Source organism: Lacinutrix salivirga (assembly GCF_053604675.1).
On record NZ_JBSHNP010000141.1, the window covers coordinates 1 to 57,671 of the forward strand.

The 57,671-nt window shown below is 30.3% G+C and carries 51 protein-coding genes and 1 pseudogene (1 of these 52 running past the window's edge); 41 read left to right on the plus strand and 11 right to left on the minus strand.

From position 1 onward, the window contains the following. Together ACVC5O_RS13785 and ACVC5O_RS13790 are read left to right on the plus strand one after the other, a co-directional pair. The coding region (locus ACVC5O_RS13785; RefSeq protein ID WP_452222071.1) for a PKD domain-containing protein at positions 1–1,674 on the plus strand (1,674 nt) is incomplete at its 5' end. 3 nt (positions 1,675–1,677) lie between these two features. After that, the gene (locus ACVC5O_RS13790) at positions 1,678–2,400 is read left to right on the plus strand and encodes a hypothetical protein (protein ID WP_452222072.1); all 723 of its coding nucleotides are present in this window, start codon (positions 1,678–1,680) and stop codon (positions 2,398–2,400) included. A 14-nt stretch (positions 2,401–2,414) separates the two neighbouring features. On the opposite strand, the gene ACVC5O_RS13795 is transcribed toward ACVC5O_RS13790, so the two are convergent. Both ACVC5O_RS13795 and ACVC5O_RS13800 read right to left on the minus strand, forming a co-directional pair. Beyond that, positions 2,415–3,305, minus strand: coding sequence for a zinc-dependent peptidase (locus ACVC5O_RS13795; RefSeq protein ID WP_452222073.1), 891 nt, complete (start codon positions 3,303–3,305; stop codon positions 2,415–2,417). A gap of 33 nt (positions 3,306–3,338) precedes the next feature. After that, complete coding sequence (locus tag ACVC5O_RS13800; RefSeq protein WP_452222074.1) at positions 3,339–5,720, minus strand: O-antigen ligase family protein; 2,382 nt, start codon at positions 5,718–5,720, stop codon at positions 3,339–3,341. A gap of 932 nt (positions 5,721–6,652) precedes the next feature. Between ACVC5O_RS13800 and ACVC5O_RS13805 the strand changes: the two are divergent. From ACVC5O_RS13805 to ACVC5O_RS13970, 34 genes and pseudogenes are all read left to right on the plus strand, one after another. Further along, positions 6,653–7,873, plus strand: a pseudogene (locus tag ACVC5O_RS13805) (type IV secretory system conjugative DNA transfer family protein); the annotation flags it as partial. Positions 7,874–8,311: 438 nt separating this feature from the next. Continuing rightward, a complete protein-coding gene (locus tag ACVC5O_RS13810; RefSeq protein WP_452222075.1) occupies positions 8,312–10,537 on the plus strand; it encodes a S41 family peptidase in 2,226 nt (741 codons plus the stop codon). A gap of 18 nt (positions 10,538–10,555) precedes the next feature. Beyond that, positions 10,556–11,695: a hypothetical protein gene (locus ACVC5O_RS13815; RefSeq protein WP_452222076.1), complete on the plus strand. Its 1,140-nt coding sequence runs from the start codon at positions 10,556–10,558 to the stop codon at positions 11,693–11,695. Positions 11,696–11,854: 159 nt separating this feature from the next. Beyond that, positions 11,855–12,952, plus strand: a complete 1,098-nt coding sequence (locus ACVC5O_RS13820; protein ID WP_452222077.1) for a glycoside hydrolase family 3 N-terminal domain-containing protein — start codon at positions 11,855–11,857, stop codon at positions 12,950–12,952. Positions 12,953–12,957: 5 nt separating this feature from the next. Continuing rightward, complete coding sequence (locus ACVC5O_RS13825) at positions 12,958–14,097, plus strand: hypothetical protein (protein ID WP_452222078.1); 1,140 nt, start codon at positions 12,958–12,960, stop codon at positions 14,095–14,097. A 60-nt stretch (positions 14,098–14,157) separates the two neighbouring features. Beyond that, positions 14,158–15,090 (plus strand): aspartyl protease family protein, encoded by a 933-nt coding sequence (locus ACVC5O_RS13830; RefSeq protein WP_452222079.1) that lies wholly within the window; start codon positions 14,158–14,160, stop codon positions 15,088–15,090. A gap of 71 nt (positions 15,091–15,161) precedes the next feature. Beyond that, complete coding sequence (locus ACVC5O_RS13835) at positions 15,162–15,578, plus strand: SRPBCC domain-containing protein (protein ID WP_452222080.1); 417 nt, start codon at positions 15,162–15,164, stop codon at positions 15,576–15,578. A 31-nt stretch (positions 15,579–15,609) separates the two neighbouring features. Further along, complete coding sequence (locus ACVC5O_RS13840) at positions 15,610–16,431, plus strand: alpha/beta hydrolase (protein WP_452222081.1); 822 nt, start codon at positions 15,610–15,612, stop codon at positions 16,429–16,431. A 142-nt stretch (positions 16,432–16,573) separates the two neighbouring features. Further along, positions 16,574–17,647 carry a hypothetical protein gene (locus ACVC5O_RS13845; protein ID WP_452222082.1) on the plus strand — a complete coding sequence of 358 codons (1,074 nt, stop codon included), beginning with the start codon at positions 16,574–16,576 and terminating at the stop codon, positions 17,645–17,647. Positions 17,648–17,714: 67 nt separating this feature from the next. Next, the gene (locus ACVC5O_RS13850; protein ID WP_452222083.1) at positions 17,715–19,370 is read left to right on the plus strand and encodes a serine hydrolase domain-containing protein; all 1,656 of its coding nucleotides are present in this window, start codon (positions 17,715–17,717) and stop codon (positions 19,368–19,370) included. A gap of 15 nt (positions 19,371–19,385) precedes the next feature. Beyond that, the gene (locus tag ACVC5O_RS13855; protein WP_452222084.1) at positions 19,386–19,769 is read left to right on the plus strand and encodes a hypothetical protein; all 384 of its coding nucleotides are present in this window, start codon (positions 19,386–19,388) and stop codon (positions 19,767–19,769) included. A 129-nt stretch (positions 19,770–19,898) separates the two neighbouring features. Continuing rightward, positions 19,899–20,552, plus strand: a complete 654-nt coding sequence (locus ACVC5O_RS13860; protein ID WP_452222085.1) for a hypothetical protein — start codon at positions 19,899–19,901, stop codon at positions 20,550–20,552. Positions 20,553–20,573: 21 nt separating this feature from the next. Beyond that, positions 20,574–22,346 carry a DUF6624 domain-containing protein gene (locus tag ACVC5O_RS13865; protein WP_452222086.1) on the plus strand — a complete coding sequence of 591 codons (1,773 nt, stop codon included), beginning with the start codon at positions 20,574–20,576 and terminating at the stop codon, positions 22,344–22,346. Positions 22,347–22,411: 65 nt separating this feature from the next. Beyond that, positions 22,412–22,906: a hypothetical protein gene (locus ACVC5O_RS13870; RefSeq protein ID WP_452222087.1), complete on the plus strand. Its 495-nt coding sequence runs from the start codon at positions 22,412–22,414 to the stop codon at positions 22,904–22,906. A 40-nt stretch (positions 22,907–22,946) separates the two neighbouring features. Beyond that, on the plus strand, positions 22,947–23,468 hold the full coding sequence (locus tag ACVC5O_RS13875; RefSeq protein WP_452222088.1) for a hypothetical protein: 522 nt from the start codon (positions 22,947–22,949) through the stop codon (positions 23,466–23,468). A gap of 458 nt (positions 23,469–23,926) precedes the next feature. Next, positions 23,927–24,208: a toxin-antitoxin system YwqK family antitoxin gene (locus ACVC5O_RS13880; protein ID WP_452222385.1), complete on the plus strand. Its 282-nt coding sequence runs from the start codon at positions 23,927–23,929 to the stop codon at positions 24,206–24,208. A gap of 425 nt (positions 24,209–24,633) precedes the next feature. Continuing rightward, on the plus strand, positions 24,634–25,368 hold the full coding sequence (locus tag ACVC5O_RS13885) for a hypothetical protein (protein ID WP_452222089.1): 735 nt from the start codon (positions 24,634–24,636) through the stop codon (positions 25,366–25,368). Between the two features lie 277 nt (positions 25,369–25,645). Next, complete coding sequence (locus ACVC5O_RS13890) at positions 25,646–26,221, plus strand: hypothetical protein (protein ID WP_452222090.1); 576 nt, start codon at positions 25,646–25,648, stop codon at positions 26,219–26,221. A 203-nt stretch (positions 26,222–26,424) separates the two neighbouring features. Further along, positions 26,425–26,904, plus strand: coding sequence for a hypothetical protein (locus ACVC5O_RS13895; protein WP_452222091.1), 480 nt, complete (start codon positions 26,425–26,427; stop codon positions 26,902–26,904). A 125-nt stretch (positions 26,905–27,029) separates the two neighbouring features. Beyond that, positions 27,030–27,716, plus strand: coding sequence for a hypothetical protein (locus ACVC5O_RS13900; protein WP_452222092.1), 687 nt, complete (start codon positions 27,030–27,032; stop codon positions 27,714–27,716). Between the two features lie 28 nt (positions 27,717–27,744). Further along, a complete protein-coding gene (locus tag ACVC5O_RS13905; RefSeq protein ID WP_452222093.1) occupies positions 27,745–28,410 on the plus strand; it encodes a hypothetical protein in 666 nt (221 codons plus the stop codon). A 118-nt stretch (positions 28,411–28,528) separates the two neighbouring features. Continuing rightward, complete coding sequence (locus ACVC5O_RS13910) at positions 28,529–29,740, plus strand: WG repeat-containing protein (RefSeq protein ID WP_452222094.1); 1,212 nt, start codon at positions 28,529–28,531, stop codon at positions 29,738–29,740. Between the two features lie 235 nt (positions 29,741–29,975). Continuing rightward, the gene (locus ACVC5O_RS13915; RefSeq protein WP_452222095.1) at positions 29,976–31,010 is read left to right on the plus strand and encodes a helix-turn-helix domain-containing protein; all 1,035 of its coding nucleotides are present in this window, start codon (positions 29,976–29,978) and stop codon (positions 31,008–31,010) included. 81 nt (positions 31,011–31,091) lie between these two features. Continuing rightward, on the plus strand, positions 31,092–31,661 hold the full coding sequence (locus ACVC5O_RS13920) for a hypothetical protein (RefSeq protein WP_452222096.1): 570 nt from the start codon (positions 31,092–31,094) through the stop codon (positions 31,659–31,661). Positions 31,662–31,828: 167 nt separating this feature from the next. Continuing rightward, positions 31,829–33,226: an alpha/beta hydrolase gene (locus ACVC5O_RS13925; protein WP_452222097.1), complete on the plus strand. Its 1,398-nt coding sequence runs from the start codon at positions 31,829–31,831 to the stop codon at positions 33,224–33,226. Next, a complete protein-coding gene (locus ACVC5O_RS13930; protein WP_452222098.1) occupies positions 33,223–34,038 on the plus strand; it encodes a hypothetical protein in 816 nt (271 codons plus the stop codon). Before ACVC5O_RS13925 ends, ACVC5O_RS13930 begins: the two co-directional genes overlap by 4 nt. A gap of 157 nt (positions 34,039–34,195) precedes the next feature. Next, positions 34,196–34,930, plus strand: coding sequence for a hypothetical protein (locus ACVC5O_RS13935; RefSeq protein ID WP_452222099.1), 735 nt, complete (start codon positions 34,196–34,198; stop codon positions 34,928–34,930). Between the two features lie 12 nt (positions 34,931–34,942). Then, on the plus strand, positions 34,943–35,803 hold the full coding sequence (locus ACVC5O_RS13940) for a hypothetical protein (RefSeq protein WP_452222100.1): 861 nt from the start codon (positions 34,943–34,945) through the stop codon (positions 35,801–35,803). Continuing rightward, the gene (locus ACVC5O_RS13945; RefSeq protein ID WP_452222101.1) at positions 35,787–36,458 is read left to right on the plus strand and encodes a hypothetical protein; all 672 of its coding nucleotides are present in this window, start codon (positions 35,787–35,789) and stop codon (positions 36,456–36,458) included. Before ACVC5O_RS13940 ends, ACVC5O_RS13945 begins: the two co-directional genes overlap by 17 nt. A gap of 184 nt (positions 36,459–36,642) precedes the next feature. Further along, positions 36,643–37,224 carry a Crp/Fnr family transcriptional regulator gene (locus ACVC5O_RS13950; RefSeq protein ID WP_452222102.1) on the plus strand — a complete coding sequence of 194 codons (582 nt, stop codon included), beginning with the start codon at positions 36,643–36,645 and terminating at the stop codon, positions 37,222–37,224. 708 nt (positions 37,225–37,932) lie between these two features. Next, positions 37,933–38,844, plus strand: coding sequence for an alpha/beta hydrolase family protein (locus ACVC5O_RS13955; RefSeq protein WP_452222103.1), 912 nt, complete (start codon positions 37,933–37,935; stop codon positions 38,842–38,844). 179 nt (positions 38,845–39,023) lie between these two features. Next, positions 39,024–39,374 carry a hypothetical protein gene (locus ACVC5O_RS13960; protein ID WP_452222104.1) on the plus strand — a complete coding sequence of 117 codons (351 nt, stop codon included), beginning with the start codon at positions 39,024–39,026 and terminating at the stop codon, positions 39,372–39,374. A gap of 256 nt (positions 39,375–39,630) precedes the next feature. Further along, positions 39,631–39,987 (plus strand): DUF6326 family protein, encoded by a 357-nt coding sequence (locus ACVC5O_RS13965; protein ID WP_452222105.1) that lies wholly within the window; start codon positions 39,631–39,633, stop codon positions 39,985–39,987. Between the two features lie 128 nt (positions 39,988–40,115). Next, positions 40,116–40,304, plus strand: coding sequence for a hypothetical protein (locus ACVC5O_RS13970; RefSeq protein WP_452222106.1), 189 nt, complete (start codon positions 40,116–40,118; stop codon positions 40,302–40,304). Positions 40,305–40,844: 540 nt separating this feature from the next. On the opposite strand, the gene ACVC5O_RS13975 is transcribed toward ACVC5O_RS13970, so the two are convergent. From ACVC5O_RS13975 to ACVC5O_RS13985, 3 genes are all read right to left on the minus strand, one after another. Next, positions 40,845–42,449, minus strand: coding sequence for a hypothetical protein (locus tag ACVC5O_RS13975; protein WP_452222107.1), 1,605 nt, complete (start codon positions 42,447–42,449; stop codon positions 40,845–40,847). Between the two features lie 108 nt (positions 42,450–42,557). Beyond that, complete coding sequence (locus ACVC5O_RS13980) at positions 42,558–47,042, minus strand: hypothetical protein (RefSeq protein ID WP_452222108.1); 4,485 nt, start codon at positions 47,040–47,042, stop codon at positions 42,558–42,560. Positions 47,043–47,051: 9 nt separating this feature from the next. After that, positions 47,052–47,723: a hypothetical protein gene (locus ACVC5O_RS13985; protein WP_452222109.1), complete on the minus strand. Its 672-nt coding sequence runs from the start codon at positions 47,721–47,723 to the stop codon at positions 47,052–47,054. 164 nt (positions 47,724–47,887) lie between these two features. Here ACVC5O_RS13985 and ACVC5O_RS13990 point away from each other — a divergent pair, with 164 nt between their 5' ends. From ACVC5O_RS13990 to ACVC5O_RS14010, 5 genes are read left to right on the plus strand one after another with little or no spacing between them, the layout of a single operon-like run. After that, positions 47,888–48,799, plus strand: a complete 912-nt coding sequence (locus ACVC5O_RS13990; RefSeq protein WP_452222110.1) for a helix-turn-helix transcriptional regulator — start codon at positions 47,888–47,890, stop codon at positions 48,797–48,799. A gap of 11 nt (positions 48,800–48,810) precedes the next feature. After that, entirely contained in the window at positions 48,811–50,262 is a 1,452-nt protein-coding gene (locus ACVC5O_RS13995) for a DUF3375 family protein (RefSeq protein WP_452222111.1), read from the plus strand. Positions 50,263–50,303: 41 nt separating this feature from the next. After that, entirely contained in the window at positions 50,304–50,840 is a 537-nt protein-coding gene (locus ACVC5O_RS14000) for a DUF4194 domain-containing protein (RefSeq protein ID WP_452222112.1), read from the plus strand. Continuing rightward, positions 50,830–54,228: an ATP-binding protein gene (locus ACVC5O_RS14005; protein WP_452222113.1), complete on the plus strand. Its 3,399-nt coding sequence runs from the start codon at positions 50,830–50,832 to the stop codon at positions 54,226–54,228. The genes ACVC5O_RS14000 and ACVC5O_RS14005 overlap by 11 nt, the downstream gene beginning before the upstream one ends. Continuing rightward, a complete protein-coding gene (locus ACVC5O_RS14010; RefSeq protein WP_452222114.1) occupies positions 54,225–55,370 on the plus strand; it encodes a Wadjet anti-phage system protein JetD domain-containing protein in 1,146 nt (381 codons plus the stop codon). Before ACVC5O_RS14005 ends, ACVC5O_RS14010 begins: the two co-directional genes overlap by 4 nt. Positions 55,371–55,381: 11 nt before the next feature. Here the strand turns inward: ACVC5O_RS14010 and ACVC5O_RS14015 are convergent, their stop codons facing one another. The 6 genes from ACVC5O_RS14015 to ACVC5O_RS14040 all read right to left on the minus strand — a co-directional run. After that, a complete protein-coding gene (locus ACVC5O_RS14015; RefSeq protein ID WP_452222115.1) occupies positions 55,382–55,909 on the minus strand; it encodes a D-Ala-D-Ala carboxypeptidase family metallohydrolase in 528 nt (175 codons plus the stop codon). 148 nt (positions 55,910–56,057) lie between these two features. After that, entirely contained in the window at positions 56,058–56,378 is a 321-nt protein-coding gene (locus ACVC5O_RS14020; RefSeq protein ID WP_452222116.1) for a hypothetical protein, read from the minus strand. An 83-nt stretch (positions 56,379–56,461) separates the two neighbouring features. Beyond that, the gene (locus tag ACVC5O_RS14025) at positions 56,462–56,944 is read right to left on the minus strand and encodes a hypothetical protein (protein ID WP_452222117.1); all 483 of its coding nucleotides are present in this window, start codon (positions 56,942–56,944) and stop codon (positions 56,462–56,464) included. A gap of 2 nt (positions 56,945–56,946) precedes the next feature. Continuing rightward, the gene (locus ACVC5O_RS14030) at positions 56,947–57,366 is read right to left on the minus strand and encodes a hypothetical protein (protein ID WP_452222118.1); all 420 of its coding nucleotides are present in this window, start codon (positions 57,364–57,366) and stop codon (positions 56,947–56,949) included. After that, on the minus strand, positions 57,272–57,622 hold the full coding sequence (locus ACVC5O_RS14035; RefSeq protein ID WP_452222119.1) for a hypothetical protein: 351 nt from the start codon (positions 57,620–57,622) through the stop codon (positions 57,272–57,274). The genes ACVC5O_RS14030 and ACVC5O_RS14035 overlap by 95 nt, the downstream gene beginning before the upstream one ends. Next, a protein-coding gene (locus ACVC5O_RS14040) for a hypothetical protein (RefSeq protein ID WP_452222120.1) crosses the window boundary here: on the minus strand, positions 57,615–57,671 show its 3' portion. The gene runs 276 nt beyond the window's last position; 57 of the gene's 333 nt are visible here — the last part of the coding sequence; its start codon lies beyond the right edge, outside the window; it ends in the stop codon at positions 57,615–57,617. Before ACVC5O_RS14040 ends, ACVC5O_RS14035 begins: the two co-directional genes overlap by 8 nt.

The window sequence follows — 57,671 nt, forward strand, 5'->3', positions numbered from 1 at the left end:
ACTATTAGTGGTTTACCAAATGTAGATACACTTACAGACCAAACAGCATGTGATAGTTATACACTGCCTACTCTTACAAATGGTAATTATTTTTCTGAAACCGATGGTTCAGGAACCGCATTTAGTGCTGGAGATTTAATATCTAGCTCGCAAACCATTTTTATCTACAATCAAGTAGGAACTCCACCAAATAGCTGTGCTAACGAATCTAGTTTTAATGTTACTATTTTAAGTGCGCCAGCAAATCTTACTTTAACTCCAAATACAAGTAATACTATTTGCGAAGGAGAGACTATTAATTTTGAAGCAACTGCCGATAATACAGATAGCTATACCTTTTATTTAGATGGTAATTTAGTTAGCTCTTCAAACAGCTATACAACAGGTATCAATCTAGAAGAAGGCACCTACCAATTAGAAGTTATTGCACTAAATAACAATGGCTGCTCTACATCTTTAACTACAACATTTCAAATTATTGAAGGTTTAGTTATTACAGATATAAATGTTACCAATACTAATGGAATTGAGACTCTTAATTTTTGTGAAAATGAAGATATAATAATCTCTACTACTTCAATTAATTCAACTAACGCTACCCAATTTACCTTATTTGCAAATACTGAACAAATAGAGAGCAATAGCACAGGATTTTTTACTTACACACCTAACGATATTACAGATGTAAGCTCAATAAGCTTTACTGTACAGGCTTTAGATACTACTTTAGGCAACTGTGGCACTACGCAAGGAGAAGTTTTAATAAACATTAATCCTCTACCAGAAATAAATACAGCCTTTATTAATGATTTACCAAATCAATTAGAATTTTTAACAGGCGAAACCATTATTTTAAGTTGGGATGCTATTGGCCAAGAAGCCTATAGAATTTTAAAAGACAATGTTCAAATCTTTCCAACAGGATCAAGTTTTGAAACCGGAATTGCAGATACTTACATTATTGCTAATAATAATGCTACAGATAATTTACATAGTGGAGTTTACACAATTGAAATTATGAATTCTTGCGGAACAACCTCAATAAATAGACCCATTATTATTGTCGATCAATATCTAGAAATATTTCATACCAAACCAGAAAATGAAGTCACAGAAATTAATGATCTTGGCGAAGAGGTTACTTATATAGAACTAGAACAAGATGAGTTTTTAGGGTTTTATACAGGAATAGTTAACCCAATATACCAACACATTTGGGATTTTGGAGATGGACATACAAATACTGGCGAAACAGTTTATCATTACTTTAATGAAGAAGGCTTTTATACTGTTAGCGTAGATGTAACTACTGTAATTACTGGTATAACTAGAACCGAAACACTTACAAAATTAATAAAAGTAAAACCTTATGATGGTATTGCTGTTGTAGATGCAATTAATCCTCCTGCTAACGATGAGTTTAGTTTTTTTCCTAATCCTGTTCAACAACAATTAAATTTAAAATTAACTGTATCTAATACAACACAAGTGGTATTTAGAATTCAAAATTTAAATGGAATAGTCCTTTTTGTTGAAGAGTTTACTGCTACTGAAGGGGAAAACACGTATTCATGGTATAATCCTTTATTTAATGCAGAAGGTGCTGGTGCTGTATATATGGCAATACTAACCTATAATGGAGAAAGTAAAACATATAAATTAATAAAAAATTAAACTATGAAACTATTCTCAAAATATTTCTGTCTAATTTTTTTCATAATTGTAATGAGTTGTGATGATAAAGATGCATCATTATCAGAATTAAATGTTAGTCCAAATTTAGAATATTTCACTAACGATAGTAATGGTTGGAATAATATAAACGGAAGTATCATCCAAGGTCATGCTAAAGTATGGACACCTGCTAATAACTTAAATTATCCTGTTGCTTTTAGAGCTAGAGATTTTAATAATAATTTTGGAACATTAAGTATCAATTCTTTATCAGAAGAACTTATATTTTTTATTAATGATACTCCTTATGTAAATACAGCTACTGTAAACCTTAATTCCCTATCGTTAGCAGTAAGAAATAATCAACCTACAATTAAAACCTTTAATGTAACTGTTGAAGATACTTGGGGCGCACAAGAATCTGCCTATTTTGAAATTAAATTTCATGAAAACTTAAGTCCAATTTCAGGATTATCATTAGAATTAGTTGAAGAAATTGCAGATAACGAATATTTGCTAGATGCTTCAAGTAGTTTTGATCAAGACAACTATTTAGGCGGATTTATAGTAGAATATGAATATATTATAGATGATGTGGTTATTACAATTCCTATTAATCAAATCTATCATGTGTTTAGTCAAGGTCAACACACTATAAAATTAAGATGTAAAGACAATGATGATGTTTGGTCAGATCAAATTACAACGACACTTACAATTCCTTAAAAAACGTTATAAAATTAATACCCAGCAAAATTAAAGTTGAGCATCTCTTTTACTTTAGCATATATTCTTGGAAATTTAGATCGAAATTGCTCAGGTGTTTCTATAAAGTTTTCGACTATTACAGAGATAAATTCAAATTGATTTTCAAAAGCATAATCCCTTAAATATTCCGAGTTAATAAGGTTTTGTTTTAACAATGCATTATCATCTAGCATTTTTGTTAGCTCATAAAACGAATCTAAAAAAATTGCTGAACTGGTACTGTATTTTCTTGATTTTAAAAATGAAAAATGCATAGCGTGAATACATTCATGAACACCAAGATTAATGTTATCGTTAGTAATTTTATACCCTTTCAAAAAATCTTCCCAAGAAAAAATTAAGGCTTTATATGCCATATTAAATTCACCTTTGTGCATTTCCTTGTTAATTGTAGAGAAGTATATTTTTGGATAAATAATTACTTTATTTATAGTTTCTATTTTATAGTCTCTATATCCAAAAGTAAGTTTAGCAGCAGTAGCTGCAACCAAAACTTTCATAGTAGTTGTAATTTCAATATCTTTTCCTATAAATTCCCAATTTGTAATATAAAACTGGACTCTATGGTCAAAATTAGTTTTCTGCTTTGGAGTTAATCGATTGTAAAAATTAAAGTCTTGATTCAAGATTTCTTTAAACTCATCAGGCAATTGATTCTTTTTAAAATAAATGTGATTAAAAAATTGCTTTTTCCTAAATAATTCTACTTGTGCCATTTCAAAAAAATTAAAAACACCTCGAAAAAGAACTACGATTACAAGTATAGTTGTTACTAAAGTTAATAATAGAATTATAATCCTAAAAACAAGTGGCGACTCTTTTTCTTGTAATAGTATTAAAACATTTAGCGTATTACTACTCATGCATTTTAAAATTGGCTATTGTGGGTAAAGTAATTAATCTATTTCTTTTAGTAACTTTTCTCTTAATTTAATGGCTTTTGGATATCCTTTTTCAATGCTTCTTTTAAAATCCTCTTCAGCCATTTTTCTGTTTTTTAATCGCACATAACATAGAGCTCTATTATACTCTGGCTGGCCATTAGACATAAAGTTAGAATCAATAACCTTAGTTAAATTAGGTATGGCATCTTCATACTTTTTAAGTTTAATTTGTACTAAACTCAAGTTTATTAATATGGCATTATTGTTAGGCTCAACTTCCTTTACTTTAAGAAACTCGGCTAATGCCTTTTTGTATTCCTTATTTGTAAAATATTGCATTCCCAAATCATAATATTTTTTGACAAAACGTTGGTCTTCGGTTCTTGCAGGTTTTAGCTTTGTTACTTTGTTTTTATTAGTAAATTGAAAACGTTTTTTTCTATGCTCTATTAATTGTTGATTTCCTGGATTTAAACTAATTGCAGTATCTATAATTTTAAGTGCTTCCTTACTGTTACTGGTATAATGCACTCTGGCAATCCATTCATCTGTATCATTTGGTACTTTTTTTAAATAGGCATCTGCTAATTCTAGTATTTTTGTCGTATCCTTTTTTTCTTTATAATATTTTCTAGCTATAATATAATTTGCTTTAACCGATGGTTGCATTTTAAAGGTCTTTTCAGCATAATACCTTGCACTATCTATATTTTTAAATTTATCTACTTGATAAAATAATATGGCTTTAAATCCATAATGCTCGTGTAAGTTAGGCGTTAATTCTATTGCTTTATTAATGTGGTCCATCGCCAAGTCATACTTCCCTTCTGAATAAGCAAACATAGCTTTTGGATGCTCTAAAGACCTACCTATAGTACCTATAAGAGGGTATTTTGGTAAGTCATTTGCCATTTTGTTATATGGTATATCGTAAGTCGTCGTTAATAAGTCCTTTCCAATAAAACTATCATATACTATTTTTTGTACAAGTGAAGACTTAAATGCCTGAAGATTAGCGATAAAAGACGCTAACCCAACTACAAATAAAAGTATAAACGTTGGTTTAAACTTAATTTTATAAGTTGTCCCATTTAATGCATAAAAACTTAACAAAACTGCAACAAGAGTGTAATATTGTATTTGTATTGGTGCACGCTCTTGAGGAAAATTAAAAAAGGCATCAACCATATAGGCAATAACAGACAAAAATAAAATCAAATAAATTAGTCGATCTTCCCTATTGGCTTTATTAAAAAATAATTTAAAAACTATTACAAGAATAATTATTAGACCTACACTATAAAAAGTGAAGCCAACAATACCAGTTTCTGCTAGTATTTGTAAAAAATCATTATGAACTCTTTTTGGATATTTATATTGGTCAACCGAGTAAACCTGTAAGATATTCTGTTTAGATTGTAATTTCCAATTTCCTATTCCAACTCCTATAAATGGTGATGTTTTAAAATCATTTAAAGCAGTATTCCAATACACACTCCTATTACTATCGCTTGTTAAAGAACTATCAAAATCATATTGGTAAAGCTTATCCACTTTTTTTGGAAAAAACAAATCTTCGAAACTATTAAACGCACTACTCTTAATTCTATTGGTATTTAATGAAAGAAAAATGGCAACTAAAGTGAAAAGCACTAAAGGCACAATTTTTTTTAATAATGAATTTATAAATTGTGTTTTATTAGACAGTAAATAGACAATCGAAAACAGGGTTAAAATAAGAGCTAAACTTAAAGAAGATGTTCTGGCACTAGTAAAAAATACTGCTGTAATAGTTAAAACTATTATAACTGCTGAAAAATATTTCCAAAATTTATTAAAATAAATAAATGCATAGATTGCAAAAGGAAACTTTATAGCTAGACTAGTTGCTAAAATATTAAAACTACCATAATTATGTTTTAAAGACTTAATTAAATCTAAACTTCTGGGAACATTACTTTGTGAAAAAAAATGACTACAAACAGTATATACTTCAAATGCTAAAAATATAATCGCAGTTTTTACTAAAACATTAAAATAGGCTTTAGGGTTGTGTTTTATTATAAAAAACAAGATTAGAAATCCAATAATAATAGTAGATAATCTAGAGATTTCGAAAACACTTTCTGAAATTATATCTGCTTTAAAAACCGAAATCCAGGCAGCAATAAAAAACAACACTATAGAGCTAAAGAATAGGAGTACTAATTTATTTTTAAATTCTAACTGAAAATCTTTGCGCTTAATATAAATATAAATTAAACCTATAATATTTAATATAGAAATATATAACCACTGTGAATATGCTGGCTCAATTGAGCCAAAACTTGGTATAATTCCTGTACAAAAATATAATACAATTAATATGATGCTTAAAACTTTAGACTCGCCCATAAAATATTTTTTACTACTTTAAATACTATTGTTAGCCATGCTTTGATAATGAAAAAAAATTACTTACAAATTCAAGCAAGCTTGATTTCACCTTTTTGTTTTTAGGATTACTTCGCTGCGCTTCGTGATCCTCAAAGCTACGCTTTGATAATGAAAAAAAATTACTTACAAATTCAAGCAAGCTTGATTTGACTTAATTTTTTTTCATTCATTCGTGACCGCGATGGGACAAAGTTCGAACTTTTTGAACGACGATGTGAATCTAATCCTATCTAAATTAACTTAATTTGAAATTAGACATGTAGGTTTTGCTATTTATGGTAAGCCTTAAAAGCGCAATACTATCAATAGGTTTTTAATGGTCCAGGCTTTAATATTATTGATTGTATGAAGCCAAGTTATTTTAAGAGATATGATTTACGTTCATTAATAGTTTTTATGCTATTTAAATGTTTTTGAATAAGATGCTTTAGGTTATTTCTTGAATCTAGGTACTAAACTTGTAATACCCTTACATCAAGGTTGCAAATTACGTTTCAATAAGAAGTAATTATAGACAAATGATACTAAAAGTTCGAAAAAGTTTCATTCTGTAAATACGGAAAGCCTACAATTGAGTTAGAAATAATACTTTTTACTATAAGACTGATTTCAACCCATAAGTGTTTAAGTTTCCCTTAATTAGAACTGCTTAGTTTTTCAAGATTATTTTTTTTATTTTGTTTTTAATTCCTCTGAGGCTAGCCCCAGAGTTATTAAGCTTGGCGGATTTTACTGGTGATATTTCCCCTAAACTGTTGTGTAGTCTTTTAATTGTTATAATCATTCATCCAAATTTGAATTTGCTTTCCTGATTAAATATACTTAAATCTATTTCGTGCATTTGACACCAATCATTTGGTTACAAAGTCTATACTCCATGTATTTTTAAGCTCATTTATTACTTCTTTCAGCATATTAGCGCCCATCAATATTCTGGTATTATACACGATTACAAGAATTTTGAACTTACCGAAATAGCCTACCCTTGATTTAAAGGTAAGGACGTAAAATTCCATACTATTGCTTTTGACCAAATCCATTATTGTGTCAATCCGATTGCACCAAGGTATTTTCCCAATGAGGAAAGTGTCAATGAATTATCCAAAGTTCTTATCGAGAATCTTCTGGAATTTAATGAGTCCAGCTCAAACAGTACCTTAAAATTCTTTAACGATGCCGTTGAAGGCTTATTGGACGGAATGATATGGAAACTTGAACAAAACACCCACAATTTTCCATCTTACCTCAATTGATTGCTATTTTTCAATCAATAATCACCAAATAATTGGTTTCCTTTTTAAGTTCCAATCTTACTTCAAAAAGTATGTTAAGTGCTTTTATTAACGGAATGGATTCCGATAAACAAACCGCTGGTGTAAAAAGCACATTGGTCAATGCTTTAAAAAATAAGTTCACAGCAATTGTTTATGGCACTATCGAAAGATGAAGTGCCGCTGAACATAAACAGCAAGGAAAATCCAGCTGTAATTTCCATAGTAAATCATCCGAAATATGAATCAGCCTATTCGCCAATCATTGCAGCAATTATGCACACGGTTATCAAACAAATGAGCGTTAGAGGGCAACAATCTTCATTTTTAATGATGGAAGAAGCACCTACCATTAAATTACTCAATATGCACCGAGTTCCGGCTACGCTTAGAAGTTATGATATAGCCACCATCTATGTGATGCAGGACAAAGTTCAAAATGATATTATGTATGGTAACAATATGAGCAAAGCCATTTTGAGCAATTTGTCCTATCAATTTTTTGGAAAGGTCAACGATCCAGATACCGCCAAGTATTACGAGCGTTTTTTTGAAATCATCAAAACACCTACGCACAGCATCAGCAAAAGCACCGGATTAAGTTGGGAAAGCCGTGTAACCAAAGGCGAAAAAGAAGTTTCCAAACGACGAGCCGATGTTTTCTTTAGATTGAAACAAGGCGAGTTTATTGCCTTTGCAGATGGTAAGGATAAAAAGGTTCAATTCAAATTGCAAGCCATCCAAAAAGAAGTACCCAAAAACGTTAAATTATATTCTAAGGATATTTTGAAGTTGAATTATGAAAGGATTTATCGGGAAGCGATATCAATATGTAAATAACAGATATTTGAATACCTAAATAGACTACCAACAAGGTATAATTCTGCCTAAAGAGACAAATAAATGAAAAATCTATAAGTAGTTTAGGATTGTGATTTTAAGGCTAAAACATTACTTAACTTAAGTGAACGTTTTTTGTCGAATACTAATTTATATTAGCACACGATCAACATAAAAAATCAAATTTTAAATGATAAATTTTAAACAAATCTATTTATTGTCTTTATTGTCAGTGTCTTTGCTAACGACAATAGAAACACAAGCTCAATTCGCATTGGTAATATAGCATTTGCTAAGGTAGGTTGCTTAACCAATTTAAAAAATAATAAGACCCAAAATAGTAAAGAATTAACTGAATCTTGCAACAACTCTAAAAATTGGAGCGTCTATAACATATAAAAATAATATTTAAGACAAGCTAAAATTAAATAAGCTAATATGAAAAACCTAATTTTAAAAACCCTTGTTTTATTTGTTTTAGGACAAACAATAGTATTTTCTCAAACAAATAAAAATTTAAATCTTGATTTTGAGGTAATCAATAGTAATAGGTTTCCTGAAAATTGGAAAAATAATGCTCAAGGCAGCTATACAACTCAATTAGATTCAACTACAGTTCAAAAGGGTAATTATTCACTAGTTATAGAGGGTAATAATGAGGCTGACAATGTTAATGTTTTGGTATCTAGCTTATCTGAAAATTACAAGGGGAAAACCATTGTCTTTTCAGGTTATATAAAAACTGAAAATATCACAGAAGGGTATGCTGGTTTATGGATGCGAATAGATCCTCAAATTGCATTTGATAATATGATGCATAATGGAGTAAAAGGAACTACTGATTGGCAGAAGTATGAGATAGAGTTACAGATGAACCCCGAAAAAACAGATAATATTGTTTTTGGTGCTTTGTTAGTGGGAACAGGAAAGATGTGGATAGACAATCTTAAAATTACAGTAGATGGTAAAAGTGTTGAAGATGGCAATCTAGAGATAATTAAAAGAGAATTAAAACCTGCTGAAGAGGACAAAGCTTTCGATAAAGGGTCGGATATTTCGTTTTCAGATTTAGATAAGGAAACAATTAATAACCTAGATTTACTAGGAAAGGTTTGGGGGTTTGTCAAATATCATCACCCTACTATTGCTGCTGGAGAATACAATTGGGATTATGAACTTTTTAGGATGTTACCAAACTACCTTAAAGTTAGTAACACCAATGAAAGGGATAAGCTACTAACAGATTGGATAAAAAAATATTCGTCAGTGCCTATTTGCGAAAATTGTAGTAAAAGTATTGAGGGTATTGATCCTAAAACAGAATTCGCTTGGATAGAAAACTACGATGTTTCATCAGAGTTGAAGGCTTCAATTAACCATATATTTAATAATAGAAATCAAAGAGATAATTTTTATGTTTCTCTAAAGGAAGGAGTTCAAAATCCAGATTTTTCTAATGAGAATACATATCTTAATATGCCTTTTCCTGATAAGGGGTTTAGGTTACTGTCTTTGTATCGATATTGGAACATTATTAACTACTTTTTTCCTAATAAGCATATAACAGATAAAGACTGGGATACAGTTCTTAAAGAGTATATTCCTAAATTTTTAAATGCAGAATCAGAGCTGGATTATGAGCTGGCTGCTTTGCAAATAATTGGAGATGTAAAAGACACCCATGCTAATTTATGGGGAGGCGGAGATAAAATTCAAGAATTAAGAGGTAGTTTTTATGCACCTTTTAAAGCTGAATTTGTAGAAAATAAATTTGTTGTTACAGATTATTACAATCCTGAATTGGCAAGTGTCTCAAAACTCAAAATAGGCGATGTAATTACTAAAATTAAGGGTAAGTCAATAAAGCATTTAGTGGATAGTTTAAGTATTTATTATCCAGCTTCAAATAAGCCTACTAGATTAAGAAATATTTCTGAAGATTTGTTGCGTTCTAATGATAAGATCATTGAGGTAGAATATATCACTAGTAATAAGAAAAGTATACATCATTTAAAACTATATAAAGGGAATGAACTTAATATGTATTATTGGTTTAAGGTTAATGAAAATGAAAAATGCTTCAAAATACTAGACAATAATATTGGCTATATAACCTTGGCAAATATTAAAGATGAAGATGTTCTGGAAATAAAAAAACAGTTAAAAGATACCAAAGGAATCATAATCGATATACGTAACTATCCATCAGCTTTTGTCCCATTCTCATTAGGGAGTTTTTTCATGGATGAACCTACAGACTTTGTAAAATTCAGTAAAGGAAATGTCAATAATCCAGGGCAGTTTACTATTAATGAAAATACAAAGATTCCTGCAAGTGAAGATTATTACAGAGGTAAGCTAGTTATTTTAGTTAATGAAAAAACGCAAAGTAGTGCCGAGTATCATGCCATGGCCTTTAGAGCTAGTAAAAATGCAACCGTAATTGGCAGTACGACAGCTGGTGCAGATGGCAATGTTTCTCAAATATTCTTACCTGGTGGTTTAAGAACAATGATTTCTGGAATAGGTGTTTACTACCCTGATGGAACTAATACACAACGAGTGGGCATTGTCCCTGACATAATCATAAAACCTACTATAAATGGAATTAAAAGTGGCAAAGATGAAGTACTTGAAAAAGCTATTCAAATTATCAACGAATAATTATTATTTATATGCTTTATGGTTTCTGAAACAAACACGACAGTAAGTCCTTGGAGTACAATAAAAAAGATAACATTTAGATTCTTTTTTGCATATTTTCTGTTATTTATTTTAATAAATAATAATTCTGCTTATCCAGAGTTTAACCGTATTTCAACACTTTATCAAAACTTTCTTTATGAGTTTATTCCATGGGTAGGAAAAACGATTTTAGGGATTACTTATACAATACGAACAGGCTCTAATGGAAGCGGGGACACAACTTATGATTATGTATTGTTTTTTACCATATTTCTATTCGCAATTTTAACGACTCTTATTTGGTCTATAATAGATAGAAAATCATCCAATTACAATAAATTATATTATTGGTTGACAGTGGCCATACGATTCTATGTTGGGTTTATGCTTATGAATTATGGCTTTGCCAAATTATTTAAAACACAATTTCCTAACCCATCATTATTCAGGCTTACAGAAATCTATGGTGACTCTTCACCTATGGGATTAGCATGGACAATTATGGGGTTTTCTAAAGGATACAATATTTTCATGGGTATTGCGGAAGTTGCTGCGGTATTACTACTATTCAGAAAAACGGTTACAATAGGTGCTATTATTTCTTTAATGACCGCATTAAATGTAATGGCAGTTAATTATTTTTTTGATATACCAGTGAAAATTATTTCAACACATTTAGTACTATTGCTTTTATTTTTATTGGCAGAAAATTATCATGTGCTGATCAAGTTTTTCTTTACCAATCGAACAGCACTTTTATCACACTCTAAAAGGCCTTATTTTAAAAATAAGGGGATAAATAAAGCTCTAAAAGTTTTTAAAGTACTTATTATAGGGATTTCTCTTTATAACGTTTACAATTACACCTTTAAAATTTATCCAAATTTTAAGGGGAAACCTCTATTATACGGACTATTTGAAATGGATAATTTTCAAAAAAACGGTGAAGAACTAATTCATTTTAAAGATACAGTCCGTTGGGAAAACATGCAGATATACAATACTAGATGGCTATCTGTTAAAAAACTTAATGAAACACTATACTTCAAACATGATATAGACACAATTGAGAGAAAAATAACTTTAACAAAGTTTAGTGACTCAACAAAATCATACATAGTTGATTATAAACAATAAGATTCTATATATAACTTTAAAGTAATTATGGACAACGATACTTTAACAGGCAATTTTATTCGTAAAACAGAAAAGGACTTCTTGTTAATGAATAGAGGTTTTAATTGGATAAACGAAATACCTTTAAATCGATAAATCTAATAATTGAATAGTTTTTAAATGAAAAAATTAATTTTTACATATATTTTTTTAGCTGGTACTTTTCTTATCTATGGACAATCAAATCAACTACATAATTTTTATAATTATGACCCGGTTATTGAACACAAGGTAGATGGAATTTTCAATTCATTAAACGATACCACGCGTGTAGCTCAAATGATTATAACTTCGGCAGGAGAATTGGGAAAACCCAATGATGTGGTTTTAAATATAGTTAAGGAAAATAAAGTTGGAGGCGTTGTATTTCTTAAAGGTACAAAAGAAAACCACAAGAAACTAATAGGTAGCCTCAACACCATTTCTAATAAAAAGAATCAAATTCCATTACTTTTTTCAATAGATGCAGAGCCCAGTCTATTCAATGGTAGGTTAAAAGGCACTGAACCGATTACGAATACAATTGATATTAAAACAGTTAAGCAATCTGATTCTATTGCTAGAACAATAAATAATCATTTACTTCAAATTGGTTTTCATCAAAATTTTGCACCTGTGGTTGATGTAAGCCCGAACAATGAGGCTATTAAGAATAGAAGTTTTGGAAGTGATAAACATCAAGTCATTACCTTAAGTAAGAAATTTATAGAAACTAGCCAATCACAAGGTATAGTAGCTACCGCCAAGCATTTTCCGGGTCATGGATTGGTAAAAGGAGACACACATAAAAAATCGGTCTATATTGATGGTGCTTTACAAGAGTTAGACGTATATCCGCCACTCATTGAAGCTGGAGTATTATCTATCATGATGGCACATATTACCATAAAAAACAACCCGGTTTATAACACGAATGGACTTCCTGCTAGTTGCTCAAGAAATATAGTAACAGGGTTATTGAAAGAGAAATTAGGCTTCAAAGGTATTATCATTACAGATGCACTAAATATTATGAAGGCGGTTACCAATATTGACAATGCACCATTGTTAGCCTCAAAAGCAGGCAATGATATGTTGCTGATGCCGATTGATGAAACCGAAACCATTAACTCTATTTTAGATGAAATGAATAAGGATGAGGCCTATAAACAACAAGTGTATACATCTGTAAAGAAGATTATTCGTCTGAAAATTTGTTTGGGATTAATTAAAATATAAAGATAATGAAAACAATTCGACTTATAGCTATTTGTACTTTTATGCTAAACCTGTCTTATGGGCAAGTTAAAGTGCAAAGAAACTTCAATTTAGAATTAGCGGAAAAAGACAGTATAAAATCATCAGTTTTAGAAAAATCTTTAAATGGATTTTTAACAGAAGCTTTAAACAATTCTTTTTCCCAGAAATATGTGGATAGATTACATCTAAAACAATACAATTTTTTCTTTAGAAAGTTAGCAGGAATAGGTCATGATAATGAATCCATAAAATTTAATGACCCAAGTATATTAAAGTCGTTTACCCCAAATGGTGAAGATTATAAAATTACCGTTGCATTTACTGGCATACAGGATGGAACACCTTTCGTATTTCAAATTACAGAATTGAAAGCTATTCCTTATAAAGGTTACTATCGTTTTTATTGTCCTTTTGAAGAAAATACAGCAAACTTTAAATCAAAGACGTTTAAGAATGTAACCTATCATTTTAGTAGTTCAATCAATGAAGAAAATGCTGAAGATTTTGCAGATTTTAAAGATAAATTATCAGCCTTAACAAAAACACAAACTACCCAACTAGACTATTATTGTTTTGAAAGCTTGGACGAACTATTAAAATCATATGGTTTTTTATATAGTGCTAGACAGTGCAATTTCTTATGCTACGATTTAGGCTTTACTGATAATGGTGGCAATATATATATGACGGGTACAGGTAATGAAAATTATGTTTTTGGTTACATAGGAGATTATTTATATTACAATCTTCCAAATCAAGAAAACATATATTGGCCATTTGTTCAAGGTCTATCAACGTATTACGGAGGCTATGGATTGAGTTATGAAGGTATAGATGAGTTAAAACAACAATTCAAGGATGAACTTCGCAAGAATCCAAACATTAATTTTTTGGAAGAATTTAAAAAAGGTAGAAAATCATCCATAAATCGTCATTTTACTTATTATGTAATCAGTGCCTTTTTAACGAATGAAGTGTTGGATAAAAAAAGTTTTGATGAGCTTTTATTACTGGTTTATTCTGGAAAAGACGGAGAGCGATTTTTTGAAAACCTTGATAATGCTATAGGAATTAACGAACATAATTTTCATGAAAATATTTTGAGTCTAATAAATAACAGATAAAAGCAAAGTATGAAACAAAATTTTAATATCAATAGTAAATATTAGATAAGGCAAAACGTTATGAATAATCAAAATATCTTCAAAATTATTAAAATAGCCTTTTTAGTATGTATTTGCCAGATTGGATATGGACAAGAAATTATAAAAAGTAAAAAAGAAAGTGATGTTGATTCTATACCTTTTCAAATAACTAGTCATAACAACATAGTTGTATCTGTAGTTTTGAATAAAACGGATACATTAAATTTAATGTTGCATACAGCAGCTAATTCAGTAATATTAACTAAAAAAACTACTAAAAATCTAAAGAATATTCATTGGGGTTCTCAAATTGAATTAGGAAGCTGGGGAGGAAGAGCTACATCAAGATATAGTAAGAATAACACAATAGAAATAGGAAATATAAAAAGAGATAATGTTACTGTATGGGAAGATGAAAACTCGGGCCCAACTACAGACGGTAAATTTGGTCTCAACTTTTTTGAGGGTTATGTAATTGAGATAGATTTTGATAATAGTATAATTATTCTAAATAAAGAGCTTCCTAAAAAAATAGAAGAATATGTAAAAATGCCTTTGCTTATTAAAAATGACAGGTTTTATATTGAAGCTATAAGTAGCATTAGCGGAGTGGAATATAGAAATCAATTTCTCATTCATTCCGGTTATGGTGGAGCGATTTTGTATGATGATAAATTTGTTGCTGATAATAAAATAGGCGAGAAAATTAAAATAATAGACGAAAAGGAGTTGAAAGATTCATTTGGTAATACACTAAAAATTAAAAGAGGTGTATTACCAGAATTGAGATTAGGAACTTTAAAGCTGATAGATGTTCCCGTAGGCTTTTTTGAAGGAAAAATAGGGAAGCAACAAATGAGCGTATTAGGTGCAGATGTGCTTAAGCGTTTTAATGTGATTATTGACTCTAAAAGAGAACATATTTATCTTAAAAAGAATCAGTTAATAAATATGGATTACACCAAATTTTAATAAGCAAAAGCGAGTTGTGGTGAATTTGATGAAAATAGTGACTGAACTTAAATTTATATAAAAAAATTGAAATGGATTATTCTTTAAAAGTTCGAAAAAAAATTGAAATTGAAGCTAATATTAGTGATATATGGAGAATGTTAACATCGAATGAAAAATTATCTGATGTTTTAAAAATGTCTGTAAAATGTAAATCCTGGAAAAAAGGGGAGACAATAAGTTTTAGTGGACTAAAAAATAATTTGAAATTTACAGACAAAGCAATAATAACAGAATTTCATCTGAATGAACGATTAACTTATACTTATTATAAATCAGGTTCTGATGATTATACCGAATTGAGTTTTTTAATAAAACAAAAAGGAAAAGACACTTCCGAACTTATTCTAAATGGAAAAGGGTTTTTAGATTCTAACGACAAAGCTCATTCAGAAAATGCTTGGAAAGAAATGTTGAAAATATTTAAAAATGGAATTGAAGAAAAATAAAGCCTCTAAACGACAAACAAAAAGAATATTAATGAAAACCATATCATTAATTGGAATATTACTCTTTTCGATTACACTTTTCGGACAAGAAGAACTTGACCCCGACAAATATTATGCGGAATCAAAAACTGTATTTATCGAATCAAAGGTTTATAAGAAAAAAAGAGAGTTACAAATATTCATTCCTGACGAATATGTTTGGGAAAAAGATAAAAATTTCAAAGTTCTCTATCTTTTTGACGCTCAAAACACGAGGATTTTTAACTACATATGTGGAAATATTCAACTTCTGTCAATGAACACAATAGAGCCAGTAATTATTGTTGGAGTTGTAACAGAAGATAGATGGGATGAGTTTTTACCAACTAACAATCACGAAGAGACATTGGAGAGATATGAACCACCAATGGGGCATGCGGATAAATTAATCGAACACATTCAAACCGAAATAGAACCATATCTGAAAAAAAATTATCGAGTTCAAGATTACCGATTGGCAATCGGACATTCTTTAGGAGCAACTTTTATAACATACGCTTCGATGAGAACAGACAACCTGTTCGACTACAACATACTTTTGAGTCCTAATTACAATTACGACAAAAAACAATTTGTGGACAGATTTAAACAGTTTGTGAAAACTGATTTGTCAAAAAATAAGGAGTTCTACTTTGAAAATGGTTATGGCGACAATTACGAAAAGGAATTTGACGGACCATTACAAGAAATCATCAAGATTCTTGAGAGTTCAGATAATGAAAAGATAAAATGGAATTATAAAAAATTGGACATAGATAATCACGGACTGATTTGGTTAGGAGTTTACAATGGGCTTTTAAACTGGAAAAAATAACTGCACATAACAATGCTAAAAACAATTAGAGTGAAAGTGATAAACTAAATTATAAACATAAAACAAAGGTCAATGCAAAGCCGAAAGGTTTGAGAGTAGAAATCCGCTACTACTCATACACCTAAACCGTTTACTAAAAATTATGAAAAGAATACTCTATATTACAATATTCACTACTTTTTTGTTTGGCTTAAATTCATACGGGCAAGCTTGTGGAAGTGGCACTTATTACTGTCAATTTATTAGTTCTGACTACAAAATATTGACCAATTTAAAATATGAATTTTTACCGCTGAAAAAAGACGTTTTAACAGATAGTGAATTTGAAAACAAGTATAGAAGTATTTATTATGGAATACCTTTAAGCAAGGATGAAGCCAAAGGGTTGGTTTCAAATTCACAAGATTTATCAAAATTGAAGGGGTTGACAACTTGCTTAAAAAAAAGCGGTTTAGATTCAATAGGTATGCACAATTCAAACTTTGAATTTCACACGTTTGAACTTCTTTATCATCCATTAATTTTAAAAATCACATCCGATAATGAAAATTATTATTTTTTAGGCAATTTTTTTGGAGGGTGCAATCGGCAAAATGTATTCGTTCTCAACCATACTAGTTTGGATATAAGATCCGATGTGAATTTAGATGGTTATTACGATATTGTTAATTTAACAGGAGTTGAACAACTAGGAGGAAAAACATTTGATGTTTACCTGTATGACCCTTTAAAAAAAACATACCAATATGCTAAAGAATATTCTGAAAGTACTCTAGAAAAATCAGAAGCGTTTTACGAAGATTGGAATATTTCGCACATAGTAAATAAAATATATGCTCTGTATGATTCTACTTTCCTAGTTATACAAAATTTTGTTAGTGGAAATGGGAATCATTATTACGACAACATCCTTGTCAGTCATATATCCTTTTCTAATCAAAAAATAGAATATTTGCCTTTCTATATTCAAGATGAAGAATTAAAAAGTCTTAAAAGTAAAAATGGAAGCATAGAAATAGCCCAACATCAAGGTTTCAACTATCAAGATAAAATGGTTTTAGCTTATAATGAAAAAACTAAAATAATAGAAATTCAATTCACTAAATTTAATGCTACAACCAATACCAATACAGGAAAGAAAATCAATATGAAATTTGAACTTATAGATAATAGGTTTCAAACTATATTAGAAAGTGTAAAAAAAATAATGGATTAACAATGCTTAATAAATAAAACTGTAAAAATCTCGAATTCAAATTATTAATATAAAATCAATCAAAAAAATGAACATTAAAAACATAATACTATTACTTACAATTCTTTTTTCATCTTCAACATATGCTCAGGATATGACCGAGTATACAAGTGGTTGGGAAGGGAAAATTGAAAATACAAAAACATTCAATTTAAAAGTTGAAATAGAAAATTTAGGACTTGAAAATGCGAAATTCAAAATTTCGAATAATAAGAATATTATTGACTATCCATATGCTTCAAACAGCTCTTCAATATTAAAAATACCGTTTGCAGAAAACTATTTCTTTGAAGGTATACTTTCTAAACACGGTCAAGAAATTAATGGGTTTATAAAATCTGGAATGCTTTTGTATCATTTAAAACTAAAAAGGTCAACAAACAACGTCTACACAGGAACTTGGAATCTACTAATGGTAGATGAATTAAAATCAGATGATTTTTATTTAAGTGTTGAAAATGGAGAAGGAAATGATTATCAAGCTTACCCTGTTTTTGGCGATAATCGATTTACAGGAACTTGGTGCGATAATTTTCAAAAAGAAAATGACATTATTTCCTTTACTGATTTTAAAACAGGATTGCAGTTTAAAGGAAAATTAATGAAGAATAAAATACAATTAGGCATCTATTTGGGCAAATATGAAATTTCACAAGTAATATTAAAGAAATCTACAACCGATTGGAAAATTGGTGGATTCCACAGTGATAATAAAACGTCAATTATCAAACTTTCCGAAATGGAAAGGCTTATTTCAAAGGATTCATTAATTAACACGCATTCTGTTTTAATTTCAAAAAAAGGAAAAGTTATTTATGAAAAATATTTTGATGGCTATAACCCAAACATTCCACACGATATGAAATCAGCATCAAAAAGTATTTCATCTGCTATTGTTGGTATTGCAAAAGACAAATCATTATTAACAAGTGTTGAGCAATACATATTTGATTTTCTACCAAATAAATATCAAACACATAAAGACAGTATAAAAACTAAAATTGATATTAAAAGTCTATTAACAATGAGTTCAGGATTAGATGCCGACGATTATACGAGAGAAAGGAAATCACTTGCATCAGAGAACAGTTACCAACCCACACGAGATTGGACAGAAACGGTTTTAAAAGCAGAAATGATAAATGAACCAAATACAGAGGCAAATTATGGTTCAGCAAATCCATATTTGCTTGGTATTGCAATGGATTCTATTGTTTCTAAACCATTGGAATTGTTTATGGATGAAAACCTGTTTCAAAAACTTGAAATTTCAAATTATATTATACAGACAGATAATACAGGGAAACCTTATTTTGGTGGCGGTATGTATCTAACGCCAAGAGATATGCTAAAATTTGGAGAGCTATATCTTAATAAAGGAAAATGGAAAACCAAACGTATTTTATCTAAAAAGTGGGTTAAAAACTCATTTAAAAACTACCGTAATCTAGAGAATGTACCTAAAAAAAACGGATATGGTTATTTGTGGTGGCACAATACCTATCGAGTTAACGGAAAGAATTTTGAGGCTGTTGAAGCCAGAGGAGCTGGAGGTCAATATATTTTTGTTATTCCTTGTTTAAAAACGGTTACTGTAATTACATCTGGAAATTATAGAAATGGAAAAACACAACAACCTGAATTAATTTTTGAAAAATACATTTTACCTAAACTTAAAAATTAAATTGAAACAAAAAAAATGAAAAAAACAATTATAATACTATTAGCAGTTTGTGGAATGCTTTCTTGTTCTAATTCCGATTCAGAGCCTAAAATCTTAAATGGAATTTTAACGGGAGAATTTATCGAGGTGACACCAATAAGCAATAGAACCACATTAATTTTTAGCTCTAAAAGTAATCAACTTCAAGAAAATAGAGTTTTGGATGGAGAGAATCTGATTTCTAGAACATTCTCAATTCAACTAGTAGGTGATGGAATGATTGAGTTAAGTAGTAACGAAGCTGACGAAACAACGTCAAAAGTTTTTCATTATCAAATTATTAATGATGAAACTTTCGAAATTGGGAATATCAATTCCGGTGATGATGAAGATACTATTATGACATTTAAACGAATTTAAAATTACTCTGTAAGAAATGACCAAAATGCACTTTGAAATGAACAAAGAATATTATCAGGACGAAGGAATTACAAAACCTAAATTGTATGAACACACGTATTGAAATTAAAAAAGTTTTAAACTCAAAAGATGGTTGATTTAAAGAAAAAAAAAAGCAATGTATTTACCCAAATATTTGTCATTTACACACGATATTTAATTGGTGGAACATTTGTTTTTGCAAGTTTGATTAAAATTAAAGGAAATCGCTTTACAAGTGAAAGTGGCGAACTAAACCCAATAAATAGTGCGTGGCATTTTTTTGAAACGATGTACCAATCTGGTTTGTATTGGAAATTTATTGGATTTGCACAATTAATGGCAGGGTTTTTATTAATGACCCAAAGATATTCCAAGTTGGGGGCTTTGTTTAATCTTCCAATTATAACAAACATTTTTATAATAACGCTTTCCTACTATTTCGCCTTCACGCCAGTAATAACAGGGTTAATGCTGTTGGCAAACATTATGTTAATAGTTTGGGATTGGAACGAACTAAAAGTGTTGGTAAACTTACCCCAAGATATTTATAACGACAATACATTAGAAAAAGACATCTTATGGCAATTTGTTGGGCTCACTTTATTTTTGTTCACATTTATTTATCGCCTGTTTATTGACAAATACAATATTGTTTTTTGGTTTTTAGTTTGCTTTTCTTTAGGAACAATTGGATTGATTTTAGGCTTGTATAGAAATTGGAAACAAAAAAATAATAATGAAGAAATTAATAAAGACATTTAAATTAATTTAAAATTACTCTATATGAAATACATTATTCTTGGTTTTACTACCTTATTCATTTTTAATTGCTATTCGCAAGTAAATACAGTCAATAAAGAAGAAATAAGAGAAGACTTAAATGAAATTATTAATGATATTTCACAAAACTATGTGTATCTCAATGAAAAAAATGTAAGTCTAGAATGTATTAAAGCGTATTATTCTAGCCAGATTAAAAACATACAAACAGAAGAAGATACTGTACTTTTTTTTGAATATTTATTAGACGAATTTTACGACAACCACCTTACGCTTCACACAAACAGGAATTCTTCATATCGCCTTTTTGCACCAATTTATGCAACAATTGAAAATGAAAAACCAATTATCACGAATATTTGGCAAACCCAAATAGAAAATTTAAATCAGAATGTAATCGGAGCAGAAATTCTAAAATTTAACGGAAAAAACTTTGAGCAAGCAATTAATGATTTTCCAACACATTGCAACGACAAAACTAATCCCGAAGTAAAAGAATGGATTGCCAATAAAATACTCGCAGGTCGGTATAATGAACCTAGAAATTTAACTTTAAGATTATCCGATAATGAAGAAATTGAATTGGATATTGACGCTATTAAATTAAAAGAAAATACTGATTTACTTACTGTTAAAACTGTAGATGATATTGGTATAATAAGAATTAATAATTCTTTAGGTAATGATAATTTGGTAACCGAATTTGATAAAGCTTTAGACAATTTATTTGAGTCAAAAGGTATTGTCATTGATTTAAGAAATACAATCTTTGGTGGAGATTCTTATGAAGCCCGTGGAATCATGAGCAGATTTATTGTCGATAAAAGACCATATCAGCAACACGTATTTATTGAAAAATCGGAAGGTAATCCAGGTGTTGAGAGAAACTGGGTTGAATATGTAATACCAAGAGGGAATACGTATAAAAACCCTGTTGTGGTATTGGCTGGACGTTGGACAGGCAGTATGGGCGAAGGACTCGCTATTGGTTTTGAAGGTATGGAAAGAGGTAAAATTGTCGGCACCGAAATGCGTAGGTTAGCCGGTGAAGTGTTCGATTTTGGTTTTGAACATCAAAAGTATGGTTACAAGCTTTCAGGAGCAAAAATATACCATATAAATGGTACAATCAGAGAAGAATATATACCTACAAACTATGTAAAACAAACGACCATTTTTAAAGACGAAATCCTAAAACAAGGACTTGATATTATTAAACATCAAGTAAATAAAACGGATAGTATTTTAAAAAAAGAGCTTGAAAGTATAAAGGTTGAAGACCAAACCTTACGACTTTTATTGCCTAACGTTATTGAAAAATTTGGTCGTGAATCTGAAGAATATAAATATATCTGGTCTCAAATTCAAAGGCAAGATAGTATAAGTTCCAACAAATTATTTGAAATATTAGATAACTATGGTTGGGTTGGCCAAAGCCGAGTTGGAAGTACTGCAAACCAAGCCATTTGGCTTACCATCCAGCATTCAGATTTAGAAACACAAGAAAAATATCTTCCGTTATTACGTGAATCTGTAAAAAATGGAGAGTCTGAAGGCTGGCATCTTGCCTTTCTTGAAGACCGTATTTTAATGAGAAAAAAGCAGAAACAAATTTTTGGTACGCAAGCAGTTTGGGATAATGATTTAAAAAAGAACAAAATATACCCTATTCAAGATGTGAAAAATGTTAATATAAAAAGAAAGCAACTTGGGTTAGAACCCATAGAGGATTACGCAAAAAAAAATGAATATATTTTTAATAAAAAAGAAAATTAAGGGTGAGTTACAAGGCAATTTCCCTTTAAACTAAGTATTACTGTTGGTATTAATTTAAACAAAAGATGGGGCACAATATTTCAGCAATTATTGGAGAAAACAATGTGAATAAAGAAAAAATTAAAGAATTAGGACTTGCTGCTGCATTTGAAAGTAACTATGTAATCATAATATTAGATTTTGATGCAATGATTGAACTTGAAGAAACACTAAATAAATCTTCTGATTCCGAAAGTATAAATCTCAGTTGGGATTGCAAATTAACTAAATTTATTGCTAAAGAAATTGGTCTCGAAAAGTTCGCATTAATCCAAACAGATTATTTTGGCGGAATAGGAGAACAATATGCCTCATACTTTGAGGATGAACGAAAAATTTTGAGTGAAGTAGGTATAAATGAAGCATTAAAAAGTCTTGGTGTCAAAACAAAAGACAACCAAGATGAATTCGACGCTCTAAATTTAGGAGAGTATCGAGAGAGCGAATATTATTATTGGGACATTGGTAATTGGGCTGAAAAGAAAGAAAATATGATTGCAGGCCGCATATTAAATAAGTAATGACCAACACCATTTACAAAAACCTTGACTATAATTAAAAATGGCGCAGAATATATCATTGATTATAACAAAAGAAAAAATTAATTTGGATAAACAAGTCCATCATTTTAATGAAAATGGATTTCTTATTATTCCAGTTAATGAAGATAGTTTTAATTCAATAGAAAGTCATGCAAAGAAGTTTAAAAGTTTTCAAGAGATATTTGACAATGAAGTAGTAGGTTTTTTTAAAGATGCTAATGAATCTGACTATAATGACATTGAAGACTACGAGGGATTAATTTTAGTAGAATTAATTGCAAGGTTGAAACTAAAAGATTTTTTGCTTTACCATCTTTCAGAAGTTTATTTAACAGGAGTATTTACAAATGCTATAAATTTTAAAAATGGAAAGGTTTATGGAAATGGTTATGAAGAATTTGAGAAAACAGGAATTGATATAAATAACTATTGGAAATATTACTCTTGTAAAGAAAAGTATAATAATCCTAATTCTTATAAGGAAAGGCAAACTAATATAAAATCATTCTCTCAGAAAAAATGGTTTAAATTTTGGAAATAACGACACCCAAATATGATTATAATTAATTGCTTGTTCTCGCCTACTTCTGAAATTCCTCACGGATTTTCAGATTGGTGTGTACTTACTAAGCTTGTTAAAAATCAAGCGACTACTCATACCGATACAATAACAGACTGTGATATGGGACCGATATATTTGACTTCTTGTAGCCAGTCTTGTCAATCAGTAAAGTACTTTTTATTTTAACTAAAGGGATGTTGTGCATTTAACAAAATAGCAATGAGGTAACATAGTATTTATTTTGAAATAACGAGTTAGTTGTAATTTGAAAAATCAAATCGAAAATGTAACAAAACTATTCATAGAAGCTCATTCTGAATTTGTAAAAACAAAGAAGTCAGAAAAGAGTGTCGAATCTTTATTTGACTTAGTTTATTTAATGATGGAAAAAGAAACAACTGAGGAAGATAACTATATTCTTTCGAAACTTTATTTTTATTAGGAAAAAAAGAGTTGGAATTTGGAAATACTATTTTGAAAATGGTCAATTAGAAAAAGCTGAAAGTTATGAAACCGGAATACTAATTAATAAAAAGGAATACTTTATAAATGGTCAGCTAAAACTTTCAGTACAATTTGACAAAAATGAAAAAACAATTAAAGACAGAAAAGAGTTTTATTCTAACGGTCAATTAAAATATATTGAAAGATTTGAAAATGGATTAAGAACTGGAAGAACTAAATATTATTTTGATAATGGAAGCTTACACACTCATTAGCCAAAAATAAAGAAGGAAAAGAAATTGGTAAATGGAAGTATTACCATTTAAATGGAGTGTTAAGAGAGTTTTGGATTTTTATGCCTAGTAAATGGCGAAAAAAGTCTTATTACAATAGCGGACAATTGAAAGAAGTTGGGAAATACAAAAAAGGCAAAAAAAATGGCGAATGGAAATATTTCGATAAAAATAGTGAATTAATCAGAACAAAAACATTTGCTAACAAAAGAGGGGTATAAAACATAGCTAATAAGCGCTGAATCGAAAGATTTGTGTTATTTTCGAAGACCGCCAAATTTTTAATTTGGCTTTAAAATGAAAAGTTAAAACAAAATATAAAAATTAGCTCAGTGCTAAACCGAAACATAGTGTGTTTTTATACGCTACGTTTCATACACTGAACGTTGGATACAAACTAAAAAATGATGAAAACATTAATAATATTGATATTCTTTGGAATGAGTATTTTATCTTTTGGGCAAAGTGATAAGCTTATACTGACTTTTAATGAATTTACTGTTCTTAAAGATACAGTTAGAAATACATTTAAAATTAAAGACCAAAATAATAAAATAGTGAAAAAAGAACTGAAGTATGTAAATTATGCTGGATACAGTAATTCTTTGCAAATATTAGATGGCAATTATAATCTTATGTATTTCGATGAAAATTTAAAACAAATAGAGCATCCAGAAAATGAAATAATCGAAGTCTGTGGTACAGTCGCATACTTTAAAATGAAAATTATTGAGAATAACGAAAACTATTTAATCGAATTTACAGAGGATAAATCAGTCTATAGTGAAGGCATAAAAAAGACAATAATTGATACAATAGCGAAAGTTAATATTAAAGATATTTATTTTGCTAATTCAAAAAAGGAAATTAATTATGATGAAAACTTTGATTTTCCGACTTATTTAATTTTAGATTTAGGTAATAAGTTTGGAATAAAACAAAATGACACTATAGAATATTATGATTCAGTAGATTTGAAAAATCCTTTTGCAATAAAAGTACAAAGGAAAAATCTTTTTGGCTATTATGGTATAACAGAAATTAAATTCAAAGAGTTAAATGAGTTCAAATATAATCTCGCCAAATTTAAATCAGAATTAGGAAAAAAAGGATTTATTGATAATAACGGAAATGAATACTAAAGCCAGTTGACAATATAGTAAAAGAGAGAGGATTATCAATGTTGTCGAAGTCTGAAGCTTCACCGTATATTATAACCTTAATTCTCTCTTTTGTTCTTTCTTATTATTATATAAATTTATAGAGAATCAAACTTTAGATGTATAAACGCAATTACGGCAGATTCGACTACGTCCGAATCCAATTGGAATTGTTAAAGTCAGTGTCAAACCAAAAATAAACGCATATTAACCCGTAACTGACGGTTATACGAGACCGTTAGATTTAATTTAAGAAAAAATGGAATTTTGGAAAACTATTGAGGAATGTCTTTGGGATGAGGGTTTTGATGTTATGAACGAAAATGGCTCAATCTCTTGGGAAAGTGAAAAAGGAAATCATACTATCAAATCTAAAGATGTCGCTATTGCTGGAAACAAACTCGCTTGGTATCAAGACGAAGAATATGGAAGATGCTGGGTTAGAATAAAAAAATCAAATGGAATTGTTATTAATTGGAAACCAATTAGCAATCATTCTGACTTTGGGTTTAGACTTTCATACATCAAATGGTTTGTAGATAAATTAATTATAATTTATTGTGATAAACATTCAACTTATGTTGTTAAAATTGAAAACCTTACTATAACTGTATTGTATATCGGAAATATCAATAAGATTCAAATAAAGGAGAATGAGATATATATTCAAGATTCTCAAAACACAGAATTTATTCAGAGAATAAAACTTTATTCTGAATCTACTACTATTAATTGCGTACCCATAGCTAATCTTAAAAACCTGACCATAAATGTTGAATGGGATTCTTTTGACTATTATTTTATGAAACTTAATGAAGATTATAATAAGAACTAAAGCTAACAATGACTATAAATAATTGCTTTTTCTAGCCTATATCTGAAAACCCTCGCGGATTTTCAGCTTGGTGTGTACTTGCAAAGTTTAGTGTTAAAACCACGCAACTACTCAAAGCCGAGACCGATGGACACTTAACAAAATAGCAATGGAATAACATTGTTTTGATATTGAAATAACAAGTTAGCCATAATTAAATAAAAATGAATAAAGATATTTTAGACATTATTGAGGAGGAATTGTTCAAAGACAATATTGACACCGAATTAAAAGATGACTGTATTTTTTGGAAAGATAATTTTGGCACAGAAAATGAAATCCATATTAATCAGATCGCAGTTAATGGACATCTTATTGCTTGGTGGCAAAAAAATGAAGTGGGAAAAGAATTAGTGCGTATTAAAGTCAAAGATGGAATCATTATTAATTGGAGACCACCAATTAACACAATGGAATTAGGGTCTTTAGGCTGTGATTATATCAAATTTTATTTTCAATTTCTCATAGTAAAATATAAAGATAAGCATAGGCATAGAATTTTTATAATTGATACTAAACATATTCAAGTAGAGGAAATAGAAACAAGTGGTTATACACAAAATGTAAAATTGAATGGAGATAAATTGTTGATAAGAGATATGGGATATGATATAATAATTACAACAGTTCAAGCCAAGATATAATAAGGCTTTGTTTGAACTAACCGACTATCTATTGATAATATGATTGATAAAAACTACGACTAATACCGTATAAGATTAGTTGCATAAACAACGAAACTAATCTTACACAAACACGCACCACAAATATGAAGAAACTCATCATAATTATACTAATATCATTTTTAGCTTCCTGTCAAAGTACCAAGTCTATAAGCGGAACTTGGGTTGGAATATCAAGTTATTCGAGTAAGCAACCTACATTGAAATTTGGCTTAAACGGAAACATAGTTTCATTTAATGATGGGAAATATAACACATTTTGTTTTGAATGTATTCCACAGAAAAGAAATGGCACTTATAAAGTAGAATCAGATAAAATTTTCTACAATAATGATTTGAAAAACTATGAAACAATTAAAAAATACTCTAAAGACAGTGTCTCTATTAATGGAAATTTCCATTTAAATAAAGTTGGAGCTTTTGGAGCTATTAGTAAATCGAATAACTTAATATACTATAAAATACCTGAAAAGCTTAAAAATCAATATAATTACGTAAATCTTTCAGGAAGTAAGTTTAGCATTAATTATTCAAAGAACAGGGGTTTTCAAAAAATTTTAGAATTTAAGAATGATTCAATTCTATATGAGTATACGAATAACGAACGGAATATCAGAAAACTGAATTATAAGACTATTAGTTTTGAAGGATACTCAGTAATATTTATAGGGTTAAGTAGCCCTTTTGTTATAAAAAGCGTTGACGATAGTAAAATTAATGCAGTATTATTCACTAAAGAACCACAAGAAATCCAACTGGTCAAAATTGAATAAATACGTGTGTTGCCAGTAATTTGAAAAAATGACTAACATCCATTTCATATTAATTGTTTTAATTTCCCTAAACACGTATGGGCAATCTGAAGAACTTGATACTATAAGGTTCAAACCAATAGAAACGACATCTATTGAATCAATAGAATATTTAGAAATGAAGATTATAGATACTTTGAATAAACCTAAAGCTTTTATCCTATCTCAAGGTACTTTTCCAGAACTTATTGCACTTAAAAAAAAGAACAAATACATAACATTTAATTTATTGCCTGAACCTTCGTACGGAACTGTTACCAAAATTGAAAAAAAACAAGTGAATGGAAAAAATTATAAAGAACTTGTAGTTTATTCCGAAACTACATATGGTCATTCTGGTCTTGGTGGAGGTTTGAGAGAAACTCACAAAGCAATTATTATTTATGATTTAAAAAAATTAGAAAAAATATTTGACCAAGAATATTTTTTTTCGACTTATAGTTGGGATAATGATGTTTCAGACAATTTAACTGTGTCTTCAACAACTGAATATTTTGAATGTAACAACTGTAAAATTAAGGTAATGAACAAAAAAATATTGTTTGAACTAAAAGAAAATGAAGAATGTGATGAAATTGATTTATCTGACTTTATTGAAACAAAATGGATATACGAATTAAAAAAGAATATGTTTATCAAACATACTGAAAAATAAAAAATAAACGGTAAAATTTAAAAGTCCGGCTTGTGGCTAAACCAAAAATAATTGCTAATCTACACACTACATGCCATATACAAGACTGTTGGATTTAATGCTAAAAACAACTTATAATATGAGAAAGATTTTTATTTTGACATTTACATTTTTACTTGTTCTTATGCAGCCTGGAAGAAGTCAAGAAAATGATACTAGACTTTACAAATTTCAACAGAGCACTGCTGAAGGTAGATTCTACGGTTTGATTAATGCTAATGGAGATATAGTAGCCGAACCCATTTTTAAAGAAATTGCTTCCTTTAGTGAAGGCTTAGCTTATGTGAGAGTTAGAGAAGAAAAAGATTCTAAAGCAGGCTATATTGATACATCGGGAAATATGGTAATAGAAGCAAAATATCAACCATCCTATGGCAAGTCCCGAGATTTTTCTGAAGGTCTAGCTTCTGTAAGGATTAATGGTGAGTTTGGATTTATTAACAGGAAAGGAGAATTAGTAATAGCAGCACAATACGCTAAAGCTCATCCTTTTAATGAAGGATATGCAGTTGTTGAACCAATTTTTGGGGAAAGAATTATAATTGACAAAAGTGCCAATGTTATACTTGACCCAGTCTCTGTTTACAAGAAAAATGCTTATCAAACATCAATAGGTGAAACTGTAAACATCGGTGAACGTGTAAAGAATGGGATTATAACAATGTGGGTACACCGTTATAATCACCTAACAAGAAGCACAGTGGTAAATATGAATGGTGATTTTTTATTTTCATTAAAGCCATATATAGTCCACGAGATGAGCGAAGGTTTGATAAGAGTTCGAACAAACGATTGGAAAAATAAAGGTTATATAAATAAAAATGGTAAAACTGTTATACCATTTGATTATTCATCAGCTACTGATTTTAAGAATGGTCATGCCAAAGTAAAAGATAAGAACACAAAAATGTATGGAATAATAGACCTTAACGGAAATTATGTTGTACCACCTGAATATAGCTACATTTCGGACGATTTTTATAAATCTGATTATATTTTTGCCAGAAAACCCAAGGGTAATTTTGGCTATATAAATTACAAGGGTAATCAGGTAATTGATTTTAAATATACTTATGGCGGTTTCTTTTCAGAAGGCTTAGCAGTTGTAAGTACACCTCTAAATGAGAATATGTATATCGACAAAAATGGAAATAAAGCTTTCGAACTAGATTTCGATATTTCGCAATATGATAATGAAAATTTTAAAGGTGGAATTGCCAAAGTACATCTAAAAGATGGGCATTCTGCATATATCAACAAAAATGGAGAGGTAATATTTAAATTTAAGTAACAAAAGAAGCCCTTCTAATTAAAAATAAATATTTTTATTATAATTTTAAAAATAATAGATACAAACTTAGGATGGCTATACATAATACGGGTAAAAGTGCTAATATGAAAATAAGTACATAAAATAAGCTAAGTGCTAAATTGAAAGGTAACTGCCTTGAAATCCCGCACTACACATAGCCGAGACCGTTACCACCAATTAGACCACGATTGCTGAAAAAACAATAATTTGATAAATGAATTTTGAAAACCAACTCATCTTTTTCTTTAGTGCTTTAGGAGCGTTTAATGGTTTTTTACTTTCATTTTTCTTTGCATTTATTGCTCAAAAGAAAAAGTTTTCGAATTTTTTTTTGGCATTATTGTTACTGACTTTGAGTATCAGAATTATTAAATCGGTTTTCTTTTATTTTAATCCAAATCTATCTGGTGTTTTCATTCAAATTGGAATTTCTGCTTGCATCCTAATAGGTCCATTTCTTTACTTGTACTTTGCATCTTTTATAAAAAACGAAGTAAGCAGATGGAAACTTAATATTTTACCATTTATAGTTGGAATAACTATTCTAGGTATTGCTTATCCTTATATGGAGTATAGAACTATTTGGAGTAAATGGATTTTAAAAGGAATTTACATTCAATGGCTTATTTATATAATTTTGTCATTTAAAGTTATAAGACCCGTTTTCCAAAGACTTTTTCAAAAAAAAGAAAAACTTTCTAGTATAGATATTTGGTTCTTAAGTGTTTTTATTGGTGTAACTGTTATTTGGCTCGCTTATAATATTGGTTCTTATACATCCTACATTGTAGGAGCTTTATCATTTTCTTTCGTACTTTACTTAATTATTTTGTTATTCATCTTTAAAAATAATAAGAAAACGTCATTTTTCGAAGAAAAAGAAAAATACAAAAACAAGGAAATAGATACAGAAACTTTGGGACTAATTGAAAGCAAACTATCAATTGTTAAAGACAAAGAGCTTTACTGCAATCCAAATATAACTCTCACAAGTATCGCAAAAGAACTAAATATACCAGCACATACTTTATCTCAATTCTTAAACGATAACTTTAGTAAATCTTTTTCATTGTTCATAAATGAATTAAGAATTATAAAAGCAAAAGAATTACTTTCAGTTCCTAATCAATATACTATCGAAGCTATTGGTTATGAAAGTGGTTTCAACTCAAAATCTACATTCTATACAACTTTTAAAAAAATGACAGGACAAACACCTTCGGAATATCAAAAATCATTAAAAAAATAAGTTCAGATTTATAATTCTGAACTTATTTATTAGTATCGTTTTGCATATTTGCATAGAATATTAACAGAAAATTAAAAATATATGAAAAAATTACTTCTACTGTCATTTGTTATTCTTTTTGGACTAAAATCAATTGCTCAAGAAACTGGAAATGATAGTTATACCATTCAACGACTTATTATTTTCAATGAAAAAGGAGAAATTTTATTGCAGAAACACGAAAACGGATGGATGACACCAGCTTTAAGGCACAATACTGAAGTTACAACGAATAAGGGTTTATTAAATTTAGCAACTGACTTTGGCTTGCAAGTTTCTACGCCTCAACTTCAAGGAATTTTTATGTATTTCCACAGCGACAACAAAAAACCATCTTTCCGACAGCATTATAGCTGTAAATTAATAACTGGAGAATTAAAAATCCCTGAAAGTATGTTAAACGTAAAATGGTTTTCAACAAGCGAAGCGATTGAAAAAATATTAAGTCCAGAAGCAAAAATAGTTTCATCTGTAGGCGAAGCAACAAAGCAGATTTTAGACTATCCAAATATTATTTGGGGAGGTTCTTATATGCTTATTAAGGGAGGTCGTAAAACTAAATCAGAAATGATTGAGAATTTTTATCCAATTGGAAAAATAGTTGGAAGTTGAAAAAATAACTGGTGGTAACACCGTATATAATTTATTGCTAGTTCTAGCCTACTTACGAAAATCCTAGCGGATTTTCTATTCTGTATTATTTGCTAAATTGGGTGCTTAAACCACGCAACAAACCACATACAAACACGTCGTGCATAAGTTTAAACAAAAAATAATCTATGAAATTAATCTTTTACATTTTTAGTTTTTTACTTATCTCTCAATTATCATTCGGTCAGATTAAAACCGATAAAAGTATATTAGAATATGATGTTATTGAACTGGAATCTGAATTTTTTCCAGACCAAAAAAGAATGATTAAAATAATGCTTCCTAAAGACTATGATAACTTTAAGAAATACCCTGTTATATATACGTTGGATGGAAATGGCCTATTTGATTTAACTTCAAATTATGTTACACAGCTTAGTAAACTTACAATCGAAGATGACATTGATTACGCAACAGATGCAATACCGCAATCCATTGTGGTTGGAATATTTCATAATGACAGAGGCTATGAGACAAGACCAAATTTTAGTCAATATCCAAGTGGAGATGAAACTATTTATTTGGAAGGTTCAGAAAAACTAAAAAACTTCTTGATTGCCGATGTTATTCCATACATCAATTCAAACTATAGCACATCTGGATATAATTCAATAATCGGACATTCAAATACTGCTCACTTTGTTATGTGTTTGCCATTTCAAAACAATAACCCCTTTAATGGTATTATTTCTCTCTCAATAAGCGGAGAGTCAATAAACTTTAAAAGAAAAGTAGCATCTTATTTAGCAAAAAATGAAAAGATAAATGTATTTATTGGTTATGGCACAAAAGACTTTGGCTTTAATGAATTTGCAAAATACATAAAGAATAAAGTTTCCAAAGACAATTTGAGAATACTTGAATTTAATGCTAATCACAATGAAATGCCACCAATTTCATTAATACAAGGATTGAAATTTTTATTTAAAGATTACAGAAATATAGATGACTTTTATACAGCATCTAAAAAAGAAGATTTTGACATAGAAGAATATCTTGAGCATTATCAAACAAAGAATAAAAAAGAATATGGTATCGATACAAGAATAAAAGAGGATGATTTTTACTCTTTAATAGAAATGAGTATAGACACCAAAAATGAAAATGCTTTAAATCAGTTACTTGAATACGATTCAAAAGTAAATGGCTATTCAACTCAAACTCATATGCTTTTTGTTTACAACAAAAAAATCGGCAATTTAAAAAAGGCAAATTATTTTGCGAATAAAATGCTGAACAGCACGGATAATTTTGAGAATAGAGTTTTAAAAGCAAACTTGGATATATATTATGATTTTTATATCAACTACCTTAAAGATGTTGAAATGGGAATTGCCTTTTTTGAAAAAGGGAAAAAAAGATTTAAAGACAGTCAACTCGAATTTAGTTATTTCATAGCAAGGGCTTCTATTGAAAACGACACTGCAAGAAAAGTAGGAAAAGCAAATTTAAGGTACTGCGTTAAAAATTATAGACAGAACAGATATTTTAAGGAAATTGATTTGAAAAATTTAAGTAAGAAATGAAAAAAATAGCATATGTATTAAGTTTTGTTTTATTATCAAGCTGTGGTAATAAAATATATAAGAGTAACAAGGAAGAAAGAATCCTGAAAACAGGAACTATTATGGAAATGAATTCTGAAGAATTTCTTATTCAAAATAATACTTGGAATTTAAAATCATCAGATAATTTTAAATTCTACTTTGACAAATCTATTGACTCAAAACTGACTGAAGAAATATCAGATACACAAGAAGAGAATTTTACACACATTGTTAGGTTAATGGGAATAGAAAAGAAAGAATATCCTAAAGTAATCTATTTTCTTTTTAAAGACAAGAATCAAAAGATAGCACTAACTCAAGTTAATAGCGATGCTCACGTAATTGCCCCAAATGTATATTACTTACCAAAAAATGCCAAAGGTGGGCAAGAGGTTGGACATGTTATAACACAGACAGTTTGGGGATTTATCCCAAATGATTCTGAATATGCACTTCTAATAGATGAAGGCTTCAATTATTACATTGATAATGACAAGTTTTATAGTGGCAAACTAGATGAGTATGCCTTAGAATACATTAATGCTAATCAAGCTTTTGAAATTACTGATTTGACTAAAAATGGAAATGGTAAAAGAAACAATGGAGGTCATAGCTTAAATGAAAGCTATGTAGCTGGTTCATTTGTTAAATATCTAATTGAAAAATATGGAACAGAAAAATTTGGAGATATATGGAAGTCCGCTGTTACGCATTCTGAACCTGATTTTGAAAAAAATTATGGTAAGGGATTAGCTCAAATTGGGAATGAATACAAAATTAATTTAAAATAAACTTTTGCAACAATGCTATAGGTAATTGCTTGTTCTCACCTACATATGAAAATCTGCGAGGATTTTCAGTTTGGTGTGTGCTAGCCTAGGAGCAGGAAGGCTTAATAAGTTCGTGCTAAACATGCAACTACTTATAGTCTAAACCGTGACCATATATATGAAGAAACTTATCATAATTATACTAATATCATTTTTAATTTCCTGTCAAAGTACTAAAACTATAAGTGGAACTTGGATAGGAACATCAAGCTATTCCACTAAGCAACCTACATTAAAATTTGGCTTAAATGGAAACATAGTTTCATTTAATAATGGAGAATACAACGCATTTTGTTTTGAGTGTATTCCACAAAATACAACTGGCACTTATAAAGTAGAATCAGACAAAATTGTCTATAATAAAGAATTGAAAAACTACGAAACAATTAAAAAGTACTCTAAAGATAGCATCTCTATTATTGGAAATTCCAATTTAAATAAGATTGGAGCTTTTGGAGCTATAAGTGAATCGAATAACGTGACCTATTATAAAATACCCGAAAAGCTTAAAAATCAAGATAATTACGTAACCCTTTCAGGAAGTAAGTTTAGCATTAATTATTCAAAAAAAAATAAGGATTTTCAAAAAATTTTAGAATTCAAAAACGATTCAATTTTATATGAGTATACAGATAACGGAAAATATATCAGAAAACTGAGTTATAAGACTATTAGTTTTGAAGGATACTCGGTAATATTTATAGGCTTGAGTAGTCCTTTTATTATAAAAAGCGTTGACGATAGTAAAATAAATGCAGTACTGTTTAATAGAGAACCACAAGAAATTGAACTTGTGAAATTGAATAAATACGTGTACCAACAATACTGTATGAAAAATTTGAATAAGAAATGAAAAGATTATAATATGAGAAAAAAACTTCTTCTTGCCCTAATCATAATTACAACTATTAGTTGCAAAAAATCAGAAAAACAAGGGATTGAAATACCTAAAGCCGAACTTAATGCATCCTCTAAAAAAGACCATAAGTCTGTTTCTGAAACGAATTCTAAACTTCAAAAAGAAAACGAAAATCTAAGGAAACTTATTTCTGTTTTAGATTTTTCTTCTAAAAGCATTATATCCGATACGCTAGCAAACACCATCTACCACAGTTTAGTTTTTGAAAACGGTAACGATACAAACGCAACAGATTATCAATTTTTATATTATTTGAGTGATTTAGTCAATCCAAACAGAAATAATAGTCAATCAAAATTAAATACTGAATATTTAATAAAATCGCCGAGCTTAAATAGTTATTTGCATTATCTATGGCGTACTGTAGATAGAAGTCCAGAAAACATAAAGTATTTATTTGACCAAAACAAAGCGTACGCCTATGTTTTATTAAAAACTAGAAACTCTTATAAAGCCTCTGGCTTTGAAAGAACCGTTAAAATCTTACTTAAAAGCTATGAAGAAATAGCTAACGACAAAGAATTGTTAAAAGAATTAAATGCTCGAAGTAATTCAGTTGGCGTGCTATCAGATACTATTTACAGTAAAATAGAAAGCCAGGAAATGAAAGCATTAATTTCGGGATTCAGAGATTCAGATTTTGTAAGTTATACTCATTGGGTCTATTCGTTTTGGGCAAGAAGACACAAAGAAAACAATGCAGAGATAGTATATCGAATAATTAAAGAATTTGATAACGAAATGAGTACATATAGCTATACTGAAGAACTATTAGAAGAAGAAGATTTTTATGAAGACGGTTTTTAAAATAATCCCTATCGTACTTTTTCTATGTTCCTGTAAAAGTTACAAGAATAAAAAAGCTGATGCGTTTTTTAATGCTTGGGAAGTTGAAACGGAGAACATTGTAAAACAAGAAACTGAAAATCAATTAGAAAAAGATATCGCGGAAATTAGCAAACTCGTATTTTGTTTAGAAACAAAACAAAACATCCGATACACTAATCTAAAATACAAAATTGTAAATAAAGAAATAAAAGTTAGCTTAGTAGAAGATTTAGATTCACCTGATTTTAAGACGTTTCCTGCACCTTATTCATTAAAAACACCAAAATATATTTTTAAAGACTCAATTTTTTTAAATCGCCCTAATTGTAATGAGGCTTCACTAAAACTACTAATCTTGACGGACTACTATCGGAAGAAGATTAATGGTAAATTAAAATTCGGGTTTGGTTCTTTCAATCAAGGAAAAAGACTTGAAAATGCAAGAGCAATATTAGAACGTGAATATTCAAAAAAATATAAAATACCAAAAGAATTAAGTAAAATTACGTTTAACAAAAATCGAGATTCTGCTGTTGTTGGTATATCTGTAATTTTCGGTTATAGGTTAAAGCGATTTATTAAGGTTAATAATAATTGGCAATTTGATAAAACATTGCTAGAATTAGATGAATAAAACACTACTGTAATACAGTTCAATTACACTACGTATAAATTTTACTTTTAAATATTTATTGATAATAACAGTATCATTATTCAATGTAAGAATAGATCATCATATTTAATGATTAGAAATTTCTTAATTTTGTTTGTTGAAAATTAACCGACAATGGTTACATAAATAACTAGTAAAAAAGATTTTGGAGGAAAAACTTTTTAACTTTATATCAAAATATATAAGTTTAACTAATGAAGAAAAACAGGCGATTTTAGATTTAGATATTTTTAGACAGATAAACAAAGGAACTATATTACTTAAAGAAGGTCAAAAATCAAACTTGGGCTATTTTGTTCTAAATGGATGTATAAGGACTTATTATGTAATTAAGGGCGTTGAAAAAACTACAGCATTTTATACAGAAATGGAGGGAATTACACCACATTGTGTCCTTACTAAAAAACCCTCTGAATATTATATCACCGCAACAGAAGATTCCATAATTACAATTTCTAACCCAGATATGGAAACTGAAATTTTTAAAAAATTTCCAAAATTTGAATCGCTTTGCAGAATATTATCAGAAGAACTTTTAGCAAAAGAACAGATAAAATTTGATAACTTTAAGACATCTTCACCAGAACAACGCTACTTAAAATTGTTAGAAAAAAGACCGGATTTAATACAACGAGTGCCTCAACATCAATTGGCAAGTTATTTAGGAATTAAACCTCAGTCTCTAAGTAGACTGAGATCAAGAATTATTAAAAAAGAGAAGAAATAAACCTCTCTTCTTAACTTAGGTGAACGTTTTTTAGCTTAAGGATGTTGTAGTTTAGCAGTATGACTCATGAGAAAATCTTACAAGTTATATTAAAGAAAAAAAGAATTGCAATTGCATATTCATATTTTTAGTGAAGAGGTTTATATACAGATACTCATACGTTATGCAACATTTCAGGAGAACCAGAAGAATTTTTGATATAGTTATTTATAAATAATTTTAATCAATTTAAAACAATAAAGAATGAGACCGCAAGTAGTTATTTTAGGATTAATCGGTCTATCTTTTTAATTCTTGTTCAGATAACAATAAGTCTGACAAAAAAATTATTACGGAAGACAATTTACAAACTATTACGGAACAAAATAAAGAATAAAAAAGTTGTACAACATTGTATAAAATAATTGCGGTTTGTTGCCAAATCAAAGACAGTTGGGATTTTGTTAGGTCTGATTATTCTTCAGAAAATCTTCGCATACAAAACCCTAACTATTCTAATACATAAATTAAAAGGCAACGTATGTCTAAGCATCGACTAAATTCTGTTATTATAATTTAGGTCAACGAGTAGGCTTACAAAACGCACCAATAACAATGTCTATACATCATAGATGCGTAGCCATAGCCTATCCTGTGTATGCTACGCATCCGAAAGGAATAGATGTTGACCGTTGTAGGTAATGCGACCAAAACTATGAAGAAAATTAAATGATAAAATTAAGAAGTCCACTTTTATTACTAATTCTATTTGTAACAATGATTAGTTGCAATAAATCAATAGAACAAAAAAAGACGATGCCTGTTCAAGGAAAAGCTGAATCGAATGATTTTATAAAAACAGAAAATGTAACTTTTGAAAGTGAAGGAGTCAAATTGGTTGGTACAATTTATAGTCCTAATCATCCACATTCAGCAGTTGTCATTGTTCACGGTTCTGACCAAGTACCTCGAATGACCAAATTCGCTGAATTGTTAGCCAAGAATGATATTTTAGTATTGACATATGATAAACGTGGAGTTGGAGAATCTGGTGGAGTTTATGCAGGACCTGAAGTAGGAACGAATAACATTAGTGTTGAGAATCTTAATTTATTAGCAAAAGATGTAAATTCTGCTGTTTATGTAATTCATAAGAAAGAAAAAGATTTACCTATTGGACTTATTGGTGCGAGTCAAGCTGGTTGGATAATCCCAATTGCAGCAAATGAAAATCCATTAGTGAAATTTATGGTCTTAATGAGTAGCCCTACAATAACTACCCTTGAACAATTGAGATTTCAATTTTACACAAATGGGAGAACCGATTTTTGGGATAATCACACAGAAAAAAATGCACGTGAACACATTAAAAACGACCCTGATAAATATCAATTTGAAGCTACTGACCCAAAAGAGATTTTAAAAAAACTATCGATTCCTGGTCTTTGGATTTTTGGAGAAAAAGACATTCAAATTCCTGTGAAAATGTGTATTGAGCATCTAAATACTTTAAAATTAGAGAACAAACCATTTGAGTATATTTTGTTTCCATCATTAGGACATAATACCAATATGACAGAACCAATTAGTATTTCTGTTAATTGGATAAAACAAAAGTCACTAGAAATTAAGAACAAATAGAAATAAAGCACTGCCTACAACAATGGCTATAAGTAATTGCTTGTTATCGCCTACTTTTTAAATTCCTGTGGAATTTACAACTTGTTGCGTACTTGCAAAGTTAAGTGATAAACCACGCGAATACTCATAGTCAAGAACGTTGAGCAACATTTTTAAAAAAACAACTAAATAATGAACTTATGAAAACACTTAAATCAATATTGGCAATAACATTTATCAGTGGAATTCTTACTAGTTGTTCCTCAACAAAACAAACTTCAACCTTTAAAAAAGACTTTAAATTAGAAACAATAGAATTTGATGTTAAGGATCATAAAGTTAAAGATTTACTAATTACTCATATTAATAAAACAAAGTTTAAAAGGGGGCAACCAATAAAAAAATCAACTTTTCACAAAGAGAGAATAAGGATTGTAAAATTAATTCGTGAAAATAATAATCCTGATTTTTCTATTGACAAGATAAGTTTTGAAATCGATACGACTTTATCAAAAAATAAATTTTCTGTAAAGACGATTATTCAAAATTGACTAGAATAGTCCATCTAAAAACAAAACTTTGCACGACAATGTGTATAATTAATTGCAGCTGAATTGCATATCGGACATTCAATCTTGTTAACTATCTTTCGGTTACGGCAGAAAAATCGAGCAGGTTTTCCCGCAACTATTCATACACAAATACGATGTCCGTTTGGCAAAGTTTTAACGAATGAACATTAAATAATCTCAATTCTTTTTTGGTGAGCCTAAGTTGCATTTAGGGTATAATTTTTAAAATTTAAATATGGGTATAAAAACTAAACTATCAATGTTATGGCTTCTAGTGATACTTAATATCATAATTGCTGATATTCTTTCAATAATAGTGGAGTTAGTAAATAAAAATACGCTTGATATTTTTGGAGAAGTAAAAACTACCATGGGAATAGCGGCTCTACTTCTAAATATACCAGTATTGATGGTGTTTTTTTCTAAAACATTAAACTATAAAACCAATAGAATTATGAATATTATTGCTAGTCTAGTAACACTACTATTTGTAATTGGTGGTGGTAGCTTACTTCCACATTACATTATTTGTGTCAGTATAGAAGTGATTGTTTTGATAGTAATAATTTGGACTGCTTGTAAATGGGAATGAGTAATTAATCGCTAAAATCAGTCGTTTGAATGCGTTGTAAGTAAAATTCAATGTAACTTTTTTAAGGAATCGAACATTTATGTAATATAACTTAAACTTAAAAAAATGAAAAAGCAAATATTTTTTTATTGAGTATCGGATCATTAATCTCAGGCAGTTATGATGACCAAAAGAATTTCGAAACCGGATTAATAGGAAATTGGAAATTAATCGAAGTTTTAGTTGACCCAGAAGATGGAAGTGGAACTTTTCAATCTATCGAGAGTAATAAAACTATTGAGTTTAAAGTTAATGGGATTGTAAAAATAAATGGCTGATTATGCTATCCATATTCAGAAGAAATGATAAGTTCTGAGACGTTTAATGATAATACAATAAATACCAATTGTCAAAATTCAAATATTACAACAATTAATTATGAATTGGAGAATCATTTTTTAATTTTAACTTTCATTTCTAACGAAGGATACTCCCAAAAGTTCGAAAAAACAAATTATAAACTGCGCACAATCGAGTAGACGGCCGTGAGCAATAAGTTCAAGGTGCGCCTCTCACACCACCCAGCGTACGGGTTTCGTATTGAGCGGTTTGTTGACTTGACGGTAGTTGCAATTGTATAAACCTGTCCTGTAAATAAACCTTATTATTTAATGAATTGGAGGTAAAACATTTGTATTTACGTGACAAAACAACCTATTCTCTAAATAATAAAAAAAGCAACTAACTGAAATTTAATTAGTTGCTACTTTTTATAGTGCACTCAACGAAACAAAGTTCGTTTTTAGATGAGGATATTAACCTAATCATCTCTAAAACAATCCATATTCATCAGTAAACAAAGTACCTTTTAGCTAAAGTTATTGAATAATAAATTTAGAAGGTCTAGAGAGGTCTTCAACGATTTGTAGGACCTCATTTATATCTTTAGGAATTAAGTCAATATCAATTTTGAGAGCGATAGTTTGAGCAAACAATACTTTATCAAATGTCGCCTTCTTTTTAATGAATAATATCTTTTTAATGTTTGATAGAAAATCCTTGGAAGGATCAAAATCTGAAACTAAAATGTCAGTCCCTTCAGGATATAGGTAGTTAAGAATATCAACTGAATACGCTAAATCAAATAGGTCTTCAAACGTTCCGTTTTCAATGAATACCATCCTGTATTTATCCTGTTGGTCATTTATAACTCTATTAATATCTTCTCTCTCTTTGATAGCGTCAGTATCTAAAAAGCAGACTATTTTTCGCTTAGGATATTTACTCCGAAAATTGAAGAAGTCGTCTTTCAGTTTTTGCTTGGATTTAGCATTATAGACTTGTATATCGCTGTGAGATAATACGAATCGTTTTCTGAAAGCTATAATTGGAATAGCAATTTCTTCACTTTCGCCTTCAACTAAAATGATAATTTTAGGATTATTAACTCTATTGAGATTAGGTATAAAGTTTCCAAATCTATCAGCCATAGATTTTTTGTAATCATCGATAAACTCATCAAAATACACTAACCCAATTTTTTCAGCTAAAGTTGTATTCTCTAATAATAACTTATATTGAAGTAGTTCTTCTGGTAAAGTAATAGTTTGTTTTTTGCCACAACAAGGACAAATCATATCATCATTCAACTCATCTTTTCCGGAATGTGCTTTAGCTCGAATATCTTCTAGTTCTTTAGTAAAATTTTTAAGCTCAGGATGTGCAGAAAAACCTTTTAAACCGTGTTTTTTGAAAACTTCGTGATCTATTTGGAAATATGAATAATGAAGAGCTTCGCTCATACCAATTTTTGGCATTTCTACTTCTGCAATGGTTGTAAAACCTACACTTAATTCCTTATGCTCCCTATTTACTTTTTCTACATATCGTCTATAAAAAAGAGTTAGTTCCTGCAATGGTGGAAAATTCATTAATCGAAAAAGAAGCTCTAATTTCTTTTTGTTATTTAATGGTAGAATTGCATCACTGAATCTTTTTTCTAGGTGTCCGTCAAGATTCATTTTTTTTAGTCCTAAATCTTTAACAAGCTTGGAAAAATTGTCCTCTATGTCGCGATCATCAAGTTTAGCCAATTTCATAAGATGCTTTACTTCATTATCCTCAAAATGAGCTTCTGTAAGTTTACAGATTGTAAGGGTATATGGTGTTGCTTCTATTGTCCAATTAAACTTATAGTCAATTGCTGGTAGATATTTTTCATAAAGAATTTCCAGAGTTGCCTTCCACATATTTTTAAATATGGAAAACTTATCTGAAGCGATTAAAACTTCATCTGCATTTTGATTTTCCTTTTCTACTCCTGTATTTACATTAACAACTAATCTTATGATATTGTTTAAAATTGTATCGTGACCAAAAACAGCTATTCTATTCAAGGAACCTTGTATGATACCCATATAGGCTTGTTCAACTATTTTCCTCCAATCGACGTCTTTATTTTCTGTTTTTATTTCTTTGTTCATTTTAATTAATCTATTATATTTTAGTAAGTAATAGTTGCTCGCTATACTATGGATTGTAAATGACATCTTCTTTACAAATCAGCCAGAATAAACTTTTATAATTATCTACTAATATGAATCAACATCTTTAAGAATTTGACGAGCAGATGAATCGCGATAGTTCTCATTGCTAAGCATATCATCAAATGTGTCCATCGCTTTCTCTAAAATGAGACTTGTTTTATCATATTCTCTAATAGAGTTGTATGAATTAATTATTACTCTCAATGGTTCATTACGCAATCCTCTTTGCGTAATATCCGGCCCGTAATGGTTTTTATAGGTACTGGCTAATAGTATACAATCATTGAAATATTCATTTGAGCATTTTAATAAATAATCATAAAAAGGATGTTCTCTCCATTTACCTACAGGTGCTTTGACATATTCAAATAAAAAACTCCTTAATTGGATAAACTGTTTCGATTTTAGGTGGAAAAACGACCTGTTATATATTTCTCCTATCTCTTTAGTATTGAAATCAAGAAAACGCATTACGAGTATGAGTGCTTGGTCAATTTTATGCTCATTCTGGATAAACTCAAAAGCAGTTTTAATAATGCTATTTGGTTCGTTATTTTTTAAGAATAGTTCTAAAAGATTGCTTGCACCTTTATAATCGTTACAATAACCTACTGTGATAAGTTTTCCTATTTCTTTATTTGCATCTTTTACTGTGAGAGCTTTTTCAAAAAATGGGATGAGACGTTCAAATTTATAATGTACTAAGTACTGCAAAGGATTTATAGATGTTTTAAGAAGACTAGAATCATAGTCATCGGAAAGCTTTAAGAATAAGTTTAAAATACGCTCTTTACCGTGTTGTAAAAGATATTGCATTTTATAAATAGCAGCTGTTCTTGTTGATGGTTTAGAGTTTCCTATCAAAACTTCTAATGACTCACTTATAAATTCAAAAGTTTTTTTTGAAAAACTATAATCTACAAGACTACTTGCAGCTGCGCCTCTCACAGAATTGATTCCTGCAGATAGTGCATCACTTGGGTTTTCTCGTCCTTCATCCCCATTAATGAGATGTTCTTTTAAAAAGTCTAGTACTTCTGGATATACTTTTTTGTTTTCTGTAAAGTATCTAGTTAACCAAATAAGATAGAGTGTATTCTCTTTTTCAAAGTGCCTTTGTTGAATTGTTCTTACAAATAAATCTTTAAGAATGTCAACGTCTACCTTTCCTTCTTTTAAACCTTCAAGAGCTTTAACAACATACGTATTTGATATTTCCTTATCCTCTATAATCTGATTTATAAAAGTTATAAAATCGTGAGGGTTTTGAGAAACTACTTCGACAAATTTTCTTCCGTGTTCGTATTCTGAAGGTTGCTTCCAGCTATCAAATTTTTTATTAGAATAGGTATATGTTTTAAAACTATTTTTCCAATCTTCAAGCGTAAATTTGTCGTATTGAGGTTTACCTAGTGGATCTCTGTTTACAAATACGACTGTTCCTTCAGGTTCTTTATTTTCGATCTTTCCAAATTTCCTAAAAAGCTCCAAATATTCTTTATTTAGGTTTGCAGGTATTTTTCCGTTTTCCTTAATAGACGCCAATAATTCATATTTACCAATGCCGAAGTACCTATTTTTCCGTTTGGAACCATCATCATTTGTAAAAACTCGAAGCTCAATACTTTTTCTGAAATTTGAAATTAAACTGTTCTCTATATTTTGTCTTTCTTTCGCTTTAAGCGAATGGTACATTTTACCGAAAACATCTAACATCATATAGTTGAGATATTGATTAATACTATACAACATCTCTAACTTGTTTACATCTGAGAAAAAAGCATAAGCCTCACTAACAAATTGGCTGGGGTACTTGAATACGATGCTAAAGCCGATGATAATGTCTGTAATGTTTTTAGAATCTAAAAACTCTCGCACTTCATCTCTAACGAATTTTTCATCTGTTTTAAATCTGTCCTCAAGATATTTCTGAAACCTGTCTAGCTGTGCGTAGTGATCATACAAGTCGATATTTTTTCTATCATACAATAAAAACGCAGCATCTTGATGTAATATCGTCTCACTTTCAAACCTCCTATTATCTATTATTTTCTTAAGGATAGATTTTATGAGACTATATGCTGTTTCAGGATGCTTTTCCCATAATTTCTCATAAATCTGACTTCCTAAATTTTTAGAATAAAAATAATCTTTATCGTCATTTACATCAGTTCCTTTGGCAATATTAATGTGGTTTAATAATTGAGCTGAAACCCATTGAGGGAAATGTTCAGTAGTATTTTCTAAGACTCTATAAAACCAGTATTCCTTTGAAAAATCTTTTTTTCTGGAGAAAACAGTTTCAGCTAGGTTAATAGCAAGTTCACTTTTTACTTCGTTTACTTGCCATAAGTAATCTAAAATGAGTTCATCCTTGATATGTGAATCTTTTAAAGTCTTATAATACTCTAAAAGTCTTTCTCTGTTCTCTGCTAGAGTAAACCGTCTAAAAGCACTAGTTATTTGACCTTGGAGTGCTTCATTATTATCTTCTATATCTTTTCTAAAAACATCTCTCTCAATATAGAAGGATAGCCATCCTTGTCCCATAAGAGATGAATTGAAAGCACTTTTTAATTCATCGTCTTTGAAAATAATATGCTCAACTGTATTTTGTTCTAAAACAGACGGTATCTCTTGAAAAGCAATTTGTTGAATAATGAGTAACTTAATATGAAAGCGAACTTTGCTATGTGATAATGTTTTGTTTATATCATCAATATATTCTGTATGTGATACGCTACTCTTATAATTTAAAACTTGCTTTATTTTAGACCTTATAAATAAACCTTGATGTCTCTTCAAAATATCAGATAAGAAATCTTTATCGTGACCAACAAAATTTCTAGCGTAAGCATAGTCAAAGAATGATTGATGAAAAAATTCAATGCTATTATTATCTACAAGTATACCTTCAGATTTTAGAAATTTTATCTGGTTAAAATATTTGTCTTCAAATAATCTTTCGTCTAAGCTTATCTCTTGCAACTCATACATCTTAGAAGCTACTTTGAAAATAAATTCAGAACGTTTTTTTTGTTCTTTAGCATTAGATTTTAGACTTTTTGTCTCTAATATTTTCTGTTGCCATAATTGCGAGTACAAGTCTTGAAGACTTTTAATTTCATCTATTTTAAGGGTCTTACTGTATACTTTCAAAAAGACATCAAGATGAAGAGGAACTGCTATTAAGTCTAAGAAAGATTCTGTAAATTGATGTAGATTTCGAACATCAGATTTTTTGAGTAAATCCATTAACACATCTCTACTGAGTGCTCTTATTACAAAGCTCTTCTTTCCTTTGTAGTTAGATATTATAGGGTCATAATTAAGATCATAGATACGTGTAGACAGTACAATTTTTACTTTAGGATGATTAGAAAATCGCCTGATGAGACCATCGTAAAATTTAAGCGGTTTTAAATCTGAAGATAGTGCTTGCGATAGCGCGTCAATCTGATCTATAAGCAAAACACCTCTTTTATCTGTGTCAATGATTTTATCAAATAGTTTATCAAAACTTACATCTAGATCATATTCCGTTTCAAATTCTTTTATAGATTCAAAAATTAGTCTATCTGCTTTAAGTGAAATAACTGGAATAGTTTCTGATATCAGTTTACTATAAAGTTGGGATAAAATTACAGATTTACCCATTCCCGCATTTCCAGCAACAACCGCTATGTTGGAATCATTCTCTTTCGGTGTTTGTTGAATCCATTTTAAAATATCATTAGTTTCATTACGAGTTACTTGTAAAGTATGATTATTACCAAAAAAGAATTTTACTCGAGTGATATCTTCAGAAATAAGTTTTGTTTTTTGAACAGCTGTTTCTTTTGTTATTATTGGCTCCTCAACAAAAGTGCTCAGTTTTTTTAATACGGATTTTTCTTCATCTCCAATTAGCGATGGTATTGAGAAAAATCGATTTCTCAAATAAGGGTTAACTCGTATCACAGGATCGAGATCTACAGGTGTTATAGGTGTTACATTTAAGGCATTCAATAATACCCATAATTGTTTTTCTGCATTATTCTTATCTAAATTCTTAAAGGATTTTGTAGAAGTAATCCTGGCAATGATAGAAGAAACATTTTTGGAAGACCATTTTTTATTAAAACTTGCTAAAAGAAGCTTTGTAGGTTGTGTAAAGTCTTTAGAGACTACAAAATAATATGTAAAATCTTCTACATCATATACTAATGAAGATGCTTTTTTACCTGAAACTTGAGTTTCTAAAATGTGATACAATAAAAACTTGATGATTTCACTCAAGACTAAATCAATAGTAAGGTTTGAACTGTATTTTTTACATTGAATAACGCCCTTTATTGTTCCTCTAAAAAACAGCATAGCATCGGCGCCTTTCTCTGCGACTCCAGAAGAAAGTTCTACATTATCGTACTGTCCTTTATAAAGACCTCTATCTATTTGGTCCTTAAAATAATGATACACTACTTGCTCAAACTCTCTAGGATCGAGCTTGTTAAAATCTAATGCGCGGTTTGCATATATATCTTGTTTCATATAATACGTCTATTTAAAATGGATGCCATCCTCTATTAGCCATCTATTTATATCTTCTTTATCTATTCTTGTTTTATCTGCTGAGCATTCCGAACCTTTTTCATAAAATAAGTTTGCGACAGCTTTATGGTTTCCTAATGCTGTAAACCTATGTTCAATTAGCTTTTTAATCTCAAATAGCGGAATGCTACGCATTTTGACTTTTCTGGCAAGTGCCAATAGTTTAAAGTCATCATATCCAAAAGTATCTATTGCTTCGTACCAAAAATCTATGCAACGCTTAGATTGTAACGCCTTTTCTATATCAACAGGTGTTCTTGCATTCTTTGCTCTATGAAAAACTTCGGTGAACAGATAACAATTACATTCTGAAACAAATACTATTTGTGCGTTTTCATCTGCTTCGTGTTGTTCTTTAAAATGCCTTACTATAGACTGTGTGTTTAACTGGCTTTGGTTCCAATGTAAATTATTTGCTGGAGACCTATGTTTAACGTTGAAATAGGTAGTTTGCCTCTCGTGTACAATTTTAATGTCATCGATTATATTCACTTCATCTGTAAACGCTTCAGGAAAAATAATTCTGTTAGTCTCAAAAAAGCTGTATGCAATCTGTAATGCCAAAAACCAATTTTGATACCGTATGCCTGTCGTAGTGGCACTACCTCCAGGATAGGGCATTACAAATTAGGGTTTATAAAGATGAATACATTTAGCATTTCTTTTGAAACATCATAGTTTCTCACAAAATAACAATATTATCTCGCCAAAGTATGTCGTTTAATTATTATTTTTAGAACGACATACTTTGGCGAAGTACATTTATATATTTGAAACATAAACAGATGGCAAATTATAAACTATTGAAACGATTGTCTTGCATAATGCATTTGCTGACTCATAAACGTGGGATTTCAAAGACAGAAATGCTTGAAAGGTTATTTATGGATTTTGATATAGACACTACTTCCAGAACGTTAGAAAGGGATTTGAAAAATCTCAAGGATGATTTCGGGATTGAGGTAAACTACATTCGTTCTATCCGTGGATATCTTATAGAAGAAAATGATGAGTATGTAAATCGTTTCTTAAAGTTTACCGAGTTTTCTTCGTTAGCAGAAATGTATGAAGAAGGTTTTAAAGATTACAAATCCTTTAATAAATATGTGCTTACCGATGACAGTTCAGAATTTACTGGGCTGCACAATATGACACGAATTCTAAAGGGAATTACGCTTTCGCGAAAGCTGAAATTTACAAAAGAAAATTATTCAGAAGAAACTATAAAGACCTATACAGTCTCTCCATTACGTTTAAAGGAATATTTGAATAGATGGTATTTAATCGCCGTTCCTAATGATATTGATGAGATTAGAAGTTTTGGTTTAGATAGAATGACAGATTTGAAGCTTTTAGATGAAAGGGCAGAAATAAAAGATAGTTTTGAAGTACAAATAAAACAATATGATGATGTTGTAGGCTTAAACTTCAACGAAACAAAGCGTGTAGAAAAGATAATTTTGCACGTCGATGACAAGCAGTTAAAGTATCTAAAAAGCCTACCACTTCACAAGTCTCAAGTTTGTATAGTTGGTCAAAACAATGCGCCATCCAAAGCGATTTATAGGCTCAAACCTAATTATGAATTTGAAACTCAAATATTGAAAATGGGAACTGCCGTAGAAGTGATTGAGCCATTATGGCTACGGGAGAAGATTAAAGAAACCTTATCTAAAACCATCGAGCGATATAGCTAAAATATAATCAAATGGAAGTACAGAATTATATCAATATTATAAAAGAATCGCCCAGTCTGGAATTGCTTGAAACAAAACATCGAGGATTGACTATTCCTTTTTTGGTTCACGCATTTATGCGCAATGAAAAAACACACTCACAAAAAATACTTGAGAGCATTCTTATAGATTATTTACAATACATAAATTACATCGAAGATTCTGAAGATAGCATTATTAATACTGAATCCTTGGAAATAAAAGCCAGAAGAAAGATAGCAGAATGGAGAATTGCAGGTTTCCTCTATCAGAACATAACAGAAGAAGGTACAATTTATGAACTCTCACAATACAGTCTGCGCACCTTGGACTGGATAGCAGACCAAAAAAGAACAGAATTTGTTGGTACCGAATCTAAGTTTAAAAGTGTCTACGATAAGATTAAAGATTTATTAGAATACACTGATGAAGATATACTTAAAAGGAAACAAATTCTTGAAAAACGTAAATTAGAAATCCAGCATCAAATAGATAAACTCGAAGCTGGTGAAGCTGTTCCTGTTTATGATAAAACTCAAATTACAGAACGTTTCCAGGATGTACTAAGAACTGCAAAAGACTTGTTAATTGATTTTAATGAAGTAGAATATAATTTCAAAAAAATATCAAAGGATGTTTCTTCAAAATATGCGACAAATGAGATGCTTAAAAAGGAAGCACTTGACTTAACCTTTACAGCGCTTAATGAATTAGAAAACAGCAACCAAGGAAAGAGTTTTTATGCCTTCTGGAAATTTCTGATAGATACTGATTATCAAGAGGACTGGACTAAACTTATTGATGAACTCTATTCAAGACTCGAAAAAAATGAAATCTCGCATCAGGATACATTCCTTAAAAATTTAAAGCGTAATCTCAACCAAGCTGCACTTAAAGTTACGGATGCAAATTCTAAAATGGCATCAAAAGTTGCTAAAATTATTAAAGATACTGGTATCAATCAAAAGATGACTCAGCAGCTCATTTTTGATATAAAGAAGATTCTTGTAGAAATAAGTAAGCAAAGTAAAGAACCTGAAATAGGTATTGAAATAGAATCAAAGACGCATTTTATTCTACCCTTGGAGCCTAAGCTTAATTACACCTTGAAAGATGAAGTAATATTCACAAAAAAGCCTGAAAGAGCTGTAGATGTTCCAATTGAGGCAAAAAGTCTAAAAAAGTTATTTGAACATTCTGGAGTAGATTTATTTGCTATTAGAAACCGCATTGAAACCGCTTTAGAAGAAAAAGGACAAACAACATTAGAAGAAATCATTCAAAAAAATGGCGGAATAACCGAAGGACTTTCAGAATTATTCGGCTATATAGGTGAGCTTAGAAAATTTAAGCACCAATATAATGTTGAAAAAGAGGTTATTGTGGCTTTTGATAAAGATGAAGGTAAGAGTATTAAAATCCCAGAAATAATATTAGTAAAATGATAGAAACAAACAACGGTATAAAAAACTATTCAAAAGCTGTGGTGGCTTTGCTCAAGGGTATTGTAGAATCCAGTAACAAAACGATATGGGAAGACATACTCTTTTTAGAAGACGATATAAGAGCTTACATTAAAATTATGGGCTTAGAGTTAGTTATTAAAAAAGAAGATGGCTACGCTTTTTTAAAACAAATAGACTTAGATGGAGAAGGCCAAACGATAGGTCTTGTAAGTAGACGCAGATTGAGTTTTGGAACGTCGGTCATTTTAGTGATTTTAAGACAAATTTTAGATGAATTTGAAAAAGATATCGACTCTTATGACACTATCGAAAAGTTTATTTCTGAAGAAGAACTTAAATCTGAAATTGAAGATTTTCTACCCAAGGGATATGACCTTGTTGGTTTCTATAAGAACTTAGAAAACAACATTGGTAGAATCGAAGAATTAGGCTTTTTAAAAAAGAAGGTATCTGATAATGGGGAAACATTTTATATAATCCATAAGGTGATAAAAGAGAAAATAAATATTGATACGCTTTTACAATTTAAACAGAATTTAGAAAACTATGGAGTATAGATTATTCTCTACAAATACGGACACTGCTGGATATCGTCTCGATTATATGGAAGTTTATAATTGGGGAACTTTTAATGAAAAAGTCTGGCACATAAACCCAGAAGGACATACCACTTTACTTACCGGAGGTAATGGTTCTGGTAAGACTACTTTCATTGATGCGTTACTGACGCTTATCGTACCTTTTAAAAAAGATAGATTTTACAATCAGTCCTCTGGCGAAGAGCAAAAAGGTGCTAGAAGCGAAGAAAGCTATGTATTAGGACATTATGGAAACAAGCAAGAAGAAGGTGATTTAAGTGCAACAAAACAAATGTTGAGGGATGAGACTGCTGTATCAATTTTATTGGCCAGTTTCAAAAATGAGAATGAAAAAGTTTGCACCATATTTCAATGCAGATGGTTTTCAAATGGGGATTTAAAAACACAGTTTGGATTGGCGCATAAACCCATTAAAATAGAGAATGATTTTTTCCCTTTTGATACAAAAAGAAAATGGAAAGAACGTTTATCAAATAAATACCCTGATTTAGGTCGCGGCAATCCCATTGAGTTCTTTAACGGACCTGGAGAATATGGAGAGAGAATTTCAAGATTATTCGGGATGCGTTCCATCAAAGCATTGTCATTATTCAATCAAGTCGTGGGAATAAAATATGTTGAAGATTTAAATCTCTTTTTCAGAAAATATCTGCTGGAAGACAAAGATTCCTTAGCAAAAAGTGAGTATCAAACATTAGCAAATAGCTTTAATGACCTGACTTCGGCAAGAAATGATATTGAGAAAGCAGAAGAGCAAATGGAGCGCTTAAGCCCGATTAATACTCAAGCGGAAAAACTTGAAGAGAACACAATCAAACTACAAGAGCTTATACAATCCCGTGCAACTTCTGTGTATTGGTTTGCAAACAGAGAAAAGGAGTTATGCGAAGATGAACAGAATAGACTAAAAATACTGATTGATAATTATGATACAAAGATTGATTCTGTAAAAAAAGAAATAGATGCACAAAAAGACAAAGAGGCAGAACTCAAGGTAGATTATAATAATATTGAGCCAGCAAGACAGATTAAGGCCTTAGAGTCTGAAATAGATACTCTTAAGGGACAACGACAAGAAAGGGTCAAAAATAATGAAGAATATAACCATTTGGCAAAAGACTTGGATTTTAAAGAAAATCCAACTGAAAAATTGTTTACAACGCAACGTACAACTGCGGCTGATAAGATGAAGAACTGTGATTTATTGGAGAAAGAAATAAGTAAGAAAATTGGTCAAAACACAAGTGATAGTGACAAATTAAGAGAGGAAATTGAACAAACAAAAGAAAATATCGCCAACCTTCGTAAAAACAACAACAATATACCAAGAAATGTATCTCGTATTAGGGAAGATATCATCAAAGCTGTAGGTGCAACCAAAAAAGAAATCCCGTTTATTGGAGAATTAATCACAGTTAATGAAGCTCATTTAGATTGGGAAAAAGGGATAGAAAAGCTCTTGCACAGTTTTGCTTTAAGAATTATAGTTCCGGAAAGATATTATAGAGAAGTAAACAAGTATGTAAACAAAACAAATCTCAGAGGTAAGATTTTCTATCAAAGATACAAGGAGACTGACACTTTATTGGATGTTTTATCTGCGGATAATCCAAAAGGTGTTTTTCAAAAAATAGATTTTAAAATGGACTCTGTTTACGTGAGTTGGTTAAAAGAACAGATATATGAGAAATTTAATTTTTATTGCGCAGATGATTTGCAAGACTTTGACAATTCAAAAAGAGCACTCACAAAAGAGGGACTCATAAAATTTGGAGGTGGACGCCATCAAAAAGATGATAGTAGAAATTCAACAGACCGCTCAAATTATGTTTTGGGATGGGACAATTCTGCAAAAATTGGCTTATTACGAGAACAACTCAGATTGCTAAGTAAATCAGAGACTGATATTCTGGAATACATTGGACAGTTAGAAACGCAGTATGAAAATAATAAAACACAAAGAGATAACTTTTTTACCTTTTCAACAATATACCAAAATTTTGATGGTATCAATTGGCAGAAGTATGCTGAAAATATTCAGGCCAAAACTAATAAAATTGAGGAAATTGCAAATTCTAACGATACGCTCAAAACATTAAAATCCCAATTAGAAAGAATCAAGAAAACCATTGATGAAAAAGAAGATGCCTTGGATGAAATCAAAGAAGAAAAAGGTACTGCCAAACGCGATAAAATAAGTGCAGAAAGAAGAGATACTGAGAATGGTAAAATTCTTAGAACTTTTGAAAACATAAACATTGATACTTCTCAGTTTGAAAAACTGCATCCACAAATTTTAGATGCTACTTACAATACTATTCAAAAGTTTCAAAGCGAAATTCAAAAGGAAGTCAACGAGACTATTAGCAAATTGGAATCATCCAAGAATGACTTAGAAAAAGACATTAGAGGTCTAATGCAAGACTTTATTTTACCTGGAGTCGAAGTAGAATCAAAATTCCCATCTTGGCGAGCTGATACGAATGGGCTCAAAGTAAAAATAGAGCTTGTTAATGCTTACATCGAAAGATATAAGGATTTAAAAGATGAAAATCTTCCTCAATTTAAAACTGAATTTGATAGCTTACTTAAGCAGACCATTTTTCAAAACGTTGAAAAATTTAAAGCATTTTTCAATACTTGGAAGGAAGAAATCGAAAGTACTATTGAGTCCTTGAATAAAGCCTTAGAAGGAATAGTCTTCAAAACAATTCCAAGTGAGACCTACCTTCAGCTAAAAGCTGATTATAAGACTACAAAATCTATTGATGAGTTCAAGTTATTACTGAGAAATGCTACACCAAATTTTAGAGAACACGACACATTGGAAAGGAAGAAAAAACACTTTGATGAAAATATAAATCCTCTTGTTGAAAGATTGAACGATGAGACTTGGAGAAGTGGTGTTATGGATGTGAGGAAATGGTTTGAATATAAGACAACTGAATATTACAAATCCTCAAATAAGCAAACCAATACCGTGACAAGTATGGCAGGACTCTCAGGTGGTGAGAAAGCTTCTTTAACCTATACGGTTTTAGGGTCTGCCATTGCCTATCAGTTTGGATTAACTTCAAATAACTATAATAATAATTCATTTAGGTTTATTGCTATTGACGAGGCATTTAAGGGTCAAGACCCAGACCACGCAGAGTTTTTAATGAAATTGTGCAAGCAATTAAAACTTCAACTGCTTGTGGTTACACCAAGTGATAAAATGAAAATTGTGCAGCCCTATATATCCTATATTCATCTTATTGAAAAACAAAAGGAGCGTGACTCAGTAATTCGTAATATGCCAATTTACACTTATCAGGAACTTGAAAAGAACAGCAAAAACTTATGATTAGTCCTTCTGAAATAAAGAAAAAAGCAGAGCGAAATTTCAAAAGGTATCTTTCCAGCTTAATTGAAGAAATCAATTTTTTTCCACTAGAGATTTCTGGAAATAAAAGACCTAATAAAAACATTGCTGTATTTCAAAAAGAGATAACAGCATTAGTAAATGGCTCTAAAGAAAAAAAAGGATATGGATATACGGTTGAATATAAAAGAGTAAATACTCGCGTTAGTGCTACTCAAGATTTACCTCAAAAAATATACTTTGACACTTCTCAGGACTATCTGAAATTTATAACTAAAGAAAAAGAAGTTACCCAATTCAAGATTGATTCTTCTATGTTACTCAATGAATTTCCCGAGTTGAGAAACTTTGTAATCAATAAACCATTAAGGATTGTCAAAAAAGCTGGTAATTGGAAAGGTATAATTAAGGTATTAAACTATTTCGTAGCAAATCCAAAGCCTAACCTATATATTCGTGAACTACCTATTAAAATTCACACCAAATTTATTGAAAGAAATAAAGGAATTCTAAGAGAACTTTTAGATTTAATACTTAGCTACGAAGCTATTAATGACAAAGAAAAGTTTGAACTTCGTTTTGGTTTGAAATTGGCAGAACCTATGATTAGATTCAAGGTTCTCGATAAGAGTTTGGCTGATGAGCACTTTGCAGGCTTAGACGACTTAGCATTGCCACTCAATCTATTCAGGAACCTAAATCTCAAATTATCAAGAGTGGTAATTCTTGAAAATAAAGTTTCAATGTACAATGCTTTAACAATACCGAACAGAACAAACACTATTGCCATTTTCGGTAAAGGATACTCAGTTTCTAACATAAAAAATATAGATTGGTTGAAAGAAACCAGCATTATTTATTGGGGAGATTTTGACGCTCACGGTTTTGATATTTTATCTCAGATTAGAGAATTCTATGATAATGTACAAAGCATTCTTATGGATAGAGAGACATTTGAAAAATTCTATGAAGGAGAAAGAGGAAAGTACTTGAGCAAAGAAGAACTACCTAACTTACTTAAAGAAGAACAGTATTTATATAAATATATTCGGGATAATAACTTGAGGCTGGAGCAAGAAAAAATTCCAAGAGATTATTTCATTGAAGCTTTCAACAAACTTTAAGTTTCCATAATTCAAACAAAAGGATTAACCGCCGCAGGTGTTCCATTAGGATAACCCCAAGCCACATATTGCGACTTATCATCATCCACATCAAGGTGGACAAAAGTGTTCCCAACGCCGATGCGCTTAAACCCAACATCACGCGCAGCCATCACTAAGTTATTTCGAATTCTTTTTGAAGAAGCCTTAATATCAACAGCTTCGCAGTTAGGTACTTTGTGGGAAGAATTACGCACGCCGCCTACTTTGCGGTTATGAGCTTCACTGCGTGCGCCAGAATTAATCCAACTGAATATAGGATAACCAGTTTTTACAGAGAGATTATACAGCATTGCTATCAATCTTCTATCCATACAGTTTCCAGAACCAGGCGCATCTGGACTATCAAACACTGAGAGATCCACGGCAATACCCTTACGTCGATATACCTCAGATCTAGAACTGGACTTGCTAAATTTATAAGCCAAAAAAGCGCCACCTAAAAGTAGCGCCATTGTACCTAAGCCTATATAGATATGTCCATCATCCTTAAATGCCATTAACTTTTGTCTTAACAATTGCAAGGTTTCTTTTTCTGCTGACTTTCCTTATAACGCAAATATAAATCCGAACCTATTTTAATAGCACTCAACACCGTGAATGCAGCAAAAATATAGTTAAGTGTTTTACTTCCTTTATCTATGCCCATCACATATTCTTTTTATTGTAAAACTGGATTTCAGCTTCCAGTTGTTCTATATATTTTTCAAGCTCAGTAATACGATCACGCTGTTTAGTTATCGTTCTGGACATCGTGGTATTCTTATTTTCCAGTTGGCTGATGCGCTTTTCCATCTTTTCAGACCATTGCACCCAGTTAGTAACCACACTATCGTTTGCTTGAGCATTTAAGTGGCGTATCTCTGCATTTTTCAGTTTGCGCTGCACATTGTAATGCATAAGGATCTCTACCAACTTCCAAAAGCCGGTAGCGCCTAAAACAATCGCAACGATTTCATAAACATTCATAAGTTTGGTTTTTACGCTTTACCGCTTCGCTCTCCCGATGGTCGTGAATCTCGCGAGCTCGATTTCGCGAAAGCGTATTTCATTTAAAATTCATCTGCTGGTTTTGGTTCATCTCGTGGGAACTTCTCCTCTTCAGAAACGCGTCCTCTAAAAGTTGTGTAGCGTAATGGAAGTTCAGCCAAGTAAGGATTCACGTTGAGCACCACGTGATCTTCACTATCGACAAAAGTTCCATATAAGAACAATCTACCATTAGCATCTATCGCGTAATTAAAAGTGTTTCCTTTTTCTGTCTGGCACAATCCATAATAATCAGACTGATCTACCACGAGTGGTGCTGGCATACTTACCTGCCATCCAGCAATCTCAAGTTGCTTTTCACTTCTTGCACGCAATCGTATATCTTTTCCTACTACGAGATTGCTATTGATTACCGAGTATCGATTGCGCACAGGCGAGTGCAGTAAACTCGGCCCAAGATGCTCGGGACGAACTTCTAAAATCTCTTGAGTATTTTCTACTGGCGCATTGTTTCGTTTTGCAACACTATCGCTTTGATATCCCATAATTAATTAGCTATTAAGATTCCTGAAAGTATGAGAAGTCCACCACCCAAAAGGATCTTGTGGAACCTGCCTTGTTTCAGTTTTTTATTTTTAAATTTTAGTTGATTTTCCAAGAACAGAATTTGCTCGCTTCCATTTTCTGATACCATCATTAGGTTGGTATTCTGTAATTTTATTCTAGATAGCACAGAATCTTTTTTGACCAGTAAACTATCTTTCAGTTTAATTGAAAAGTCAAGCTTTCTAATAATTGAATCTTGAAACTGAGCGCGCTCTAATCTTACGGCTATCTCACGAGATTGGTTTAAATCAAAACAGAAATACTTCTCAGTTTTTATGAGCTGTACTATCGGTTTTAAATCTTGCGAAATACAGAAACAGCTCTGCATCGCTATAACCAGAAATAGTAGTAATCTTTTCATTGAGACTTGTTTTTAGGTGGGTAATGGTAATCTTATTCTTGCTCAGTAAATTTGTCAAACTATCGACCTGTTTCTCTAAATCTGCAATTTCCAGATCTAGCGATTTGTTCTCTTTGAGCAAAGTGCCATTTTTCTCCTTCCAATCACTTGGTGTTCTGAGTTCATAGCCATCCTCCAATGGAATTATCACTTGAGTAAGCACAACTACAAGAACCACAAAAAAGAAAATGGCAAAAATGACTTTCCACTTATTCATCTTTTTCTGTCTTTTCAGGTTTAAAAAGTCGATTCAGTATGCTTTCTAA

Excerpts from the sequence above, each read along its gene's own strand:
- ACVC5O_RS13925 (WP_452222097.1), top strand. The coding sequence starts at position 31,829 with ATGAAATTAATCTTTTACATTTTTAGTTTTTTACTTATCTCTCAATTA.
- ACVC5O_RS13790 (WP_452222072.1), top strand. The coding sequence starts at position 1,678 with ATGAAACTATTCTCAAAATATTTCTGTCTAATTTTTTTCATAATTGTA.
- ACVC5O_RS13895 (WP_452222091.1), top strand. The coding sequence starts at position 26,425 with ATGAATAAAGATATTTTAGACATTATTGAGGAGGAATTGTTCAAAGAC.
- ACVC5O_RS14005 (WP_452222113.1), top strand. The coding sequence starts at position 50,830 with ATGGAGTATAGATTATTCTCTACAAATACGGACACTGCTGGATATCGT.
- ACVC5O_RS13795 (WP_452222073.1), bottom strand. The coding sequence starts at position 3,305 with ATGAGTAGTAATACGCTAAATGTTTTAATACTATTACAAGAAAAAGAG.
- ACVC5O_RS13955 (WP_452222103.1), top strand. The coding sequence starts at position 37,933 with ATGATAAAATTAAGAAGTCCACTTTTATTACTAATTCTATTTGTAACA.
- ACVC5O_RS13975 (WP_452222107.1), bottom strand. The coding sequence starts at position 42,449 with ATGAACAAAGAAATAAAAACAGAAAATAAAGACGTCGATTGGAGGAAA.
- ACVC5O_RS13965 (WP_452222105.1), top strand. The coding sequence starts at position 39,631 with ATGGGTATAAAAACTAAACTATCAATGTTATGGCTTCTAGTGATACTT.
- ACVC5O_RS14035 (WP_452222119.1), bottom strand. The coding sequence starts at position 57,622 with ATGAATAAGTGGAAAGTCATTTTTGCCATTTTCTTTTTTGTGGTTCTT.
- ACVC5O_RS13995 (WP_452222111.1), top strand. The coding sequence starts at position 48,811 with ATGGAAGTACAGAATTATATCAATATTATAAAAGAATCGCCCAGTCTG.
- ACVC5O_RS13990 (WP_452222110.1), top strand. The coding sequence starts at position 47,888 with ATGGCAAATTATAAACTATTGAAACGATTGTCTTGCATAATGCATTTG.
- ACVC5O_RS14025 (WP_452222117.1), bottom strand. The coding sequence starts at position 56,944 with ATGGGATATCAAAGCGATAGTGTTGCAAAACGAAACAATGCGCCAGTA.
- ACVC5O_RS13820 (WP_452222077.1), top strand. The coding sequence starts at position 11,855 with ATGAAAAAATTAATTTTTACATATATTTTTTTAGCTGGTACTTTTCTT.
- ACVC5O_RS14010 (WP_452222114.1), top strand. The coding sequence starts at position 54,225 with ATGATTAGTCCTTCTGAAATAAAGAAAAAAGCAGAGCGAAATTTCAAA.
- ACVC5O_RS13855 (WP_452222084.1), top strand. The coding sequence starts at position 19,386 with ATGAAAAAAACAATTATAATACTATTAGCAGTTTGTGGAATGCTTTCT.
- ACVC5O_RS13835 (WP_452222080.1), top strand. The coding sequence starts at position 15,162 with ATGGATTATTCTTTAAAAGTTCGAAAAAAAATTGAAATTGAAGCTAAT.
- ACVC5O_RS13845 (WP_452222082.1), top strand. The coding sequence starts at position 16,574 with ATGAAAAGAATACTCTATATTACAATATTCACTACTTTTTTGTTTGGC.
- ACVC5O_RS13900 (WP_452222092.1), top strand. The coding sequence starts at position 27,030 with ATGAAGAAACTCATCATAATTATACTAATATCATTTTTAGCTTCCTGT.
- ACVC5O_RS13910 (WP_452222094.1), top strand. The coding sequence starts at position 28,529 with ATGAGAAAGATTTTTATTTTGACATTTACATTTTTACTTGTTCTTATG.
- ACVC5O_RS13985 (WP_452222109.1), bottom strand. The coding sequence starts at position 47,723 with ATGCCCTATCCTGGAGGTAGTGCCACTACGACAGGCATACGGTATCAA.
- ACVC5O_RS13875 (WP_452222088.1), top strand. The coding sequence starts at position 22,947 with ATGGCGCAGAATATATCATTGATTATAACAAAAGAAAAAATTAATTTG.
- ACVC5O_RS13860 (WP_452222085.1), top strand. The coding sequence starts at position 19,899 with ATGGTTGATTTAAAGAAAAAAAAAAGCAATGTATTTACCCAAATATTT.
- ACVC5O_RS13940 (WP_452222100.1), top strand. The coding sequence starts at position 34,943 with ATGAGAAAAAAACTTCTTCTTGCCCTAATCATAATTACAACTATTAGT.
- ACVC5O_RS13890 (WP_452222090.1), top strand. The coding sequence starts at position 25,646 with ATGGAATTTTGGAAAACTATTGAGGAATGTCTTTGGGATGAGGGTTTT.
- ACVC5O_RS13905 (WP_452222093.1), top strand. The coding sequence starts at position 27,745 with ATGACTAACATCCATTTCATATTAATTGTTTTAATTTCCCTAAACACG.
- ACVC5O_RS13920 (WP_452222096.1), top strand. The coding sequence starts at position 31,092 with ATGAAAAAATTACTTCTACTGTCATTTGTTATTCTTTTTGGACTAAAA.
- ACVC5O_RS14020 (WP_452222116.1), bottom strand. The coding sequence starts at position 56,378 with ATGAATGTTTATGAAATCGTTGCGATTGTTTTAGGCGCTACCGGCTTT.
- ACVC5O_RS13800 (WP_452222074.1), bottom strand. The coding sequence starts at position 5,720 with ATGGGCGAGTCTAAAGTTTTAAGCATCATATTAATTGTATTATATTTT.
- ACVC5O_RS13935 (WP_452222099.1), top strand. The coding sequence starts at position 34,196 with ATGAAGAAACTTATCATAATTATACTAATATCATTTTTAATTTCCTGT.
- ACVC5O_RS13960 (WP_452222104.1), top strand. The coding sequence starts at position 39,024 with ATGAAAACACTTAAATCAATATTGGCAATAACATTTATCAGTGGAATT.
- ACVC5O_RS13870 (WP_452222087.1), top strand. The coding sequence starts at position 22,412 with ATGGGGCACAATATTTCAGCAATTATTGGAGAAAACAATGTGAATAAA.
- ACVC5O_RS13840 (WP_452222081.1), top strand. The coding sequence starts at position 15,610 with ATGAAAACCATATCATTAATTGGAATATTACTCTTTTCGATTACACTT.
- ACVC5O_RS13980 (WP_452222108.1), bottom strand. The coding sequence starts at position 47,042 with ATGAAACAAGATATATATGCAAACCGCGCATTAGATTTTAACAAGCTC.
- ACVC5O_RS14015 (WP_452222115.1), bottom strand. The coding sequence starts at position 55,909 with ATGGCATTTAAGGATGATGGACATATCTATATAGGCTTAGGTACAATG.
- ACVC5O_RS13915 (WP_452222095.1), top strand. The coding sequence starts at position 29,976 with ATGAATTTTGAAAACCAACTCATCTTTTTCTTTAGTGCTTTAGGAGCG.
- ACVC5O_RS13865 (WP_452222086.1), top strand. The coding sequence starts at position 20,574 with ATGAAATACATTATTCTTGGTTTTACTACCTTATTCATTTTTAATTGC.
- ACVC5O_RS13885 (WP_452222089.1), top strand. The coding sequence starts at position 24,634 with ATGAAAACATTAATAATATTGATATTCTTTGGAATGAGTATTTTATCT.
- ACVC5O_RS13815 (WP_452222076.1), top strand. The coding sequence starts at position 10,556 with ATGGTTTCTGAAACAAACACGACAGTAAGTCCTTGGAGTACAATAAAA.
- ACVC5O_RS13945 (WP_452222101.1), top strand. The coding sequence starts at position 35,787 with ATGAAGACGGTTTTTAAAATAATCCCTATCGTACTTTTTCTATGTTCC.
- ACVC5O_RS13810 (WP_452222075.1), top strand. The coding sequence starts at position 8,312 with ATGAAAAACCTAATTTTAAAAACCCTTGTTTTATTTGTTTTAGGACAA.
- ACVC5O_RS14030 (WP_452222118.1), bottom strand. The coding sequence starts at position 57,366 with ATGAAAAGATTACTACTATTTCTGGTTATAGCGATGCAGAGCTGTTTC.
- ACVC5O_RS13930 (WP_452222098.1), top strand. The coding sequence starts at position 33,223 with ATGAAAAAAATAGCATATGTATTAAGTTTTGTTTTATTATCAAGCTGT.
- ACVC5O_RS13825 (WP_452222078.1), top strand. The coding sequence starts at position 12,958 with ATGAAAACAATTCGACTTATAGCTATTTGTACTTTTATGCTAAACCTG.
- ACVC5O_RS13830 (WP_452222079.1), top strand. The coding sequence starts at position 14,158 with ATGAATAATCAAAATATCTTCAAAATTATTAAAATAGCCTTTTTAGTA.
- ACVC5O_RS13850 (WP_452222083.1), top strand. The coding sequence starts at position 17,715 with ATGAACATTAAAAACATAATACTATTACTTACAATTCTTTTTTCATCT.